Below are 56,799 nucleotides of genomic sequence, written 5' to 3'. Positions count from 1 at the left end.
AAACCGCTCGCTGCCTGGCCCTGATGGGCGCCGAGGTGCTGCTGTTCCCCACCGCCATCGGCTCCGAGCCGGGCTGCGCCGAACTGGACTCTCGCGACCATTGGCAGGTCGCCATGCGCGGCCATGCCGCCGCCAACCTGCTGCCGGTGGTGGCAGCCAACCGCGTGGGCGAGGAAGTTGCCGCCAGCGATGCAGCGCTAGCCATGCGCTTCTATGGCTCATCGTTCATCTGCGACCACAAGGGCGCCATGCTCGCCGAAGCCGACCGCGACAGCAGCGGCATCTGGCTGCATGACCTGGACCTGGCCGGCATGCGCGAAGACCGCCTGAGTTGGGGCATCTTCCGTGATCGCCGCCCGGAAATGTACGCAACGCTGCTGACCCTGGACGGTACACACCCACACAGCCTGAGGGCCTGAGCATGAAACACCACGTTCTAGCCGCATTGGCACTGGCCGCCTGCGCTGGCCAGGCACTGGCCGAACAGCCGGTGCTGCGCCTGTACAACTGGGCCGACTATTTTGCCGAGGACACCCTCAAGCAGTTCACGGCCGAAACCGGTATTCAGGTGATCTACGACGTGATGGACGGCAGTGAAGTGCTCGAAGCCAAGCTGATGTCCGGGCGCAGTGGTTACGACCTGGTGTTCCCCGGCGATACCGTTGCAGAGCGTTTGATGCGCGCTGGCAGCCTGCAGCCACTGGACCACAGCCGCCTGGAGGCGCTCGACGATATCGAGCCCGGCCTGCGCAAGCTGCATGCCCAATACCCCAAGGCCAGCCAGGCCACGGTGCCCTACACCTGGGGCACCATCGGCCTGACGGTGAACGCCGACAAGGTTCGCCAGCGCATGCCTGGTGCACCGCTGGACAACCTCGACTTGCTGTTCAAGCCGGAGCTGGCGGCCAAGTTCGCTGACTGTGGTATCTCGGTCATCGACTCGCCCGATGAAGTGCTGGCCGTAGTACTCAACTACCTGGGCCGCGAACCACGCAGTGCCAAGCGTGAGGACCTGGCCGCCGCCAGCGAACTGCTCAAGGCGATACGCCCGTATGTGCGCAAGTTCCAGTCCCAGCCGGTGACCGAATTGGTCAACGAGAACTTGTGCCTGTCACTGGGCTACAGCGGCGATGTGATCCAGGCCCAGCGTACCGCCGAGTCCGCTGGCAAGCACCTCGACTTCCAGTACCGCGTACCGCGCCAAGGCACCACGGTGTGGATGGACACCATGGCCATTCCGGCCGATGCCAGGCACCCGGAATACGCCTATCGTTTCATCAACTTCGTCATGCGCCCGGCGAACATGGCTGCCATCAGCAACTTCACCGGCTACCCCACGGCCAGCGCCAAAGCGCGCCAGGCGGTGGACCCACGCATGCGCGACAACCCCGATATCTATCTCGACGAAGCCACCTATGCCCGGCTGATTCCGGGCCGGGATATTCCACAGGCCGACATGCGGGCACGCATGCGTGTGTGGACGCGCTTCAAGACTGCACAGGACTGAACCATGCCAAGCCGTAGAACCTTCCTGCAACTGTCGTTGGCCGCCGGCCTCGGCGCTGGCCTTGGCCTGCCCCTGGGGCTGGCCCGTGCCGAAGAACCGGGGCGCTGGTTCATGCCTGACGAGGGCGAATTGCAACAGCGCGCCTTCATCGCCTTTGGCGCCCAGGATGCGATCTGGGAGGACTTCACCGCCGACGTGCAAGCCGCACTCGGTCGCATTAGCCAGGCCATCGCGCGTTATCAGCCGGTGACCGTGTTCTGCCGCGCCAGCGAGCGCCAGCTGGCCGAGCAGCACTGTGGCCACCACAACACACATTTTGTCGAATGCCAACTGGATGACATCTGGATGCGCGACATCGGTGCCAATTTCGTCGTCGACGATGACGGCGCCCTGGCGGCGGTGGACTTCAACTTCAATGGCTGGGGCAACAAGCAGCGCCACCGTAACGATGCCCAGCTGGCCAAACGCGTTGCCACCCTGGCCAACGCGCGCTACCAGCGCAGCGAGCTGGTGGGGGAAGGGGGCGCCATCGAGGTGGACGGGCACGGCACCGGCATCATGACCGAGAGCAGTTGGGTCAATGCCAACCGCAACCCGGACTGGAGCAAAGCCGAGGTCGAGGCCGAGCTGAAGGCGCGGCTGGGCCTGAGCAAGATAATCTGGCTGCCGGGCATCGCCGGGGAAGACACCACTGATGGGCATGTGGATTTCTACGCCCGCTTCGTGCGGCCGGGTGTGGTGATTGCCAACCTGGACAACGACCCGGACTCCTATGACCACGCCGTGACGCGTAAACACCTGGAAATCCTGAAGCAGGCCACCGATGCCGAAGGCCGTAAACTGCAGGTTCACGTGGTGTCACCGCCGCTGCGCGGGCGGCGTAACAAGTTCAGCAAAGGTAATGACGACTTTGCAGCGGGGTACATCAATTACTTCGTGATCAACGGCGCGATCATCGCACCGCAGTTCGGTGATGCGCAGGCGGATGAGAAGGCCCGAGCACTGCTGGCGGCGTTGTATCCAGGGCGGGATATCGTGCAACTGGACATCGATGCCATCGCGGCTGGAGGTGGGGGGATTCACTGTGTGACCCATCAGTGCCCGGCCGTTTGAATGAGGTTGCCTGGCCTGGCCTCAATCACGACGCCGCCGGCGCCCGGTGATCATCGACAACGGCAAGTTTTCGCGCAGCAGCACGCTTTCGTAGATGGCCGCCAGCACATGCACACACACCAGCGCCAGCACCGCATTGGCCAACCAACCGTGCAGGTCGGTCGGCCAATCGGCGCCCCACAGTGCATCCACTTCCTGCGACGCCCAACCAGTCAGGCCCAGGCCAGCGATACCCGCCAGCATCAACAGCATCACCAAGGCGCCAATCGGCGAGTGCCCCAGACGATGGCAAGGCTCCCCACGCAGCACCTTGCGCGCGTGCCCGGCCACGCGTGCCGGGGTTGGCCAGAAGTCGGCCCAGCGCGCACTGGCTGGCCCGACAAAGCCCCAGACCACGCGCACCACGACGCACGCCAGTGCGTAGTAGCCCAGCCACTGGTGCCAGTCATCGCCCTCTTCGTTGAAAAAGTAGTTGGCGAAGAACACCGCTGCGATCGACAGGTGGCACAGCCGCAGGAGGGGATCCCACAGCCGCACCATGCCGTCGCTGTTCAATCGTGGTACTCGGACTTGACCGCTTTGCCGGTCACCGGGTCATGATAAATCTCGACCTTGCGACCGTCCTTGTCGAACCCATAGATCTCGTAGCAATTGCCCTTGGTAACCTTGAACTTGTTGATCTTGTAGCCCTGCTCCTTGAGCTGGGCCTGGAACTTTTCCTGGTCTTGCCAGGTGCTTTTATCCGCGGTGGTGCATTGGGTGGCGGCGAATGCTGTGCTGCTGCCGATCAGGAGGGTCAGTGCGATCAGGATGCGCATGGGTATGGGCTCCATTGGGTTGAGTGAAACAGCACGAAATTCAGCTTAGTTGGGGAGGACGCCAAGTGCCCATTGATTTGTTTTTCATATCAATCCGAAAGAAAAACAAACTTAACAAATAAGCCAAACCCGCCGATGCTGGTGGCACTACGCCTATTGCCCGGAGAACAACAACATGAACGACGTGGTTATCGTCGCCGCAACCCGTACCGCCATTGGCAGCTTCCAGGGCGCCCTGGCCTCCGTGCCTGCGGTCGACCTCGGCGCCGCCGTGATCAAGCGGCTGCTGGAGCAGACCGGGCTGGACCCGGCGCAAGTCGACGAAGTCATCCTCGGCCAGGTGCTCACCGCCGGCGCCGGGCAGAACCCGGCGCGCCAGGCTGCGATCAAGGCCGGCCTGCCCTTCAGCGTACCGGCCCTGACCCTGAACAAGGTCTGCGGCTCGGGCCTCAAGGCCCTGCACCTGGCCACCCAGGCCATCCGCTGCGGCGACGCCGAGGTGGTGATTGCCGGTGGCCAGGAGAACATGAGCCTTGCTCCCTACGTGATGCCCTCGGCCCGTACTGGCCAGCGCATGGGCCATGGCCAACTGATCGACAGCATGATCACCGATGGCCTGTGGGATGCGTTCAATGACTACCACATGGGCATCACTGCCGAGAACCTGGTGGACACGTACAGCCTCACCCGCGAACAGCAGGATGCCTTTGCCGCCGAATCGCAGCGCAAGGCGGTGGCGGCGATCGAGGCCGGCCGCTTCGACGCGGAAATCACCCCCATCCTGCTGCCACAGAAAAAGGGCGAGCCCAAGGTCTTCGCCCGTGACGAGCAGCCACGCCCGGACACCACCGCCGAGTCCCTGGGCAAACTGCGCCCGGCCTTCAAGAAGGACGGCAGCGTCACTGCGGGCAATGCCTCCAGCCTGAATGACGGCGCCGCCGCCGTGTTGTTGATGAGCGCGGCCAAGGCCAAAGCCCTGGGCCTGCCAGTGCTGGCGAAGGTCGCCGCCTATGCCAGTGCCGGGGTAGACCCGGCGATCATGGGTATCGGCCCGGTTTCGGCGACCCAGCGTTGCCTGGACAAAGCCGGTTGGCAGTTGGCCGAACTGGACCTGATCGAAGCCAACGAAGCCTTTGCCGCACAGGCGCTGGCCGTGGGCAAGGCGCTGGAGTGGGATGCCGCGCGGGTCAACGTGAATGGCGGAGCGATTGCCCTGGGCCACCCGATTGGTGCTTCCGGGTGCCGCGTGCTGGTGACCTTGCTGCACGAGATGATCAAGCGCGATGCCAAGAAAGGCCTGGCGACCTTGTGCATTGGCGGTGGGCAAGGTGTGGCACTGGCGATCGAGCGCTGATCTCAGATTGAGTAGAACAGGCTAGGCCCTTTCGCGGGGTTACCCGCGAAGAGGCCGGGCCTGCTTGAACACCACTCTCAGGCTTCAGAACCGCTCATCGGCAATCGCCGGCAAGGTCAGCTCCCGCACATAACTGGCCGCCGAAAGCTCCAGCAGCGTGCGCACCATCAGCACCACATCGTGCAGCGGTATCAGCCCCCCTTCCCCACGCGCGGCAGCCTCTTCCACCGGCACATCCAGGCCGTCTTCGGTATTGAGGTACCCAAGGTTCAGGCACGTCACCCCAAGGCCTTGCCCTCGATAGCCTTCACGCAATGCTTCGGCGATGCCGCGCAGGCCGAACTTGGAGGCAGCGAAGGTCACTTCTGGGCGACCGCTTTGGGGCAGGCCGGAAGTGGAACCGGTCAGGATGATCCGTGGTTTTTCGCTTTCGAGCAGCAGCGGCAGCAGCCGTTTGACCAGCAGGATGGTGGCGGTGATGTTGCAGTCGACCATGCGCTGCAGCGCTGCGTCACAGTCATCAAGGAAGCTGTAGTGGTCTTCGAACGCTTCGGCCTCCCACAGGCCGAGGTTATAGATCAGCGTATCCACGCCACCCTCAGCCAGCACTCGGGCTATCGACTCTACTGCAGCGGCAGGCTGGCCTAGATCGGCCTCGATCCACTGGGCGTCAATACCCTTGCCGACATTCACTGCCGCGGGTTTGCTGCGCGACACCCCAATCAACGTATCGCCGGGTTTGCCCAACCCTTCCATGAAAGCCTTGCCCAGGCCTTTACTGGCGCCGACTACCAGAACACGCATCGCATCACTCCCTGTCGATTTGATCGGAGTCGGCATTCTAGGGGGTTTTAAGCGCCCGTGGCGATGATCAAGCCGCAGCTCGGTTTTCGTCCAGCGCAGCTGCCAGCACGGCCACTTCCTGGCACTTCTGCACGGCCACTTCCACCGGGCTGCGCGACAACGAGCAGGCCGGCGCCAGCCATAGCCGCTCCCCCAGACGCTCATGGGCATCGTGCAGCAGGCCCAGGGTTTCTCCCAAGTCGCAAGCAGCTGCAGTGCGGCCGTCGACCAGGCCCAGCGACAACACCTTGTAGGTCGGTAGGCGGTCCAGAAGGGTCTGGTACTGCTCGGGTGCCTGTACCAGGTCGACATGCAGGCCATCGACAGGCAGGTTCACGGCCAGGCCGAGGTTGCCGTCAAGGCCACCGTAGTAGGTGGCAATCAGCTTTTTCAGCGGCGCGCGCTGAAGAATGTTGTAGACGCGCTCGTAAGCGTTTTTCCAGTCCTGCGGCAGGTCTTCGGCGAGAATCGGTTCATCGATCTGCACCCACTCCACGCCCATTGCAGCCAGGCGGTTGAGGTACTGATCGTACAGCGGCAGCAGGCGCTCGAGCAGTTCCAGCGTTTCGATGCTGCCGTTGTTTTCGCCCTGCCACAGATAAGTCAACGGGCCGATCACCACTGGCTTGACCGCATGGCCCAAGGCCTTGGCTTGTGCCACTTCATCAAAAAGCTGCGCCCAGCTCAGGTCGAACGGTTGATCATGCCAGGCAAAGTCACCCACTGGCAGCAATTGGATGCCGGCATCACGCTGAGCCTGCCAGTGACGGGCACGCGCCTCGCGGTCACCGCTGATGTGTGGAAAGCCCAGGTTGTGTGCCAGTGCCATGTTTTGTCCCTTAACCTGCATAAATGAATGAGAGGGATTTTCCGGCGGATAAACGCTTGAGACAAACTCATTAAATTTGAGATGAACCCAAGATTTCTTCATGATCATGCTGATGTCTCATTCAGAGCATCACCCTGCGCATTCGGACATGACCCCGCCCGCCTTCTGCCGCACAATGCCACCCTGACCACACCGGGTGCCCAGCCACATGAGCCTGCTGAAAACCGCGCTGCGCGAAAAGAACTTCGTCTGCGTCATGGAATTCGTCCCCAAGCCTTCGGCTGAACGCTTCGCCGCCATGGAAGCGATCTTGGCCCGTGCGCACCTGTGCGGCTGGCCGATGACCGTGGCCATCGGCGATCGCGTCGGCAGCCCGCTGGACATGTCGCCGCTGGACGCCCTCGCCTCGTTCGCCAACCCTGTGCCTGCCCTGCCGCATTTTTCCGGCAAGGATCGCGAACGCCATCACCTGCTCGCGCAACTGCAGCGTATGGACGCCGCAGGCCTCGATCAGCTGTTGCTGCTTACCGGCGACCGCCTGCCCGGCCATGAACCAGGCCTGCGCCCGGTGCGCTACCTGGAATCGGTCGCCGCCCTGCAGATTGCCCGCCAAGCCTGTCCGCACTGGCTGCTGGGCGCGGCACTGAACCCGTTCAAGTACCACGAGGAAGAAGGCGGCGCCCAGTATTTCAAGGCCGAGAAAAAGCTGGCGGCTGGGGCTGACTTCTTCACCCTGCAACTGGGCTTTGATGCCGCCAAGCACCAGGAAGCCATGCTTTGGATGCGCCGCCAGCCCACGCCCAAGCCCATGCTGGCCTGCCTCATGAGCCTCACCCACGGGCGCGCGACGATGCTCGACCATGTGGCCGGCGTCACCGTCACCCCGTCCATGCGCGACATGCTCGAAGCGGAGACCGCGCTGTCCAAGGTATTTGCCCAGGCGCGCAGTGTTGACCGCCTGGCCTTGCAGATCATCGGTGTAAAGCTGATGGGCTACGCCGGTGTGCACCTCTCAGGGGTGCACGAACTCAAGCAGTTGCTGGCCCTGGAAGCCCGTATCGAGCACTGGCAAACCCGGGTTCACACGCTGGAGCAATGGGCGCCCGCCTGGCAGGCCAGCTGGCAGATGCCCGGCCTGCCGGCAGTGATCTTCCATCCGCCGCAGGCGAGCTGGCGCCAGGGCGAGTCACAGGTCGATGCCACGTTCAAGGAGAAAGCGCGCTATCACCTGATGCACGGCATGCATTCACTGCTGTTCAGCCGCCGCAACGGCCTGAGCAAGGCATTTGGCTGGGCGGTGCGCCAGCCTCTATGGGCTACGCGCCTTGGCGCACTGGTGCTGCACAAGGTGGAGCGTGCTGTGAAACGGCCACTGGTGGGTTGCGATACCTGTGGCCGCTGCCGCCTCGAAGATACCTTGTACGTCTGCCCAGAAACCTGCCCCAAAGGCCTGGCCAATGGCCCCTGCGGTGGAACCGCCCTGAACCGCTGCGAGTTCGGCGACCGCGAGTGCATCCACAGCGTCAAGTACCGCACCGCCAAAGCCGTGCGGCAAACTGCCGTGCTGACCGAGCGGCTGATCCCGTGCATCGAGGTCGAAACCCGCCACCGCAGCTCCTGGCCGCAGTGGTTCGCAGCGCAGACGCCGCGGCGGCTCAGCCCGCAGCCAACGCCTCGAAGCCAGCCCGAATCGTAGCTTCGGGTAATTCATCGGCGATGAACACCATCACACTCTCGCGCGTTTCGCCAGCGCCCCACTCGGCGTCCCAATCGAAGCCATAGAGCTTGAGCACACCTTGGAATACCAGCTTGCGCTCTTCGCCGGCAATGTTCAGCACGCCCTTGTAGCGCAACAGTTGTGTGCCGTGGGTTTCCAGCAGTTCGTTCATGAAGCCGCTGAGGCGATCGATATCCAACGCAGTGTCCGTGCGCAGCACCATCGTGGAGATACGGTCCGGCGTGGCGGGTTTGAGCACCGGGCGCAGTGTCAGTTTCAAGTTCGCACCCAGGTCAGGGTTGAGGTTGAAACCTCGCACATCCAGTAGTTCAGCCAGGTCGATGCATCCGTGTTCAACCACCCGGATCGCGGCCCGACCATTGATGCGGGCCAGGCGCTCGCGCAGCGCGTCTACCGCAGCCGGCTCGACCAAGTCTGTCTTGCTCAGCAGCAAGCGATCGGCAAAGCCGACCTGGGCCTGAGCGATGGTCTGGGTCAGGTGCAGTTCGGCATGCGCGGCATCGACCAGGGTGATGATGCCGTCGAGGATGTAGCGCTCACGCAGTTCCTCGTCGATGAAGAAGGTTTGCGCTACCGGCGCCGGGTCGGCCAGGCCGGTGCATTCGATCACCAGGCGGTCGAAGGCGATTTCCCCGGCATCCAGGCGCTCGAGCAGCAGGTACAGGGCGCGGGTCAGGTCGCCATGGATGCTGCAACACACACAACCGTTGGCCAGGGTCATCACCTGCACCGGCTGGTCGCCCAGCAATTGGCTGTCAATGCCGGCCTCACTGAATTCGTTTTCGATCACCGCGAGCTTCAGGCCGTGCTCGGCCTTGAGCATGTGCTTGAGCAAGGTGGTCTTGCCGGCACCGAGGAAGCCCGTGAGGACGGTTACGGGAATAGGCGTCTGCACGCAGAAAGTCTCCTGAATCTGAAAATGACTGTGGGAGCCGGTTACCCAGGCTCCCACAGGTTCACACGTGTCGCAGGCTCAACAGCACTTGGGCCCGGACTTGCCGCCGTAACGCGCTTCTTGCCGTTCGCGGAAGAACGCTTCGTAGCTCATCACCGGCTTGTCCGGGTGCGTCTTCTGCATGTGCTCGACATAGTTGTCGTAGTCGGGCATGCCGACCATCAGGCGGGCTGCCTGCCCCAGGTATTTTCCCAGTCGACCCAAGTCGTTGAACATAACTGCAGTCCTCTCGATTACGCGTCAGGCAACGCCTGGAACGGGGTTTCCTTGTCGGTGCGCTCCTTGCGGCCCAGGGCGGCGTAGCCGACCTTGATGGCGAAGAACAGGATGCTGAAGACCACCAGCAGGAACAGAATCGTCAGGCCCGCGTTGGTGTAGGCGTTGAAGATCACGTGCTGCATCTGCCCGATGTCCTTGGCCGGGGCCAGCACTTGGCCTGCGTCCAGCGCGGTGCTGTACTTCTTGGCCAGGGCCAGGAAGCCAACCGCCGGGTTCGGGTCGAACAGCTTGATCAGGCCAGCAGCAGTGGTGCAGATCAGCAGCCAGACGGCCGGCAGCAGGGTGACCCAGATGTAGCGCTGACGCTTCATCTTGATCAGCACCACGGTACCGAGCATCAAGGCGATACCGGCCAGCATCTGGTTGGAGATGCCAAACAGCGGCCACAGGGTGTTGATGCCGCCCAGCGGGTCGATCACGCCCTGGTAAAGCAGGTAGCCCCAGAGTGCCACGCAGCCAGCGGTGGCGAGCAGGTTGGCACCCCACGATTCAGTGCGTTTGAGTGCTGGCACGAAGCTGCCCAGCAGGTCCTGCAGCATGAAGCGCCCGGCTCGGGTACCGGCGTCCACTGCGGTGAGGATGAACAACGCCTCGAACAGGATCGCGAAGTGGTACCAGAAGGCCATGGTGTTTTCACCTGGCAACACCTGGTGCAGGATCTGCGCGATACCGACCGCCAAGGTAGGCGCACCACCAGCACGGGCCAGGATGGTGTGCTCGCCGATGTCACGGGCGACGGCTTCAAGCTGCTCGGGTGTAATCAGGAAGCCCCAGCTGCTGACTGTCTGCGCCACCGACGCTACGTCTGCACCGACCACGGCAGCCGGGCTGTTCATGGCGAAGTACACGCCAGGCTCGATCACCGAAGCGGCGACCATGGCCATGATGGCGACGAACGATTCCATCAGCATGCCACCGTAGCCGATGTAGCGGGCGTTGGTTTCGTTATCCAGCAGCTTGGGGGTGGTCCCCGAGGAAATCAGCGCGTGGAAGCCGGACACCGCACCACAGGCAATGGTGATGAACAGGAACGGGAACAGGGTGCCCTTCCACACAGGGCCCGTGCCGTCGGTGAACTGGGTCAGCGCCGGCATTTTCAGCTCGGGGGCAATGATCAGGATACCGATGGCCAGGCCCACGATGGTGCCGATCTTGAGGAAGGTCGACAGGTAGTCACGTGGTGCCAGCACCAGCCAGACCGGCAGCACGGCGGCGACAAAGCCGTAGCCCACCAGCATCCAGGTGATCTGCACCCCGGTGAAGGTGAACGCCGGGCCCCATACCGGGTCCGCAGCGATCACGCCGCCCAGCCAGATAGACGCCAGCAGCAGCACTACGCCAACCACCGAGATCTCGCCAATGCGGCCCGGGCGGATGTAGCGCATGTAGATGCCCATGAACATCGCGATCGGGATGGTCGCCATCACCGTGAACATGCCCCACGGGCTTTCGGCGAGGGCCTTGACCACGATCAACGCCAACACCGCGAGGATGATGATCATGATCAGGAAGCAGCCGAACAGGGCGATGGTCCCCGGAATGCGGCCCATCTCCTCGCGCACCATGTCGCCCAGCGAGCGACCATTGCGGCGGGTAGACATGAACAGGACCATGAAGTCCTGCACCGCACCGGCCAGCACCACGCCGGCAATCAGCCACAACGTGCCGGGCAAGTAGCCCATTTGCGCGGCAAGTACCGGGCCGACCAAGGGGCCTGCGCCCGCGATGGCGGCGAAGTGGTGACCGAAAAGAATGTGTTTGTTGGTCGGAACGTAGTCCAGACCGTCGTTGTTGAGCACCGCCGGGGTGGCACGGCGAGGGTCGAGTTGCATCACCTTGGTGGCGATGAACAAGCTGTAGTAACGGTAGGCAACCAGGTAAATGGCCACCGCCGCGACCACGATCCACAAGGCGTTGATTGCCTCGCCGCGACGCAGGGCAACCACACCCAGCGCGCAGGCCCCTATGACTGCCAGCGCCAACCACGGAATGTGGCGTAGCAGGCTATTATTGTTGTTCATGGTTAGCTTCCAGCTGGTGGATTGGAAAGACCGCCCACCGAGTCTAGGGCGAGTCATCGCGCATTGCCACACTTGCTTTGGTCTAGAGCCTCTGCGGCCAGATTGCGGTACCTGATGCACATAACATTCTAACTATAGTCAGGATGTCACCTTAGGACCTACCCAAGGATCCATGCCATGAGCGATCACGACGAACGCCGCCGTTTCCAGCGTATCCAGTTCGACGCCCCGACCAGGCTTTGCCAGGGCGAACGTTGCTGGGAGGTGAAACTGCTCGACCTGTCCCTCAAAGGCCTGCTGGTCGAAAGCCCGAAAACCTGGGATCCCGACCTGAGCCAGGATTTCGAAGCCTACATCGTGCTCAACGACGAAGTGACCGAGGTGCAAATGCAGGTCGAACTGCGCCACGAAGAACCGAGCCGGCTGGGCTTCATCTGCCTGTACATCGACATCGATTCGATGAGCCATTTGCACCGTCTTGTGGAATTGAACGTGGCCGACAGCACCGAAATGATGCGCGAGCTGCGCGAACTCATCGAATAATGAAATCTCTTAGCTAGCTAATATCATTCCCACCGAGTGTTTCCTGTCTACCCAGACAGCTTTAAGCCTGGGTAGCAGAACTTTGTACACAGCTTTCCAATACAGCTTCTGACAAGTTGGTACGCCTTCTGCATTGGGATTTAGCACCCCATGCGGTCGTATCTGTGCGCGCTCCGATCAAAATATTGTATACAATTCTTGTGGCAATCATTTGAGGTAAGTGTCTACAGTAGCGGCACAACAATAAACAGAGAGCCTGCTCCATGACTACGTCCCCTAGCACGTCTCCCGCCAAGCGCCCCGAGGATGAAAACCTCGGCCTTGGTGCCAACCTGGCTTATGGTCTGCAGCATGTGTTGACCATGTACGGGGGGATCGTCGCGGTACCCCTGATCCTGGGGCAGGCCGCGGGCCTGAACGGTGCCGAAATCGGCATGCTGATCGCCGCCTCGCTGTTTGCCGGTGGCCTGGCCACCCTATTGCAAACCCTTGGCCTGCCGTTCTTCGGCTGCCAGTTGCCGCTGGTGCAGGGCGTGTCGTTCGCCGGTGTGGCGACCATGGGTGCGATCCTCAGCAGCGAGGGCGGCGGTGGCCTGCCTGGCGTGCTTGGCGCGGTCATGGCGGCGTCGCTGATCGGCTTCCTGATCACCCCGGTGTTCTCGCGCATCACCAAGTTCTTCCCTCCCCTGGTGACCGGCATCGTCATCACCACCATCGGCCTGACCCTGATGCCAGTGGCCGCACGCTGGGTGATGGGTGGCAACAGCGCCTCGCCAGAGTTCGGCAGCGTGGCCAACATCGGCTTGGCCGGGTTGACCTTCGCCATCGTGCTGCTGCTGAGCAAGCTGGGCAGCGCGACCATTTCGCGCCTGTCGATCCTGCTGGCCATGGTGATCGGCACACTGATCGCCTGGTCGCTGGGCATGGCCGACTTCAGCAAGGTCACCGAAGGCCCGATGCTGGCCTTCCCCACGCCGTTCCACTTCGGCATGCCGGAGTTTCACATCGCCGCGATCCTGTCGATGTGCATCGTGATCATGGTAACCCTGGTGGAAACTTCGGCCGACATCCTCGCCGTGGGTGAAATCATCGACACCAAGGTTGACTCCAAGCGCCTGGGCAACGGCCTGCGTGCCGACATGGCATCGAGCATCCTGGCGCCGATCTTCGGCTCGTTCACCCAGAGCGCGTTCGCCCAGAACGTCGGCCTGGTGGCCGTGACCGGGGTCAAGAGCCGCTACGTGGTGGCCACCGGTGGTGTGATTCTGGTGGTACTCGGCCTGCTGCCGATCATGGGCCGGGTGATTGCCGCCGTGCCTACCCCGGTACTGGGTGGCGCTGGCATCGTGCTGTTCGGCACCGTGGCGGCCAGCGGTATCCGTACTTTGTCCAAGGTCAGCTACAAGAACAACGTCAACCTGATCATCGTCGCGGCCTCGCTGGGCTTCGGCATGATCCCGATTGCCGCGCCGACCTTCTACCACCACTTCCCGAACTGGTTCGAGACCATCTTCCACTCGGGCATCAGCTCGGCGGCGATCATGGCCATCTTGCTGAACCTGATCTTCAACCACTTCACCACCGGCAACTCGGAAAACCAGTCGGTGTTCGCTGCGGCGTACGAGCGCACCATCCAGTATTCGGACATTTCCGCGCTGCGTGATGGCGACTACTTCAAGGACGGCAAGCTGTTCGATGCCGAGGGTAACGAAGTGCCGATGCTGGAGCTGGACGAGCATGGCAATGAAACGGTCAGGCGCGCAGCGGTTGCCGAGCATTGACTGCTGACTGAGCGGTGAGGTGGAGGGGGCCGATGCGCATCATCGGCCCCTTTTTCGTTTGCCTGTTCTGGCCTATCGCCGTCGATAGGGCCAGAACAGGCTACAAGTTACTCGAACAATGCATCCAGGGCTTGCTCCAGCCGGGTCACGGCAATCACCTGCAACCCCGCCGGTGGCTCTTTCGGCGCATTGCCCTTGGGCACGATGGCCCGCTTGAAGCCGTGCTTGGCCGCTTCCTTCAAGCGCTCCTGGCCACTGGGCACCGGCCGCACCTCACCCGACAGGCCGATCTCGCCAAACACCAGCAGACCATGGGCCAGCGGCCGATTGCGCAGGCTGGACATGACCGCCGCCAGCAGCGCCAGGTCCGAAGCCGTTTCCAGCACCTTCACCCCACCCACCACGTTGAGGAACACGTCCTGGTCATGGGTAGGAATACCGCCATGACGGTGCAGCACCGCCAGCAACATGGCCAGGCGGTTCTGGTCCAGGCCCAGGGTTACCCGCCGCGGATTGGCCAGATGGCTATCGTCGACCAGCGCCTGCACTTCAACCAGCATTGGCCGGGTGCCCTCCCAGGTAGCCATTACCACGCTGCCTGGCACTTCTTCCTGGGTACGGTTGAGGAAGATCGCCGACGGGTTGGACACTTCTTTAAGACCACGGTCGGTCATGCCGAACACGCCCAGCTCGTTGACCGCGCCAAAACGGTTCTTCACCGCCCGTAACAAGCGCAGACGGCCATCGGACTCGCCTTCGAAATACAGCACGGTATCGACCATGTGCTCCAGTACCCGCGGGCCGGCCAGCGAGCCTTCCTTGGTCACGTGGCCGACCAGGAAGATCGCCGTGCCGCTCTGCTTGGCGTAACGCACCAGCAACGCCGTGCTTTCGCGCACCTGGGCCACGCCGCCGGGGGCCGATTGCAGCTGCTCGGTGAAAATCGTCTGGATCGAGTCGATCACCATCACCCTGGGTTTCTCGACGCGTGCCGTAGCGATGATGGTCTCGATGCAGGTTTCGGTCATTACCTTGAGCTGGTCCTGGGGCAGGCCCAGCCGCCGTGAGCGCATGGCAACCTGTTGCTGCGACTCCTCACCGGTGACATACAGCGCCGGCATGCCGACGGCGATGTTGCACAACGTTTGCAACAAAATGGTCGACTTGCCGATACCGGGGTCACCACCAATCAGCACCACAGAGCCATCCACCAGGCCACCGCCCAGTACGCGGTCCAGTTCAGTACTGCTGGTGGTGAAGCGCGGGATTTCTTCGACGCTGACTTCGGCCAAGGTCTTGATCTGTGCCTGCTGCCCGGTCCAACCCGCGCGGCCGCTGCTGGGCGCTGCGGCGCCGCCGCTTTCGATCATGGTTTCGACCAGCGTGTTCCAGGCCCCGCATTCGCCGCACTGGCCGGCCCATTTGGGGAAGGTCGCGCCGCACTCGGTGCAGCCATACAAGCGCTTGGCCTTGGCCATGGGTGGGGTCTCCTGGAAAAAATCGCCATGATAGCCGAGCAGGACGTGTCTCGAACGCTTCGGGATGCGACAAAACTATTCGTTCTAACTGCAGTCAGTAGCCCTGAACACAACGCATGAAGCGTTTTAGTGGCTTACACTGCGTTAACCTTACCTTTTGTTACAAGGAACCAAACATGGGCATGCTCAACGAGTTCAAGGCTTTCGCGGTCAAAGGCAATGTCGTCGACATGGCGGTCGGTATCATCATCGGCGCGGCCTTCGGCAAGATCGTCTCGTCCTTCGTCGGTGACGTGATCATGCCACCACTGGGCCTGCTGATCGGTGGTGTGGACTTCAGCGACCTGGCCATTACCCTGAAGGCTGCCGAAGGTGACGTACCAGCGGTAGTGCTGGCGTATGGCAAGTTCATCCAGACCGTGATCGACTTCGTGATCGTGGCCTTTGCCATCTTCATGGGGGTGAAGGCGATCAACAGGCTCAAGCGTGAGGAAGCCGTGGCGCCGACTACGCCGCCGGTGCCTTCGGCTGAAGAGACACTGCTGACCGAGATTCGCGACTTGCTCAAGACGCAGAATCAGAATCGCTTGCCGTGAGGTAGCAGGGGGCTGCCTTGCAGCCCCCTGGCCTTACCAGTAGTTTTCGACCGCTACCTGCCCTGGCCGCTTGCTCAGGCTCAGTTGCAGGTCACGCGCTTTCAGCACTTTACGGGTTTCGTCGATCATTTCCGGGTTACCGCACAGCATCACCCGTGAATGCTCTGGCGACAGCGCCAGCCCCGCCGCCTTCTCCAGTTCACCATTCTCGATCAACGTGGTAATGCGCTGGTTCAACGCCCCTGGGTGTTGTTCACGGGTCACCACCGGAATGAACTGCAACTTGCCCGCATGCTCCGCCAGGTACTCGCGTTGCTCCAGCCCGGCGATTTCATCTACGTAGGCCAGCTCTTTGGCTTCGCGCACCGAGTACACCAGCTTGATGTTGTCGAAACGCTCCCAAGCCTCGAAGTCCTGCAGGATCGACATGAACGGCGCAATGCCCGTACCCGTGGCCAGCAGCCACAGGTCGCGACCACCGACGAAACGGTCGAGGGTGAGGAAACCGAAAGCCTGACGGTCGATCAGCAAGGTATCGCCCGCACCCAGCCGGCTAAGCTCGCTGGTGAACTCGCCACCGGGTACCACGATGGAGAAAAAGTCCAGATGCTCATCATGGGGCGCGCTGACCATTGAATAGGCGCGCCACACCACGCTGCCATCGGCCTTGGTCACGCCAAGGCGGGCGAACTGACCGGAACGAAAGCGGAACCCCGCATCGCGCGTAACCCGCAGGCTGAAGAGGTTCGGCGTCAGCGGCTGAACATCGAGCAGGGTCTGGCGGGTGAACTTTTCGGCGCTAGCGGTCATATCGGGCTCCAGGGTTGGCGTGTGCACAGTGTCGCTTAAAGTGGCTTGGATAAAAACCACCGCTTTGTAGGGCCTCACCAGGGGGGATCGTGCCGAACTGGCAGAAAACCCTAAGTGCTATAACAAAAAAATCCCAACACTAAGGTAGGACTTTCCTACAATCATCGGGTACCCAAATGGATTGGATCCTACGCCCCGAGGAATGTCTCGATGCTTCACTGGAAACCCGAGCATCTTCATGCGTTCGTCAGCGAGCGCAACCCGCAGAAGCTGTTCGACATCGCAGTCCATCTGGCTCAGGAGCTGGGCATGGATTACCTTGGGCTGAATATCCGCATCCAGATCGCCACGCAAACACCAAGGCTGTACCTCTACAGCAACTACCCAAGTGAGTGGATCGAGCGCTATCAGCGCGACGATTTCTACAAGCAGGACCCGGCAGCGCACATGAGTCACAGTTCGACCACCCCCGTACTATGGACTGACGACCTATACCGAGACGCCCCTCAATTTCGCGAAGCGGCCTGTCAGCACGGCTTGCGTCACGGCTGGACGCAATCACTGCACGACCTGCAGCACAACGAAAGCCAGATCAGCGTGGCCAGACCTGCCGAAAAGATCGACATCGTCGAGCTTTATGACAAGGCCGGCAGCGTCCAGTGGCTGTGCCATACCCTGCATGCCGTGCTTGGCGAACACCACCTGAACGCACTGTGCCCACCTCAACCAAGAATGAGCGAGCGTGAACTAGAAGTGCTGAAATGGTCGGCTGCCGGCAAGACCGCTGCCGACGTTGCCTGCATCCTGTCGCTTTCGCAAAGCACGGTGAACTTCCACATCCGCAGCGTGATCACCAAGACCAACGCTGCCAACAAGGCTGGCGCCATCGCCATCGCCGCCCTGCGTGGCTGGATCTGACCTTCACACCTGCGACCTTGGGCAAAGCCCTGTAGAATCGCCCGGCAAAGCCCGGAGCGAACCGCAACGGGCAGTTTCGTACCCGAGCCAGACGCCATGCCCCTGTTGACCACCCCCTACGCCGAACTCGACCTGATCCGCCAGCCGGAGCAGGCCAACGACCCGCTGCAGGCCTTCGATGCCGCCGACGAGTACCTGCTTGCGCAGTTGCACGAACAGGCCCCTGACGCCAACTGCCGGGTACTGGTGCTCAATGACAGCTTCGGCGCCCTGGCCGTCAGCCTGGCGGGCCGCCTGCAGGTGGTCAGCAGCGGTGACTCACATCTGGCGCACCTTGGCCTGGAAAAGAACCTGACGCGCAACGGTTTGACGTTCGATAGCGTGCCGTTCGTGCCCGCCAGCGAGCACTGGCAAGGCCTCTTCGACCGAGTGCTGGTGCGCGTGCCCAAGACCCTGGCCCTGCTTGAAGAACAACTGATCCGCCTGCAGGGCCACCTGGCGCCTGGCGCGCAGGTGATTGCCGGGGCCATGATCAAGCACCTGCCACGGGCGGCCGGTGACCTGATGGAGAAGTACATCGGCCCTGTGCAGGCTTCGCTGGCACAGAAGAAGGCCCGCTTGCTGACGGCAACGGTGGCCGAACGCCCGCTCGCCCGCTCACCCTACCCTAGCCGCTACCACCTCGACGCGCCGGCGCTGGAGTTGGTCAACCACGCCAACGTGTTTTGCCGTGAGGGGTTGGATATCGGCACAAGGGCGTTCCTGCCCCACTTGCCCCGCGACCTGGGCAACGCGCGGGTAGCGGACCTGGGCTGCGGCAACGGCGTGCTGGCGATTGCCAGCGCCCTGGGCAACCCGGACGCTGAGTACACCTTGGTCGATGAGTCGTACATGGCCGTGCAATCAGCGCAGGAGAACTGGCGAGCTGCACTGGGCGAACGTGCCGCCAATTTCGTCGCGGCCGATGGGTTGGCCGGGGTAGAGAAACAATCGCTGGACGTGGTGCTGTGCAACCCGCCGTTCCACCAGCAGCAGGTGGTGGGGGACTTCCTTGCCTGGCGCATGTTCCAGCAGGCGCGAGAAGCGCTGGTGGTGGGTGGGGCGCTGTACATCGTGGGCAACCGCCACCTGGGCTATCACAGCAAGCTGGCGCGGTTGTTCCGAGGGGTTGAGCAGGTGGCGGCTACGCCCAAGTTCGTCATTCTGAAAGCCCGCAAATAAGAGCCCGCGCCGCCCCTGTGGGAGCGGGCTTGCCCGCGAACACCGGCGAAGCCGGTGCCATCTATCGCGATGCCTGCTTCGCGGGCACGCCCGCTCCCACAGGCGCCCCCGCTGCTCTCAATGGGTGGTCAATCCCGCAGCCCCCATGAACAGCCGCATCACCCATGCCGCCACGCCCAGCGCGGCAACACTCATCGCCCAAATCAGCAGTAGCCAACCCAGCCGCTGCCACAGCGGTTTCTTGTCTTCCAAGCCATGTTTGCCCGTCATCATGCGGCCCTCCTAGTGATAACCGTCTTCGTGGGTCACCTTGCCGCGGAACACGTAGTAGCTCCAGAAGGTGTACATCAGGATGAACGGCAGGATGAACAGGGTGCCCACCAGCATGAAACCTTGGCTTTGCGGGGGCGCTGCGGCCTCCCAGATCGAGATCGACGGCGGGATGATGTTCGGCCACAGGCTGATGCCCAGGCCACTGTAACCCAGGAAGATCAACACCAGGGTGAGCAGGAACGGCGTGTAGTGTGCATTGCGCGCTACCGCCTTCAGCAGCCCGTAGAAGGTCACCAGCACCAGCAGCGGCACCGGCATGAACCAGAGCAGGTTTGGCATGCTGAACCAGCGGTCGGCGATTTGCGGGTAGGCGATGGGGGTCCACAGGCTGACGATACCGATCACCGCCAGCAGCACCAGCGCCAGCGGCCGGGCCATGTCGTGCATCTTCTGTTGCAGCGGCCCTTCGGTCTTCATGATCAGCCAGGTGCACCCCAACAACGTGTAGGCAACGATCAGCCCCAAACCACAGAACAGACTGAACGGGGTAAGCCAGTCGAGTGTGCCACCGGCGAAATGGCGGTCGACCACTTTGAAGCCTTCGAGGAAGGCACCCAACGCCACACCCTGGAAGAAGGTGGCGACCAACGACCCCCAGATGAATGCCTTGTCCCAGATATGCCGCTTGTCGGCCTTGGCCTTGAAGCGAAACTCGAAGGCCACGCCACGGAAGATCAAACCGATCAACATCAGGATAAGCGGCAGGTACAAGGCCTCGAGAACGACCGCGTAAGCCATCGGGAAAGCCCCGAACAGCCCCGCCCCGCCCAGGATCAACCAGGTTTCGTTGCCGTCCCACACTGGCGCGACAGTGTTCATCATCACATCACGGTCCTGCTCGCCCTTGACGAAGGGGAACAGCATGCCGATGCCCAGGTCGAAACCGTCCATCACCACGTACATCATGACGCCGAAAATGATGATCACGGCCCAGATCAGCGGAAGGTCGATACCCATGGCTCAGTTCCCCTTGTTCAGGCTGGCAGAGGTGGCCTCTCGGCCATCATCGGCGGCGGACAACGGCCGCGCCGGCGTGCGTTTCTGGCCAGGGCCACCCGGTGTGTGCTCGTCACCTTCCCCGGTCTGCGGCCCTTTGCGCACCAGGCGCATCATGTAGCCAAGGCCGGTGCCGAACAGGGCGAAATACACCACCACGAAGGCCACCAGGGTGAAACCAAGCTGGGCGTAGCTGTGGTTGGACACGCCGTCAGCCGTGCGCATCAGGCCATACACCACCCAAGGTTGGCGGCCGATTTCGGTGGTGAACCAGCCGGCCAGCAGCGCGACCAGCCCAGATGGGCCCATCCACAGGGCCACATGCAGGAACGGGCGCGAGCTGTACAGCGTGCCGCGCTTGCGCAACCACAGGCTCCACAGGCCGACGAAGATCATCAGGAAGCCGAGCCCGACCATGATCCGGAACGACCAGAACACGATGGTCGAGTTAGGCCGGTCCTCGGGCGGGAACTCCTTCATCGCCGGCACCTGCTTGTCCAGGCTATGGGTCAGGATCAGGCTGCCCAGCGCGGGAATCTCGACCTTGAAGCGGGTAGTCTCGGCCTTCATGTCGGGGATGCCGAACAGAATCAGCGGGGTCGGCTCGCCGGGTACGTTCTCCCAGTGGCCTTCGATCGCGGCAATTTTCACCGGTTGATGCTTGAGCGTGTTGAGGCCATGGAAGTCGCCAATCACCGCCTGGATCGGGGCGACGATAAGCGCCATCCACATGGCCATCGACAGCATCTTGCGCACGGCCGGGTTGTCACGCCCGCGCAGCAGGTGCCAAGCCGCCGAAGCACCGACGAAGAACGCGGTGGAAACGAACGCGGCTGTGGCCATGTGCATCAGGCGGTAGGGGAACGAGGGGTTGAACACCACTGCAAACCAGTCCACCGGCACCACCCGGCCATCGATGATCTCGTGGCCTTGTGGGGTTTGCATCCAGCTGTTGGAGGCAAGGATCCAGAACGTCGAAACCAGTGTGCCGAGCGCCACCATCACCGTGGAGAAGAAGTGCAGGCCACGGCCGACGCGGTTCCAGCCAAACAGCATGACACCCAGGAAGCCCGCCTCGAGGAAGAACGCAGTGAGAACTTCGTAGGTGAGCAGCGGGCCGGTGACGGCGCCGGCAAAGTCGGAGAAGCGGCTCCAGTTGGTGCCGAACTGGTAGGCCATGACCAGGCCAGAGACCACGCCCATGCCAAAGTTGACGGCGAATATCTTCGACCAGAAATGATAGAGATCACGGTAGACCTGGTTGTGGGTCCTCAGCCAGAGGCCTTCGAGGACTGCCAGGTAGCTCGCCAAGCCAATGGTGATGGCCGGGAACAGGATGTGGAACGACACGGTAAAGGCAAACTGCATTCGGGCGAGCTCTAAGGCCTCTATTCCGAACATGGTGCTTCCTCTTCAGATAATCCGGCGTCCGGGCTTGTGGCCCCAGTCGCCCACTGCCCCCACTGGGTCGAGTACGGCGCGTTGGAATTGTTCTGTTCGATCGCAGGGATTTCGGCCCAAGGGCCCGATCGTTACATCTGGAACGATTGATCCAGATCAACGACTGCTAGGAAGCATAGTCCCGAATGGCCTGACGGGCCGTGTGGTTGATTGCCGCGTGACCGGTTGCCCCACCCTCTTTCATAAACCGTGGAAAAGTGCCGACCTGGGCAAACAGTAACCGTTTGTTACAAACAGATGATACGCTGCGCACCCCTCTACTGCGCCGAGGCCCCTGGTTTCCGATGTCCGATTCCGCACCGCAGTTGTTGCGTCACCACCGCCCTTTCCTGGCCTTCTGGCTGGCCCGCGTGTTCACCGCCAGCGGCTTCCAGATGCTCACCGTGGCCATTGGCTGGCACCTCTACCAGTTGACCGGCAATGTGCTGGACCTGGGCCTGGTCGGTCTGGTCGAATTCGCCCCACGGGTGTTGTTCATGTTGCACACCGGGCATGTCGCCGACCGCTATGACCGGCGCAAGGTCGCTGCCTTGTGCCAGAGCCTGCAGGGGCTGATTGCCCTGGCGCTGGCGGTGGGCAGCGCGACCGACAACGTCACCCGCGAACTGATCTTTGCCCTGGCCTTCCTGCTCGGAGCCACGCGCTCGTTCGAAATGCCGGCAACCCAGGCCTTGTTGCCCAATGTGGTGCCACCTGGGCTGTTCCCGCGGGCGGTGGCGGCTTCGGCGTCGGCCACCCAGTCGGCCACCATCGTGGCGCCGGCTGTGGGCGGTTTCCTGTATGCGTTCGGCAGCATCTGGGTGTACGGCCCGACCGTTGCCCTGTACGCCATTGCCTGTGTGCTGACCCTGAGCCTGCAGGCACGCGGCCAAGTCGCCCAACGTGGGCGCGCCAGCATCGAATCGCTGCTGGCCGGCATCCGCTTCATCCGCAGCCGGCCCGATATCCTCGGCGCCATCTCGCTGGACCTGTTTGCAGTGTTGCTGGGCGGGGCCACCGCGCTACTGCCGGTGTTCGCCAAGGACATCCTGCTGACCGGCCCGATGGGCCTTGGCCTGCTACGTTCGGCACCCGCGGTGGGGGCGTTGCTGATGTCGCTGTGGCTGGCACGCTTCCCGTTCGAGCGCAAAGTCGGGCGGACCATGTTCACCGCCGTTGGCGTGTTCGGCGTGGCGACCATCGCCTTCGGCCTGTCGACCTCGTTCTGGTTCTCGCTGGCGGTGCTGGTGGTGCTGGGCGCGGCGGACATGATCAGCATGGTCATTCGCAGCTCGTTCGTGCAACTGGAGACACCGGATGAAATGCGCGGGCGGGTGAGTGCAGTGAACGGCTTGTTCATCGGTGCCTCGAACCAGCTCGGTGAGTTCGAATCGGGGGTGACGGCGCACTGGTTTGGCACAGTGCCGGCGGTGGTGATGGGCGGGGTGGGCACCTTAGTGGTGACCGGGGTATGGATAAAGCTGTTCCCGACCCTGGCCAAGCGCGATCAACTGCACAGCAAGCCCACCAACTGAACGCCGTGGCCCGATCGCAGGCCGCTCAGAGCATCAAGGTCATGCAACGTTCATGGCCGCTGCGGGCCGTGTAGCCATCGCCACTGTCCATCCAGCCGGTGGCGCGGTACAAACCCAACGCCGCATGGTTGTCGCGGTCCACTGACAATTGCAGGCATTCGACATCCGGCCACATCGCGCGCACCACTGCCGGCAAGGCCTGCATACACCCACGGCCCAAGCCACGCCCCTGCAAGCGTTTGTCGACCTGCAAGGCCGTTATCATCGCCGCACCAGGCTTGGCCCAGGCGGGTAGAAATGCCCCGCACTGAAGCAACAGCAACCCCTGCGGCACGCTGTCGAGCACAATCACCAGTGCACGCCGTTGATCGCTTTTGCAGTTGAGCAGCAGATACAACGCACTGGCCACATCACCGGCATGGCGTTGCTGCGCTGGGTGCAGCTGGATATCGAGCAATTGGGCGCGCTGGGCCTGGTTCAGGTCACGGTAGTCAATCAACTGCACAGCGCTGCTCCCACGAGGCCGCATGCCGCGCGGCGCAGAATCGGCAGTATATCGCGACATTGATTACCGCTCACCGAGCATGCTGGTATGATGCGCGGCTTTTTTCCTCCCCACACAAAACCACGGCAACCGGTACGGTCTGTGCTTTGCTGATGGGGTCGATACATTCATGGCGCCGGGGGCGCCTTGGGGAGCGGGCATGCTGGAAAGGCTGTTTCAACTAAAAGCACACAACACCAACGTGCGCACCGAGATTCTTGCGGGCGTTACCACCTTCCTGGCCATGGCCTACATCCTGTTCGTCAACCCGAGCATCCTCGGCGAGACCGGCATGGACAAAGGGGCGATCTTCGTCGCCACCTGTCTGGCTGCAGCCATCGGTTCCACCACCATGGGCCTGATCGCCAACTACCCGATTGCCCTGGCACCGGGCATGGGCCTGAACGCGTTCTTCACCTACACCGTGGTGCTGCACATGGGCCACACCTGGCAGGTGGCGCTGGGGGCGGTGTTCCTGTCGGCGGTGATGTTCTTCCTGCTGTCGATCTTCCGCATCCGCGAATGGATCGTGAACAGTATCCCGTTGCCGCTGCGTTCGGCGATTGCCGCCGGTATCGGCCTGTTCCTCGCGCTGATCGCCCTGCATAACGCTGGCATCGTCGTCGATAATCCGGCCACTCTGGTGGGCCTGGGCGACCTCAAGCAACCCGCACCGATCCTCGCCACCCTGGGTTTCTTCCTGATCGTCGGCCTGGAATCGCTGAAAGTGCGCGGCGCCGTGTTGATCGGCATCCTGGCGGTGACCATCGCCTCGATCGTGATGGGCGTGACGCCGTTCGGTGGCATCGTCTCCATGCCGCCGTCGCTGGCCCCAACCTTCTTGCAGCTGGACATCGCTGGCGCGCTGGACGTCGGCCTGGTCAGCGTGATTTTCGCCTTCCTGTTCGTCGACCTGTTCGACAACTCCGGCACCTTGATCGGCGTGGCCAAGCGCGCCGGGCTGATGGGCAAGGACGGCCACATGCCGAAGATGGGCCGCGCCCTGATCGCCGACAGCACCGCCGCCATGGCCGGTTCGCTGCTGGGCACCTCGACCACCACCAGCTACATCGAATCCGCTGCGGGCGTGAGTGCCGGTGGCCGCACCGGCCTGACCGCCATCGTGGTGGCCGTGCTGTTCCTGCTGGCGTTGTTCTTCGCCCCGCTGGCCGGTAGCGTACCGGCATTCGCCACCGCCCCGGCCCTGCTGTTCGTCGCAGTGCTGATGGCCTCTGGCCTGGCGGAAATAAACTGGGACGATGTCACCGAAGCCGCACCGGTGGTGGTGACCGCCCTGGCCATGCCGCTGACCTACTCGATCGCCAACGGCATTGCCTTCGGCTTCATCTCCTGGACCGCCGTCAAGCTGATTTCCGGCCGCCACCGCGACCTGAACCCGGCCCTGGTGATCCTTTCCATCCTGTTCGTCATCAAGCTGGGCTGGTTCAACGCATGAGTGCTGCTTTCGACCCCTCCTCCTACGCCACCCAGCTGGACGCCAAGGTGGCCCGGCTGCGCGAGCTGCTGGCGCCGTTCGGCGCGCCGGAGCCGGCCGTTTTCGACTCGCCGCGCGAGCACTACCGCCTGCGCGCCGAATTCCGCCTGTGGCGCGAGGATGGCCAGCGCCACTATGCCATGTTTGCCCAGGGCGATAAGCACAAGGCGATCTTGATCGACGATTTCCCCATTGCCAGCCAGCGCATCAATGCCCTGATGCCGCGCCTGAAGGCGGCTTGGCAGGCCAGCGAGGAACTGGGCAACCGCCTGTTCCAGGTGGAGTTCCTCACCACCCTGGCTGGCGATGCGATGATCACGATGTGCTACCACCGCCCGCTGGACGAGGCATGGGAAGTGGAAGCGCGGCAACTGGCTGAAGCGCTGGGCGTAAGCGTCATTGGCCGCTCCAAGGGCAAGCGCCTGGTGATCGGCCGCGACTACGCGATTGAAGAACTCGACGTGGCCGGCCGTGTGTTCAGCTACCGCCAACCGGAAGGCGCGTTCACCCAACCCAACGGTGCGGTGAACCAGAAGATGCTCAGTTGGGCCTTCGAGGCCATCGGTGAGCGTGAGGACGACCTGCTGGAGCTGTACTGCGGCAACGGCAACTTCACCCTGCCGCTGGCTACCCGTGTGCGCCAGGTGCTGGCCACCGAAATCAGCAAGACATCGGTCAATGCCGCGTTGAGCAACCTCGACGAGAACGCTGTGGATAACGTGCGGCTGGTGCGGTTGTCGGCAGAGGAGCTGACCCAGGCGCTGAATGAGGTGCGACCCTTCCGTCGACTGGAAGGCATCGACCTGAAAAGTTATGAGTTCGGTACCGTGTTCGTCGACCCGCCGCGGGCGGGGATGGACCCGGATACCTGCGAGCTGACCCGGCGCTTCGAGCGGATCCTGTACATCTCGTGCAACCCGGAAACGCTGGCGGCAAACATTGCCCAGTTGCAGGACACGCACCGTATCGAGCGGTGTGCGTTGTTTGACCAGTTCCCCTATACCCACCATATGGAGAGCGGGGTTCTACTGGTCAGGCGCTGACCGTCGCACCTTTGGGGCCGCTTTGCGGCCCCAAAGGTTTGAATCAGAAGTCGAAGAAGACTGTCTCCCCTTCCCCCTGAATACGGATATCAAAGCGATATGCCGTCTTCCCATCCACTTCGCAACGCTTGGCAATCAAGGTTTCACGCCGCTGTGGCTGTTCGATCAGGTTGAGCACCGGGCATTTGGCATTGGCCTGGGCCTCATCATCGAAATACAGGCGCGTGTGCAGGTGAATGTTGATGCCACGGGCAAACAGGCTGATGTTGATGTGCGGCGCCATTGGCACGCCAGCAGCGTTGTTCACCACACCCGGCTTGACCGTGTGCAGCGTCCACTCACCGGCATCGAAGGTGGTAGCGGTGCGGCCAAAGCTGTTGAAGGCGTTTTCCAGGTTGTAGGCATCCTGGTACTCGCCGTTGGCATCTGCCTGCCACACTTCCAGGAACGAATCGCGCACCAGGTGGCCGTTACCGTCGTACACCTGGCCGATCAGCAGAATGTGCTCGCCCGGCGCGTCAGGCTTGGCCAGGCGGTTCCAGATTTCCTGGTCGCGGGTCGGGTTGCCGGCCGCTTCCAGGGCCAGGCCGATGTGCACGTAGGGGCCGGCAGTCTGCGAAGGGGTTTCCGGCAGCAGTTCGATTGGCATGGCGGGTTCCTCAGCAGTTTTCGAAGTGGGTCTTGCGCTGGCCACGCAGCACGATGTCGAAGCGGTAGGCCAGGCAGTCCATCGGGTTGGCGTTGCTCATGTCGAGTTTGGCGATCAACTGCTGCACAGCTTCAGGGTTTGCGATCGACTTGACGATCGGGCACATCGGGATCAGCGGGTCACCCTCGAAATACAACTGGGTAATCAGCTTGGTGGCGATCGACGGGCCGCTGATGGCGAAGTGGATGTGCGCCGGGCGCCAGTCGTTGGGGCCATTGCGCCATGGGTACGGGCCCGGCTTGATGGTGCGGAAACTGTAGTAGCCGTCACGGTCGGTCAGGCAGCGGCCAACGCCACCGAAGTTCGGGTCCAGCGGCGCCAGGTAACGGTCGTTCTTGTGGCGATAGCGGCCGCCGGCGTTGGCTTGCCACATCTCTACCAGGGTGTTCGGTACAGGCTTGCCGTACTGATCGACGACACGGCCGGCGACGATGATGCGTTCACCGATCGGCAAGCCACCGTTGTTGAAGTTCAGCAGCAGGTCATGGTCGTGGGTACCGAAGCCCAAGTGGGAAAAGTCCGGACCAGTGGTTTCGCTGATCGACTGCGGAATGCTGACCAGTGCCTGGCGCGGCGAGCGGGCGATGGACGTTTTGTAGTCAGGCGTAAGGGCTTTGGGGTGCCAGTTGCGATCACGGATCACGAAGCGGCTGTTGTCCTGTGCGGGCATGCCGGTTTCCTCTCTTGGAATTATCTGAACGCCTGGGCGTGGCAGGCGGACTTACAGTTTCCGACAGGTCGCGCACGATGAATATTGAAATCAACCACACGAAACATAACCAAATGGTTATGCATAAACACTTTGCCCTGACACTCGCCGCTGTCGTGAACTAATCTTTGTCTTCTTGTTTCACGCTCGGGAGAGCACTCATGGAATGGCGAAAAGGCCGACGCAGCGACAACGTGGTCGATGCCCGAGGCGAGGGTGGCGGTGGCGGCGGCATGCGTTTCGGCGGCGGCAAAGGGCTGGGGCTCGGGGCGATTCTGCTGATCGTCGGTATCGGCTGGCTTACCGGGCAGGACCCGTTGCAGATTCTTGGCCAGCTCACCGGCCAGATGGAACAGCAGCAGCAACAAACGGCGCCCAGTGGTGCGGGCGGCAAGGCGCCGCCGGCCAACGACCAGCAGGCCGATTTCGTCGCCTCGGTACTGGGCGATACCGAAGACACCTGGAAGGCCCTGTTCGCCGAGGCCGGCAAACAATACCGCGACCCCAAGCTGGTGCTGTTCAGCGGCCAGGTCAACTCGGCGTGTGGCTTTGCCTCCGCAGCGGTCGGGCCGTTCTATTGCCCGGCGGACCAGCGGGTGTACCTGGACATGTCGTTCTTCCGCGAAATGGAAACCCGCTTCGCTGCGGCCGGCGACTTTGCCCAGGCTTATGTGATCGCCCACGAAATCGGCCACCACGTGCAGACACTGCTGGGCGTTTCGGCAAAGGTCGATGCCGCACGTCGCAGTGGCCAGCGGATGGAGGGCGACAACGGCTTGCTGGTGCGCCAGGAGTTGCAGGCCGACTGCCTGGCCGGTGTTTGGGCCTACCAGGCCCAAAAGCGCCTGAATTGGCTGGAGCCAGGTGACGTCGAGGAAGCGCTGAATGCGGCCAATGCCATTGGCGATGACCGCCTGCAACAGCAGGGCCGTGGGCGTGTGGTGCCGGACTCCTTCACCCATGGCACTTCGGCGCAGCGGGTGCGCTGGTTCAAGACCGGGTTTGCCGAGGGTGAAGTGAACAGCTGCGATACCTTCAGTGCACGTAACCTCTGACACGGATTGGGGCCGTTTGGCGGCCCCAATCATCCAGTTACAAATCTGCTGAAAAAGCGTTTCAGCTTCCCCCATCATTGCCGATAACTCCTGCACGAGTCAGCGGGCATCCAGAACAACAACGCCTGGCGATCGAAGATCAAAAGAGCGAAATCAACTTCTGGAGAGCGTGCATGAACAGCTGGTTCGCCAACATCAGCGTCAACCTCAAACTCGGCCTGGGCTTCGGCCTTGTGCTGGTCCTCACTGGCCTGCTGGCCCTCACCGGCTGGACCAGCCTGGGCAGCCTGATCGACCGCAGCAACTGGATGGGCGATATCGGCCAGTTGAACAAGGATCTCACTGACCTGCGCATTGCGCGCCTGCAGTACATGATCGCCAACGGCGACGATACTGCCGCCGCCAACACCCAGGCCAAGCTGGACGCCTTCAGCAAGCAGCAAGCCTACCTGGCCACCACGTTCAAAAGCCCGGAAAACATCAAGCTGCTGGGTGAGCTGGGCGACACCATCAGCGCCTACAAGCTTTCGCTGAACAAGATGCGCCAGGGCTACGACGCCACCCGCAGCGCACGCGTTACCATGGACAGCTCGGCCACCCGTGCCGACCAGGCCATGGACGCCCTCAGCCAGGAAGTGATGGCACGCCCCGAGGCGGACAGCGTGCGCCTGGCCCAGTACCAACTGATCAGCAAGGCCCGCCAGCAACTGCTGCAGGTACGCATCGATGTGCGCGGCTACATCGCCGACAACAGCAGCGCCAACGAGCAGGCCGCCCTGCGCCAGCTGGATGCAGCGCTGGCCGACATCGACAACCTCAAGCGCCAGCTGCCCGCCGAAGACGCCCGCCTGCAACAGTTCGAAAGCTCGGTACTGGCTTACCGTGACGCCGTGCGCCAGTTCCGCGATGCGGTCGCCAACATCACCACCTCACGTGCCGAAATGACTGTGCAGGGCGCCGATATCGTCAAGCGAAGCGATGCGCTGTACCAGATCCAGCTGCAGCGCCGTGACATCGAGAGCACCCAGGCCCGCAGCCTGCAGGCCATCGCAACGTTGCTGGCGCTGCTGGTCGGTGTGCTGGCAGCGGTGCTGATCACCCGCCAGATCACTCGCCCGTTGCACGACACCCTGGTGGCCGTGGAGCAGATCGCCAGCGGCGACCTTACCCAGCACATGCGCGTCACCCGCCGCGACGAACTGGGCGTACTGCAGCAAGGCATCGCGCGAATGGGCACTACCTTGCGCGAACTTATCAGTGGCATCCGCGATGGCGTCACCCAAATCGCCAGCGCCGCCGAAGAGCTGTCGGCAGTAACCGAACAGACCAGCGCCGGCGCCAACAGCCAGAAGGTCGAGACCGACCAGGTAGCCACCGCCATGCACGAAATGGCCGCCACCGTTCAGGAAGTGGCGCGCAATGCCGAGCAGGCCTCGCATGCCGCAACCGGTGCCGATGACGAAGCCCGCGCCGGTGACCGCGTGGTGGGCGAGGCGATTGGCCAGATCGAGCGCCTGGCCGAAGACATGCACCGCTCCACCGAGGCCATGACCCTGTTGCAGCAGGAAAGCCAGAAGATCGGTAGCGTGATGGACGTGATCAAGTCAGTGGCCGAACAGACCAACCTGCTGGCACTCAACGCGGCGATCGAGGCGGCGCGCGCCGGCGAGGCCGGGCGTGGCTTTGCCGTGGTCGCCGACGAAGTGCGCGGCCTGGCCCAACGCACGCAGAAGTCCACCGAAGAGATCGAAGAGCTGATTGCCAGCCTGCAGCAGGGTACCCAGCAAGTGGCCAGTGCCATGCAGGGCAGCCGTAGCTTGACCGACAGCAGCGTCGAACTGGCGCGCAAGGCCGGGGCTTCGCTGGAGAGCATCACCAGCACGGTGTCGAGCATTCAGTCGATGAACCAGCAGATTGCCGCGGCGGCAGAGCAGCAGAGTGCGGTGGCTGAAGAGATCAGCCGCAGCATTCTGAATGTACGTGATGTGTCGGAGCAGACGGCGGCGGCCAGTGACGAGACGGCGTCGGCGAGCGTTGAGCTGGCGCGGTTGGGTGGGCAGTTGCAGACACTGGTCAGCCAGTTCCGCGTCTGACTTGAAGCCCCTGGGGCCGCTTAGCGGCCCATCGCGACGCAAGGCCGCTCCTACAGGAAATCGCGTTCCCCTGTAGGAGCGGCCTTGTGTCGCGAAAGGAGGGCGAAGCCCTCCCAGCGCCCGAACAGGCTTACTTGACGATCATCCCCACCCCACGCCCACGCGGATCGGAAGCGGTCTCAAGCTTCGCCCCATCCACCCGGATCGCCTGGATATCGCCCATCTCCCAACCCTGGTCCTCCAGCACGTAACCCATCTTCTTCAGTTCATCAGCTACCGGCCCGGTCAGGGGCGCATAGCTGTCAAAGTAGATGGTGTCCTTGGGCAGCAACTGATGGTGCACCCGCTGCGCCGCCACCGCCTTGTCCAACGGCATGCCGTAGTCGTACAGGTTGTTCATCACCTGGAAGATCGAGGTGAAGATCCGTGAACCACCCGGGGTACCGATCACCAGCTCGACCTTGCCATCGCGGGTCATCAGGCTAGGGCTCATCGATGAAAGCATGCGCTTGCCCGGTTCGATGGCGTTGGCATCACCGCCGACCACACCAAAGGCGTTAGCCGCACCCGGTTTGGCGCTGAAATCATCCATCTCGTCGTTCAGCAGGAAGCCCGCGCCCTTCACCACCACGCCACTGCCGTAGTCGAGGTTGAGGGTGTAGGTATTGCTGACCGCATTGCCTTGCTTGTCGACGATCGAGAAATGCGTGGTCTGGTGCGGCTCCAGCCCTGGCTTGACCTTGTCGGTGTCGGAAATGGCCTGCGGGTTGACCTGCGCGGCGCGCTTGGCCAGGTAATCCTTGGCCACCAGCTGGTCCACCGGCACCTTGGTAAAGGCCGGGTCGCCAAGGTAGTCGGCACGGTCGGCGAACACCCGCTTTTCGATCTCTGCCAACAGGTGGATGTACTGCGCCGAGTTGTGCGCCACCCCTTTGAAGTCCGCCGCGCGGTCTTCCTTGATGCCCAGCAACTGGGCCAGTGCCACGCCACCGGAGCTCGGCGGTGGGGCGGTGTACACCACATTGCCGCGCCAGCTTACGGCCATCGGCTCACGCCACACGGCCTTGTAGTCCTTCAAGTCTTCTTTGGTGATCAGGCCTTTGTCGGCCTGCATCTGCGCCACCAGCAGGTCGGCGGTCTTGCCCTGGTAGAACTCGCTCACGCCCTTGTCGGCGATGCGCTCCAGGGTCTGGGCCATTTCCGGCTGTTTGAACAGCTCGCCAACCTTCATGTTGCCGAAGTAGTCGTTGAAGTTGGTCGCTGTCTTGAACATGCCCTGGGCATCGTTGCGGTACTGGTACTGTTTTTCCGCCACCTTGAAGCCGTTTTTCGCATAGCCGATGGCCGGGGTCAGCAACTCGCTCCAGGGCAGCTTGCCGAACTTCTGGTGCGCCTCCCACAAGCCCATCACCGTACCGGGTACACCAGCGGCGCGTACACCAACCAGGCTCAGGTTCTCGATGACCTCGCCCTTGTCGTCCAGGTACATGTTGCGCGTGGCGGCCTTGGGCGCGACTTCGCGGTAGTCGAGGAAGTAGGGCTTGCCGTCGATGAACAGGGTCATGAAGCCGCCACCACCGATGTTGCCGGCCTCGGGGTAGGTCACCGCCAGGGTGAAGGCGGTTGCCACTGCGGCGTCCACCGCGTTGCCGCCCTTTTTCAGAATGTCGGCGGCTACCTGTGCACCATATTGATCAGGTGCGGCCACCGCGCCGCCCTCCAGGTTGGCGGCGTAAACCGAGGAACAGCTCAGAATCGCGGCTGCGAGAGCCAGGTACTGGAACGGGACAATACGCATGACACTTCCTTGGTGTTGTTTTTGTTGAGCAGTCAGTAAGGCCGAAGCGCTTCGACTGTGCAATCAACCGTAGGAAGTTTCGCCGCCTGTGGGCAGGATTTGTCGCGTTCAGGCAACTCAGCAGGCGTACATCGCCAATTTGCGCTGGATGAAGTCCAGGAAGCACTGGATACGCAGCGCCAGCTGGGTGTTGCGGTAGTAGACCGCGTGGATCGGCTGACGGTAGCCATTATTGGCTTCGCCCAGCAGCACTTGGAGGCGCCCGGTGCGGATGTCTTCGTGGGTCATGAAATGCGACAGGCTGACGATGCCCTCCCCGGCTAGCGCCAGCTGGCGCAGGGTCTCGCCACTGGAGGCGAGCAATGCCGGGCGGATGCTGAAGCGGTCGCCCTGGGCGTGGCGCAGTGGCCAATGGTTGAGCGATTCGGGCTGGCTGAAGCCGAGCAGGCAGTGGTTGGCCAAATCCTCGACGCGCTGCGGTGTGCCGTGCTGCTCCAGGTAGGCAGGGCTGGCCAGTACCTGCACGGGGCTGCAACCCAGGTTGCGCGCATGCAGGCTGGAGTCGGCCAGCTCACCGATGCGGATCGCCACGTCGGTGCTCTGCTCCAGCAGGTCGATGATCAAGTCGTCGGTGTTCAGCTCCAGCTCGATGCCCGGGTACTGGCGGCGGAACTCGCCGATCCACGGCAGGATGGCATGCAGCATGAACGGCGCAGCGGCGTTGATGCGCAGCCGCCCGGAGGGGGTCTGGCGGTTCATCGAGAGGCGCTCTTCCATCTCGTCCATCTGCTCCAGGATCAGCCGCGAACGCTCGAGGAAGAAACGGCCCTCCTCGGTCAGGTCCATGCGCCGGGTGGTGCGGTTGACCAGCGTGGTGCCCAGCTTGCCTTCCAGCCGCGACAGGGTGCGGCTGACGGCGGAGGGGGTCTGGCCCATCTGGTCGGCGGCGGCGGAGATCGAGCCGCAGTCGATGACGGCGACGAATACCTGGAGTTCTTCGGATCGGGTTATCACACGATTGGCCTTGGCAGGGGTATGCGGTGATTGATAGCGGGTCATCGGAGTCTGTGCAAGGGGCCGCTGCGCGGCCCCAACCTCCCATTACTGCGCCTTGCCGAATACCTTGTCCAGATGGGCTTCATACGCTGCCAAGGCAGCCGGCACATCCGGCCGCTTCATCACATCCACCGCCAGGAAGGTCGGCAGGCCGCTCATGCCAAGGAACTGGTTGGCCTTGTGGAACGGGAAGTAAACGGCATCAACACCCTTGCCTTCGAAGAAATCGCTCGGGTCATCGAACGCCTGCTGCGGCGCGTTCCAGGTCAACGACAGCATGTACTGCTTGCCGTGCACCAGGCCGCCGCTGCCGTACTTTTGCGAGTGGTCCGAACGGGTGCGGCCATCATTGGCGTAGAGGCTGCCGTGGCCTGCCGTGAAGACTTCGTCGATGTACTTCTTCACCGTCCACGGCGCCCCCATCCACCAACCCGGCATCTGGTAGACGATCACATCAGCCCAGAGGAATTTCTCCACCTCTGCCTGCACATCGTAACCACCGTCAATGAATGTCTGCTGCACGTCGAACCCGGCGCGGTCCAGATGAGCGAGGGCCGCTTCGTGCAAGGTTGCGTTGAGACGGCCATCAGAGTGAGCGAACTGTTTACCACCATTGAGCAGAAGGATCTTTTTCATGCTGGCCTCCACGGCCGAATCAAAATTCAGGCCGGCAGATTAGAGGCTCACGGGTGTGGGATACAGCAGTGACAGGGCAAAATACAATTGATCAGAAGTCACGAATTGGCAATGAATTATTGCCGTAGAATCAGCTCACCAACCATCATCGAGTAGCGCCCCATGAGTGAGCAGTTCGCCTTCATCCTCAAAGCCAAGACCCGCCCGGAAATGGCTGATGCGTTCGAAACCCTGTTCCGCCCCTACGTCGAGCCAAGCCGCCAGGAGCCAGGCTGCATCGAGTACCACATGCTGCGCGACAAGGAAGACCCGAGCCTGTTCGTGTTCTTCGAAGTGTGGGCCGACCAGGCTGCACTGGACGTGCATTCGGCCCTGCCGCACATGACTGCGTTCTTCGAAAAACGCATGGAATACCTGGAGCGCGATTTCGATATCCAGCGGGTCGACATGCTCAGCGCATCATCTGCTAACCGTTAATCAGCAGATGGCCGCCGAGTACGGCCAGGCCGATGAAGAAGCAACGCTTGAACAGCAGCGCACTGATGCGCTGACGCAGCCACTGCCCGGCCAGCATGCCAAGCAGGGCCGGCGCCAGCATCAGCAGCGATGCCCCCAGCGCCTGGCCACCCAGGGCATCCTGCCCGGCCAGGCCAACGGCCAAGGCCAGGGTCGAGACCGTGAATGATAGGCCCAAGGCCTGGATCATCTGCTCTCGGCTCAGACCCAGGCTCTGCAGGTAGGGCACAGCGGGCATCACGAACACCCCAGTCGCCGCCGTGACCACGCCAGTGACCAGGCCGCAAAGCGGCCCCAGCCAACGCTCGTGCCCCGCAGCCACATGAAAGCCCAGGCCGACCAACCCGTACAACGCATAGACCAACAAGGCGGCTCCCAACGCGTGGGCAGCCCACGGGCCGCTGTTGATTCCCAGCCAGGCGCTGCCCAGCCATGTACCGACAAAGATCATCACCAGCATCGGCCCCAGCCGCACCAGCAACGCCCGCAGGTGCCCACCGCTGGCCAACTGCCAAAGATTGGTGAGGGTCGAGGGCACGATCAGCAATGCGGCAGCCTGCGCCGGTGACATGGCCAGGCCCAGCAAGCCCATGGCAATGGTCGGCAGGCCCAGGCCGATCACCCCCTTCACTGCACCAGCCAGCAGGAAAGTCAGTACCACCAGCAGCGAGATTGCTGGGCCAATGTCCTGGTAGAAAGTGAGCAAGGTAGTCATGGGGCCGATGATGGCGTACAGCGAACGAGGTGAAAATCTGCCATATACTCAGCCAGCCTCTTGCCAAGACAGAGCCACATGCACTTCGACCTGATCGACCTCAAGCTGTTCCAACACACCCTGGAGTGCGGCAACATCACCGCCGGCGCCAGCCGCAGCCATCTTTCACTGGCAGCGGCCAGTGCGCGCATCCGCGCCATGGAAGCCTCGCTGGGTATTCCTTTGCTTGAGCGTAACCGTCGTGGCGTACAACCGACGCCGGCCGGCCAGGCGTTGTTGCAGCATGCGCGGCTGATAACCCAGCAAGTCGAGCGCTTGCAGTTCGACCTAAGCCAGTATGCGCAGGGGCAGCAAGGCCAGGTGCGCCTGCTGTGCAACACCGCTGCGCTTACCGAGTACCTGCCCGAACTGCTGGCCAGCTTCCTGGCGGAAAACCCCGGTGTCAGCGTGGACGTGCAAGAGCTGCCGAGCTTGCGCATCGTGCAGTCGATTACCCAGGGCATCGCCGACCTGGGCATCGTTTCCACCGCTGCCCCCAGCGAGCATCTGCAAACCCGGCCGTTTCGCGACGACCCGATGGTGCTGGTGACACCGCTGGGCCACCCGCTGGCCCATGCAGCCGCGCCCAGCTTCATCGAAAGCCTGAGCCATGGCTATGTCGGCCTTGGGGCTGGCAGCGCGTTGGCACTGTACCTGGAAGAGCAGGCGCTGCGCGAGGGGCGGCGCATGCGGATTCGGGTGCGGGCAGAAGGGTTTGACGGGGTGATTCGCATGGTGGCGGGCGGTGCAGGTGTCGGGGTGGTGCCGCTGGCAGCGGTGCAGCGCTGGCAAGGGATGTTGCCGTTGCATTGGGTAGCGCTTGAGGAACCATGGGCCAACCGCAAGTTGCTGGTATGCGCGCGGGATTTTACTGCGCTACCGGGCTATGCCGCAGGGCTGGTCACCACACTCTGCGGCTGAGGTAATCAACAAGTGCAGGTAGTGCCGGCCAGCATCACCGACCTGCATTTATGGCGCGTGGGCAAAGACCGGTACGCCTGCAATCTCGGCTGGCCAGCCAAGTCGCTCTCAGCGCCAACAGCGTGCGCCAGGCTCTGGGCGGGCACGAAGAACTGGCGCACATCACCGTCGAGGTAAAGCGCCTGGCATAGCGCGGGCAGGCAGCTGGACGTCGAGCCCAGGCAACTGCGGCTCGGCCGATGGGCCTATGGTGACCCGTCATTCAGCCAGTCACCAGGAGTTGTGCCATGTCCGATTTCATCACCGTCCTGCGCGAAACCTGCCCGACGCCGGTCGTGGACGCCACCAAGTGGAAGCGCATCGGCGGCGATCCGCACACCGTCAACCTCAATGCCTACCTGTCTGCCGACGGCAGCAAGATCATGGGCACCTGGATCTGCACCCCAGGCAAGTTCGAGGTCAACTACGAGAAGTGGGAGTTCTGCCACTTCCTCGATGGCTACTGCATCATCACCCCGGAAGGCGAAGAGCCGAAACACCTGAAAGCGGGTGATGTGTTCGTGATCGAACCTGGGATGAAAGGTACCTGGGAAGTGGTCGAGACCGTGCGCAAGTATTTCGTCTTTGCCTGATCAGTAATCTCCACCCGATAGAGGCCCTGTGGAAAACGCTAAATTTCCCACAGGGCCAGAAACACTCTTGAACAATTTGTTTGAACAAGGCAACAAAAGAGCGTGAATTAATCAAAGCATTGAACCACAGTTACATGGCCTTACACATCCCCGCCCATTTCTGTAGTCCTTTTCTGAATCTAATCCCTACCTCTCAATGTGTATTGCCCTCGCAATCACTCAGGCCTAGCCTGCACTGACTGCCCCCATTCGTGGGTAGCATTGTCCAATCAAAAGTTGCCAGGGAGAGGTAGACATGGCTTTCGATGCATATATTCAGATTGACCGTATTCCAGGCGAAGCACGGGACGAAAAATACAGTCAATGGATTGAAGTACTTAGCTATGACTTTGGGGTCAGTCAAAGTACATCCGCCACTGCAAGCTCGGCTGGTGGTGCCACATCCGGCCGAACCTCCGTCACCAACTTCACATTCACCAAATACCTCGACAGTGCCAGCTGCAAGCTGATGGAGGCCAGTTGTACAGGGCAGCATCTCAAAGCGGTGAAGCTGGCACTCTGTCGCGCCGGCGGTGACAAGCTCAAGTATTACGAAATCATTCTGGAAGAAGTCATCATTGCCGAGTACTCGCAGAGCGTCGACACCGGTGTACCGCTTGAAGTAGTACAGCTCAACTACGGTCGAATCAAGACCACCTACACCCAGCAACGGCGCATCGATGGCGGCGGTGGCGGCAACATCGCCGGCGGCTGGGACCGTATCGGCAATAAAAAATACGCGTGAGGCTCAAGTCATGTCCGAAGCCCGCGCGTTTCTCAACCTCAAGCTGCAAAACTATCATCGGCTCAAATCCGACCTCGCACTGAGCGGCCATGCGCTGGAAAAATTTGATGTTCTAAATTCGCACATTGCCAATACGGTGGTGCGTAGCGGTGAGCTTATCATCATTGGCGACCCCACCACGGCTTCCTGCACCAGCCAGGAAGCCTGGATGATGAGGCAGGCTGCCATTGTGCACATGGGGCTGATGCGCAACGGCCAAGGTGTGGATAACTTCTTTCTGGATAATTTCGAGACTTTGAAAAGCCTGATCGCGCATGCGTCAATGGGCGCTGGAATGGTCAGTGACGGATGGAGCAGGCACCTGAAGGCTATCGAGGTCACCTTGATGGATATCGAAAAACTCCACCAGCAGTTTCTTGGGTCAGGAACGATGACAGCCCGCGAACAGTTCTATGCGAAGCGATCGGCCTTGTTCATGAAACTGGATGAACAGTTGGGCAAGATGGCGGCTTATGGTTCAGGCCTGAGAAACAAGGGATCGATCAAAAGGACGCTGGGAATATCCACCAAGCGTTATATTCACACAGGCGAAATAGCCGGTTACGCCAACAAGGTAGCCAGTGTCGCGAGGGCATCCAGCTTGATCAAACAAGGAACTTACATAGGCGTAGCACTTGAAATCGCAGCCACTGGACTGGATATCCACAACGCTTGTACGCTCGGTCACGAAGAGGATTGCACAAGGGCAAAGTACATCGACGGAGGCTCACTCGTGGGAGGCCTTGCAGGAGGCGGTGCAGGCGGATATTTGGGTGGAGCTATTATCGCGCCAGTTTTATGCGCAGCGATCGGGTTACCAACAGGTGGAACAGGTGGGCTTCTTTGTGCAGTTATAATTGGTGCCGCAGGCGCCACAATTGGAGGCAAGGCTGGTGGGGAGAAAGGTGAAGCTTACGGCGATTTTTTGTATAGAGCGCTCTCAAACTGATGGCTATTGAAGATGGGATCATTGCAGCCGTCATTATAAATTTGATTATCATCACAATGATCACTCAGTTTTTTGTCGCCTCACGACGCACAGAATATTTTGAATCCCTATTCCCCAAAAGCAAATATATAAAACAAAACAAACTACTCTACGAGCGAGCCGGATCAATCGGCAAGATGATGCGCACGGGCGCAATCTCAACAGTACTTGCATTACCATCTTTTTTTACAAAAAGAAATCTAGTAGATAGGCAAGAGATCGAAGGCTTTCCGAAAAAAACCAAGATCTTACTTGTAACACTTTGGGCGCTGCACATCACTCTATTCAGCGCCTTGATAATAGCGCATTACCTATAACGGTTTAGCAAGCGCATTACGTAACTTGCAAACAATATGGCTGCCAACACAATAAAAAAATCGCGGGCGGGTCCCCTTCCCTCTGGTGCGCAGTTACAGAGGAAAGGCCGCCCGGTCCGCGATGAAGTCCTCGCTTGTCAATCCTTCTTGCGATACCCCTCGACGATGGCCGAGAAATCCTTGCCCCCTTCGCCGCGCAGGCTCATGGCCTGATACAGCTGCTGGGCCACAGCCCCGAGGATCACCGGCTGGTGAGCCTGGCGTGCCGCTTCGGTAGCCAGCCCCAGGTCCTTGAGCATCAGTTCGGCGCCAAAGCCACCGGTGTAGCCACGCGATGCCGGCGCGGTTTCAATGATACCCGGCCACGGGTTGTAGGTGTCCGAGCTCCAGCAACGCCCGGTCGAGCTGTTGATGATGCCGGCCAGCACCTTGGTGTCGATACCCAACGCGTTGCCCAGGGCCATGGCCTCGGACACGCCGATCATCGAAATACCCAGCAGCAGGTTGTTGCAGATCTTGGCAATCTGCCCGGTGCCGACTTCCCCGCAGTGCACGATGTTGCGGCCCATCTGCTCGAGTACCGGCTTGAGGCTGGCGAACAGCTCGGCACTGGCGCCGACCATGAAGGTCAGGGTGCCAGCCGCCGCGCCGCCAGTACCACCGGACACCGGCGCGTCACCCATGTCCACACCTTTGCCCGCTGCGGCCTTGGACACATCACGGGCGGTCTGCGGGTCGATGGTGCTGCAGTCAACGGTCGGCGTGCCGGGACGAATACCGGCCAACACGCCGTCCTCGTTCAAGTACACGCTGCGCACGTGGGCTGCGGCCGGCAGCATGGTGATCACCAGTTCGCTGTTGGCTGCCGCGTCCTTGGGCGACGGGCTGATCTGCCCGCCCAGTTCTGCCAACTCGGCCAGCACGGCCTTGTTCAGGTCGAACAGGTTCAGCTGGTGCCCGGCTTTGATCAGGTTGCGGGCCATGGGCGCGCCCATGTTGCCCAGGCCGATGAATGCGATACGCATGACTTCTCCTTAGCGCAGGCTGATGGTGGTGTTCACACCGTCGTTGACGCTGTCGTCATCGAACCAGCGGGCAGTGACGGTCTTGGTCTGAGTGTAGAACTGCACCACTTGCTTGCCGTACGGGCCGAGGTCGCCGAGCTTGGAGCCACGTGAGCCGGTAAAGCTGAAGAACGGTACCGGTACCGGAATCGGGATGTTGATGCCGACCTGGCCGATATCGATTTCGCTCTGGAACTTGCGTGCTGCCGCGCCGCTTTGAGTAAACAGGCCGGTGCCGTTGCCGAACGGGTTGGCGTTGACCAGGGCGATGGCCTCGTCGAGGGTATCGACTTCCAGGGTCACCAGCACCGGGCCGAAGATTTCCTGGGTATACACCTGCATATCGGTCTTCACGCCCGAGAACAGGGTCGGGCCAACGAAGTTACCTTGCTCGTAACCCGGCACCTTGACGTCGCGGCCGTCCAGCTCAAGCTTGGCGCCTTCCTTGATACCGCTTTCGATCAGGCCCAGGACGCGCTCCTTGGCGCGCTTGGAAACCACCGGGCCAACGTCGGTGCCTGGCTCACAGCCGGCATTGACCTTGAGCTTGCTGGCGGCTGCCTTGATATCTGGCAGCCATTCGCGGGCCTTGCCCACCAGCACCGCCACCGAGGTGGCCATGCAGCGTTGGCCCGCCGCACCAAAGGCAGCACCTACCAAAGCATTGATGGTTTGCGTGCGGTTGGCATCGGGCAGCACCACCGCATGGTTCTTGGCGCCCATCATCGACTGCACGCGCTTGCCGTGTTGGCTACCGAGGTTGTAAACGTGGGTGCCGACTTCGGTTGAGCCGACGAAGGAAATCGCCTTGATGTCCTGATGGGTGCAAATGGCATCCACCACCTGCTTGCCGCCGTGCACCACGTTCAGCACACCGGCCGGCACACCGGCTTCCAGCGCCAGCTCCACCAGCAGCATGGTCGACAGCGGGTCTTGTTCGGAAGGTTTGAGCACGAAGGTGTTGCCGCAGACGATGGCCATGGGGAACATCCACAGCGGGATCATCGCCGGGAAGTTGAACGGGGTGATGCCGGCGCACACACCGATCGGCTGGCGCAGGGTGTAGGTGTCGACACCGCTTGCGACGTTTTCGGCAAATTCGCCCATCTGCAGGGTGCCGATGGAGGCGGCGTGCTCGACCACTTCCAGGCCGCGGAAAATATCGCCTTCAGCATCGGCCAGGGTTTTGCCTTGTTCGGCACTGAGCACCTGGGCAATGCGTTTAGTGTGTTCGCGGATCAGCGCCTGCAGCTTGAGCATGATGCGCATGCGCGCGCCGATCGGGGTGTCGCGCCAGGTCTGGAAGGCTCGGTGGGCCGCGGCCACGGCAGCGTCGACTTCCTCGACGGTGGCGAACGGTACGCGCGCCAGCACTTCCTGGCTGGCCGGGTTGACGATGTCGCGCCATTCGGTGGTTTTGGACTCGACCCACTGGCCGTCAATCAGCAGCTTCACCTGCTCGACCTTGGTGCTGTTAGGGGATTGCGGTGCGTTCATCTGCGTTCTCCTTGGAATTATTGTCGGGACGAGATCGCCAGCGCCGGGCAAACGCGAGGTGGCGTCCTGAGGCTTGTTTCGAGTATAGATGTGCAAACATCCAACAAGAACGCACAAAAAAACCGGATCATCATGCAAAAAGACCTCACATCCCTGAGCGCGCTCAACTGGGACGATTTGAAGTTCTTCCTTGAAGTGGCCCGCACCCGCAAGGCCAGCAGTGCCGCCAAACGGCTGAGTGTGGACTACACCACCGTGTCGCGGCGCATCAGCTCGCTGGAGGGCGCGCTGGGTACCTTGCTGTTCGAAAAGTCGCGGACCAACGGCTTTGTGTTGACCGCCGAGGGCCAGCGCTTGCTAGGTTATGCCGAATCGATCGAGAGCACGCTGCACATGGCCTGCGAGCAGGTGTCCGGGTCGGGTGTGGCGTTGTCGGGGCATGTGCGCATGGGCTGCACCGAGGGCTTTGGCAGCTTCTTCATCACCCCGCAGCTCAGCCATTTCGTCGATGCCTACCCGGCGATTTCGGTGGACATCCTGCCGCTGCCGCACTTCATCAGCCTGTCCAAACGCGAGGCGGACATCGTCATCGCGCTGGAGCGGCCGGAGCATGGGCCTTATGTGTGCTGCAAACTGTGCGACTACCGCTTGCGGCTGTATGCGACCCAAGACTACCTGGACAACCACGCGCCGATCCGCCAGGTGGCGGACTTGGCCAAACATCCGTTCATCAGTTACGTGGATGACCTGGCGTTCAGCTCCGAGCTGCTGTACCTGGCCAACCTCATCCCCAGCGCCAGCGCGCATTTGCGCAGCACCAGCGTGATCGCGCAGTACACCGCAGCGTTGCAGGGGCGAGGGTTGGCGATCTTGCCGTGCTTCCTCGCCGCGCAGGACCCTCGGCTGGTGACGGTGTTACCGGAGGAGATCGAGGTGACGCGCCAGTTCTGGATGTACTGCCGGGAGGACTTGAGAAAGTTGAAGCGGATTACCCTGTTGTGGGATTACATCCGAGGTGTGACGGAGACGAATGCGCCGTTGCTGATGGGTGACACACGCCAGATGCGCTTTGCTCAGGAATGATGGGGTTGCTGTGCAACCCCAAACCCTCCCGTCAGTAAGACGCCACCACGATAGACACGCGCCGGTTCTCGGTACGCCCGGCACTGGTGCGGTTGTCCGCCACCGGCTGGGTACTGCCCAGGCCACGGCTCTGGATGTTCTGCGGCTGCATGCCGACCCCGACCAGCGCCTTGGTCACGCTCTGAGCGCGGCGTTCGGACAATTGCTGGTTATACGCCGCCTTGCCCGAGGCGTCGGCGTGCCCGTCCACCCGCACGCCCTGGATGCCAACGCTGAGCAGTGCCTTGCCAATGCGCTCGACAATCGACTGGCTCTGGCCGTTGAGGCTGTCCAGGTCACTGCCGAACAGCACCTTGCCAGACAAGTCGTACGCCCAGCCTTCGTCGGTCGGGGTAAATCCCTCGCGCTTGAGCACGGCAATCTGTTCGGGGGTAAGGCCCTTGGGAGGGGCGGTCTGGCAGCCAGACAGTGCCAGCACGGCGAGCAACAAGGCCCACAGCGGGAAACGTAAAGCCTGTATCACGGGTTCAGCTCCTGTTCTTGATTTCGTTGGCGGACCGTTCCGTCTGCGCCACTTGCCAATGGCCACGGCGTTTACGCTTGGCCTGGTACATCGCCGCATCGGCGGCATTGAGAAGACTGGCGGGGTCAGCGCCGTCATCCGGGTAATAGGCAATACCGACACTCAGTGAGGTGGCGATACTGCGGCCACTGTCCAGCTGCACCGGCAGCTTCATGCTGGCAACGATCTTCTCGGCGATGTGTTCGGCGTCCTTGCGCGACTGCAAAGGTGTCAGCAGCACGGCGAACTCATCACCGCCCAGGCGCGCCACCAGGTCGTGTTCGCGCAACTGGGCGCGTACGCGGTCGGCCACGCTGATCAGCACCTCGTCGCCTACGGCATGGCCGAGGGTGTCGTTGATTTGCTTGAAGTGATCGCTGTCGAGGAACAGCAAGGCCAAGTGGTCCTGCTGCCGTGCAGCATTGCGCACGCTGCGGCTCAGGCGCCCCTCGAAGAAGGCCCGGTTGGGCAGGCCAGTCAGGCTATCGTGGCTGGCCTGGTGGGCCAGGCTCTGGTTTTCACTCTGCAGGTGGCTGTGCCACACCTCCAGTTCGTCCAGCAGGGCATTGAAGTCGTTACCCAGCTCGTTGAGCTCGGCAATCGGCGCTTCCGGCACACGCCGGTCGAAGCTACGCTCGCGGCGGGCGGCGTGGGCGACACTGGCCAGGCCACGCAGAGGGCGGGTGATATCGCTGAGCAGGCGCCGCGACAGGTACTGGGCAGCCAAGGCGCTGAGGATGGTGCAGAACAGGATGCCGGCCAGACCGCTGAGCAGGAACAGCAACAGGCTACGGCCCTGGCCGACCAGTTCGATATGCCCGACCTGTTGTTGCTGGTGCAGGATCGGCAGGTTGACCGGCTCATCCAGCAACGCGGTGGCAACCTGCACTTCCAGTTGCGCGAGCATGTCGGTGTCGCCGCGTTGCCAGTGCGCCAACAGCTCGCCTTCGTCGTTGAAGACCTTGGCCTCGGCCACTTCCTCGGTACTGGCGATCAGCGCCAGCGATTCATTGGCGGCGGCGCTGTCATCGAACACCACCGCTGCCTCTACGGTGTAATTGATCGAGCGGGCAATCAGCTGCAGGTTTTGGTTGGCGTAGACACGCAGGGCGAGCACGCCCAGCAGGGTCAAGGAAATACCCGCCAGGCCCACGGCAAGCAAGGCGACGCTGAGGTGGCCACGGCCCAGCACCGAGCGCAGGGTGGGGCGCACGCTACGCTTGCGGGTCGGTTTCATGGCTGCACCGCCCGGCGACGCGACAATTGCAACACACTGGGATGAATACGCACGCCAGAGCGCGCCACCGAGTCGAGGTTGACATCAAAGGCCACCTGCTGGTCGCTGACCCGCAGGCAGAACAGGCTGCCGACCGTGCAGGGGTCATCCGCCTCGCTGATGCTCAACACCGGATGGCCCCTGACACGCTGGAACAGCTGGTCGCGCTGGCCCTGGTCAAGCTTGCCGATATAGATGGCATCGCAGGCCTGGGCGACCTGGGTATCTTCTGCCAACAGGCGCCGCACCTGCAGGGGGCGACCGGATTCCTGGACATGGCCTTTGATCAGGTCATCGGCGTATTCGGTCGGACCGACCAGGCACAAGCGCAAGGGTGAGGGTTCTATAGGCCAGCGGGCGTAGCTGAAGATACCCAATACGACCTGGGTGACTGCCTGGGCGCGTTGTTGAGCCCGAGCGGCGGTTGTGGCGGAGTCTGCCTGGGCAGGGCCTGTGTAAAGGAACAGGGCGGCCAGCAATAGCGAAAGCGCACAGCTTGTCACTCGCCTTGCGGCCACGTGCATGTGGGGAGTCTCTTAAAATCCTTTCTCGAATTGGCGCAACGATAGCACAAGGCCGCTCCTACAAGGGACCGCGTTCGGTATCAGACTTGTTCCAGCATCAACCCTGAAATACGCCGCACCTTGCGCGCCACCGCTTCTTCAAAAATGCCCTGCCGAGGCTCGACCAGGCTGAAGCAGTGCTTGGCGCGGGTGATGCCGGTGTACACCAGTTCCTTGGTCAGCACCGGGTTGAGCGCATCCGGTAGCACCAGCGCCGTGTGGCTGAACTCCGAGCCCTGGGACTTGTGCACGGTCATGGCGAACACCGTTTCCACTTCGTTGAGCCGGCTGGGCAGGACGAAACGCACGCCGCCACTGCCATCGTTACGCGGGAAGGCCACGCGCAGCAGCGGCTCACCGCGCTCATCCGGCAAGTGCAGGGCGATGCCGATGTCACCGTTCATCAGGCCCAGGCCGTAATCGTTGCGGGTCACCAGTACCGGGCGCCCTTCGTACCAGTGCTGCTGGCTGTCGATCAAGCCAGCATTGTGCAGCACCCGCGCCACCCGCTCGTTCAGGCCTTCGACGCCCCAGGCGCCACGACGCACTGCGCACAGCAACTGGAAGTCCTCGAAGCTGTGCAGCACCTTGCCGGCCCATTGCTCCCACGCTGGGTCGTCAGCAGCGGTTTCGAGTGCTGGCCGATAGCGGCCAAGGGTACGCAGGTAGCTGCGGTAGCCTTGCGGGCCGTCGCTGCCGCGGTTGAGGCCATCGAGCAACAGGCGGTCGAAAGCACGGTCCTGCTCGTGCTTGAGTGCCAGGCTGTGCACGTCGGCGGGTGGCGTGGCCAGCAAGTTGCGCGCCGCATGGGAGTCCTGCCGGTTGACCAGCCGGGCCAGTTGGCCAATGCCGCTGCCCTCACCGAAGCGTCGCGAAAAACGCAGCATCACCACTTGCTGGGCCAGTGGATTGCGCTGTTCGTCGCCAGCCTTGAGGCCAGTGCCGGCCAGTGACTCGCCACTGATCTGTTCCAGCCATGCTGCGGTCGCCGGCGAGTAATAGCCCTCTTCGGCATCCCGGCACAAGTCGCCCAGCACCGCACCGGCTTCCACCGACGCCAACTGGTCCTTGTCGCCCAGTAGTACCAGGCGTGCCCGAGGCGGCAAGGCATCGAGCAGGTTGGCCATCATTTCCAGGTCGATCATCGATGCTTCGTCGACCACCAGCACATCCAATGGCAACGGGTTGCCAGCATGGTGGCGGAAGTGCCGGGAGCCCGGGCGGCTGCCGAGCAGACGATGCACGGTGCTGACTTCTGTGGGAATGTGCCCACGCACTTCGGCGCTGACCTGCAGGCGCTCGACCTGCTGGCCAATGGATTCGGTGAGGCGCGCAGCGGCCTTGCCGGTCGGCGCGGCCAAGCGGATGCGCAGCGGCCTGCCCTGCTCCACTGCCGGCCCTTGCAGCAAGGCCAGCAGGCGCACCACAGTGGTGGTCTTGCCCGTGCCGGGGCCACCCGTGATGATGCTGAAACCGGCACGGGTGGCCAGCGCGCAAGCGAGCTTCTGCCAGTCTACCTGGCCAGCTGGCGCACCACCGTCGAACAGCTGAGCCAGGCGATCGGTCAGGTCGGTCAGCGGCGCTTCGGCCTGGGTCAGGCGCTGGCGCAGGGTATGGTCGATACGCCGTTCATAGTTCCAGTAGCGGCGCAGGTACAGACGCTGGCCGCTGAGCACCAGTGGCCGCGCTTGCTGGCCTGGGCTATCGCCCTCGGCCACCAGCGCGCTGGCAGCGATGCGCTGGCGCCAGGCATTCAAATCGAGGTTGGCCAGCAGTTGCGAGGGAAGCAGCAAGGGGCCTGTCAGCGCATCGCCCTCCGGCGGCAACGACAGGGCGAAATCAGGCTCGGCCAAGGTCTGTTGCAGGTCGAGGCAGACATGCCCGTGCCCCAGTTGATGACTGGCCAGCGCCGCCGCCAGCAATAACAAGGGATCACTGCCGGGAGCGCGCTCTTCCAGGAACGACACGAATGCGCGGTCCAGCGCGCGCAGCCAGCCCCGTTCTACCCAGCGGTCGAGCAGTTGCAGCAGGTCACCGCTGTCATGCTGTGGTGCCAGCGCCAGCAGGTGCTCGGCGTGCAACGGCGTGGGCAACAGGTCGACAAGGCTTCGGCTCATTTCACGGCTCCGGCAAACAGGTCCTGCTGTACGGGTGGGTGCTCGCCACGAAACAGCGCATCGAGGCTTTCGATCAGCTCACGCGGTGGCTTGGCGTGATACACGCCATGGCCGCTGCTGCTGGCACCACGCAGGAAGATGAACAGGGCACCGCCAACATGGCGGTCGTAATCGTAGTCCGGCAGGCGGGCACGCAACTGCCGGTGCAGGGCCAGCAGGTACAGCACGTACTGCAGGTCGTAGCGGTGCTCGATAATGGCCTTTTCCATGGTTTGGGTGTCGTAGGCCTGGATGTCCGGGCCCAGCCAGTTGGACTTGTAGTCGGTGACGTAGTAACGCCCGTCCAGCTCGAAGGCCAGGTCGATGAACCCTTTGAACATGCCGTTGAGCACGGTCGGCTGCGCCGCCGGGCGCGCCAGGCCGGGGTGGGTGTGGCGTGCGACAAGGCGGTCGAGTTGTTCAGCATCGACCTGGTGGCTGGCGAACCAGAACTCCATTTCGATCTGGTAATGATGCAACTGGCCCAGCATTACGCTCTGGTCGCTGCCTGGCAGCGGTAACGCCTCGCCCAGCAAGCGTTGCATCCACTGGCTCAGGGTGGGGATCCAGCCGGTCCAGTCGCGACGGTTGCAGCGCTGGCCAACGGTGCGCTCAATCAGCTGTGGGTTGCCGCTGACCTGGCTAAAGCCTTCACGACCCGCCCATTCCAGCAAGCCATGCAAGAAGGTGCCTGGGTTTGGCCCCCGCGGGAAACGGTGGATATCGCCGCTGTCAGCCGGGACCTCGCGCAACACCTGGGCATCGACCGCCTCGTCATCCAGCAGTTGCTGGGCCTGTGAGCTGTCGGCACCGAGGGTCTGGTCGCCTACGCGCAGGGCGCTGTAAGAAGCGATCCACCAGTGCTCGGCGGCCGCGCGGCGGGGCTTGCGTGCGGGCAGCAGCTCACGCTCGGCGTGCGGCACGCGATACGCCTGCTCATTGGCCTGCGGCAGGCCCGGGCAGGTAATGTGCGGGCATGTAGACGCCAACGCCTGCAACCAGTCCGTCAGCTGCTGCGAGCCTGTCAGGGCAAGGCCGCCACCCAGCAGGTAACCCAATGCCGATCGGTGCAGCTGCGAACTCTTCTGGTTGCCACGCTTGAGGTCGGCGACCCCCAACCAGCACGCATGCTGGGCGCGGGTCAGGGCCACATAGAGCAGGCGCAGGTCTTCGGCCAGGCGCTCGTCGTCAGCGCGCTCGATCTGTTCCTGATCCGGGGTGAGGGTGAGGTGGGCGTTACCTTCGCTGTCATGCCAGGCCAGCGGCAGGCGGCTGCCGTCCACCGGCTTGCTGGTGCAGATGAACGGCAGGTAAACCAAGGGATACTCCAGGCCCTTGGACTTGTGGATGGTCACGACTTTGACCAACTGTTCGTCGCTTTCCAGGCGCAGGATCTGCTCTTCACCGGCCTGCCCGGAATTGGCGAGGTGCTCGGCCAGGTGGCGGATCAATGCCTGTTCGCCGTCCAGCTCACCAGCAGCCTGCTGCAGCAATTCGGCCAGGTGCAGCAGGTTGGTCAGTACCCGCTCGCCATCGCTGCGGCGGATCAGCGTGCGCGGCAGCTGGAAGTCATGCAGCAGGTGCCGCAGCATGGGCAACACGCCCTGGCGTTGCCAGGTATCGCGATAATGGCGAAAACGCATGACCCAGCCTTCCCAGACCCGCTCGTCCTGGTTCAGCTGGTCCAGCGCGGCCAATGACAGGCCCAGTGTAAGGCTGGCCAGTGCGGCCTTGAGCAGGCGCTCCGAGTCGGGCTCGGCGCAGGCCTTGAGCCAGGCCAGCAGGTCGTGGGCTTCCTGGGCGGCGAACACCGAGTCCTTGTCGGACAGGTACACACTGCGTACATCGCGCGCGGCCAGCTCGGCGCGGACCACCTGCGCTTCGTGGCCATCACGCACCAGGATGGCGATGTCCGAGGGCAGGCAGGGACGCAACTCGCCTTCGGCATTCTGGAAGCCTGCCGTGCCTTGCTGGCCACCATTGAGCAGCGCGACGATATGGCTGGCGCAGCTGGCTGCCAGCTGCTGGCGGTAGACACTGCTGGAAACCGCCTCTTCGCTTTCCAGTTGCCAGCACTGCAGGGCTGCACTGGTTTCGCCGTCAATCAGCAGCTGTTCGCCACGGCCCTTGGCGCGCACCTCGATGAACGGCAACGGGTTGTCATCCGCCGCGCGGAACAGGAATGCTCCCCGCCCCGTTTCACGCACTTCGGCCTGCAGGAACACCTGGTTGACCGCTGCGACCATGGCCTTGCTGGACCGGTAGTTGGTGTCCAGGCTGTGCAGGCGGTCGCGGGTGGCGCGCCGTGCAGCGAGGTAGGTGTAGATGTCGGCACCACGGAAGGCGTAGATCGCCTGCTTGGGGTCTCCGATCATGAACAGGCCAGTGTCTGCGCGGTTTTCGCTGATCTGATAGATGCGCTCGAAAATGCCGTACTGAACCGGGTCGGTATCCTGGAATTCGTCGATCAGCGCTACCGGGAACTGCTCGCGGATCAAACCGGCCAAGCGCTCGCCGGCCTCGCTGGCCAAGGCGTGCTGCAGGCGCACGAGCATGTCGTCGAAGCCCATTTCCGCGCGCCGGCGCTTCTCTACTTCGAAACGTGCCGATACCCAGCTGGCAGCATGCTCAAGCAAGGGCGCATCCGGGCTGTCCAAGGCCTGCAATTGTTGCTGCAAGCTCTGCATGGCGTTGAGGCCGGGGTGCTCAGGCGGTTCACCCTTCCAGGCCTCGGCCATGCCCGCCGGGGTCAGGCGGGTAAAACCCGTGCCCAAGTCGAGGTCAACCAGCTGTTCATCACCCGCCCAGGCACAGAGCTTGTCGAACCAGGGCTCGAAGTAACGGGCCTGCATCTTGCGGCCGTCGACCTGCTTGGCGGCCAGCGCATCGCGGCAGATTTGCCGCAGTTGCTCGGCCCACTGCGCCCATGGCGCCTTGAGCCGGGCCAGCTGCTCGCCACGTTGCTGCAGCGATGCCTGGATCAATGCTGCCGGCTCTGGTCCATCCTGCTGAGCACGCACGCGGCCAAACAGTGGGCGAATGCGCGGCAGCAAAGCGTCGGGGCTACCCCAGTTGCCGCGCACCCAGGCCAGTGCATCGCCTTGCATGCCATAGCAAAAACGCCGCCAGTAATCGCGCATGACCTGGCCCAGCAACTCGCTGTGGTCGGTTTCCAGGGTCTGGGTGAACAGGCTGCCGCTGTCGAAGGCATGCTCGCGCAGCATGCGCTGACACCAGCCATGGATGGTCGATACCGCAGCTTCGTCCATCCACTGCACGGCGATTTCCAAGCGGCCGGCACAACGCGGCCAGGCTTCTTGCGGGTAATCATCACGCAATTGGTGCAACAGCGGGTCGGCGCCTTCCAGTTCGCCACGGAAGAACCGTGCAGCCTCAGCCAGGCGGGCGCGGATACGTTCGCGCAGCTCTTTGGTGGCAGCGTCGGTGAAGGTCACCACGAGTATCTGCGGTGGCAGCAACTCGCGGTCGAAGCCTTGTTCGCCACCGTGGCCAAGGATCAGGCGCAGGTACAGCGCCGAAATGGTGAAGGTCTTGCCCGTGCCGGCGCTGGCCTCGATCAGCTGGCTGCCGTGCAGGGGGAAACTCAGTGCCAGGGGACGGTCCTGGGTCATGCGCCTTTCTCCGGGTTGCCCAGGGTCTGCCAAGGGGCGGTGAACAACGGGCGGTACAAGGTTTCGCACCAGCCTTCAAAGGTTTCGTCAGCCGTCAGTGCAGCAAAGTCGCGGAACTGGCGGGCCAGAGCGATGCTCTCACTTCGCTCGCCAAAGCTGGTGCGCTCGTCGCCTTCATAGGCACGGGCTGCGGCGGCCAAAGCCTTGTCGGCGTCGTCCTGGGCCAGCCAGGCGAACGCGGTCTTGGCCGCGACGGGCAGCGGCGCATTCATCGCCGCCTGACGGGCCACCAGCAGGTCGCCCAACAGCTGAGCAGCCTGTGCTTGCGGTAGCGGTGCAAGTAACAGGGTCAGGTCGCTGGCTACCAGTGCACTGTTGTAGGGATAGCCGGCCGCACAGGCGGCCAGGTGCGTAACCCAAGGTGCGATCAGACGATGCCACTTGAGGTTGTTGCGCCCGGCGCTGATTGTGTTGGGTACCGTGGTGATGCTGAGCAGGCTCTGGTCCTGAGCCTGGAACACCCGGCCCAACCAGCCTTCGAGACGGTGCTGAGCGTGCTCGAAATGCACCGGCAAAGCGCCCTCGACCAGCTGAGGCCAGCGTTGCAGCAGCTGTTGGTGACGTTGCAACAAATCGGGTAGCGGTTCGATCAACTCGCTTTGCAGCGATTCTCCGAAACCGGCCAGCGGCAGCAAACCGCAGGCCTGCAGGCGCCGGGCCTGGGCACGCAAGGCCTGTTCGGCATTGTCCGGCTCGGCCAAGGCTGCGCCAAGCAGGCTTTCACTGGCGCCATAGCGTTGCAGCGTATCGAGGACGAAGGGTTCTTCGTCCGGGGTTGGTGCTTCCAGCGCTTCAAAGTACACCTTCAAGCGCTGGCTGAAAAAGTGCCGTACCGGATGGCGCAGAAAGTCATTCAGTTGGGTCAGGCTCAGGGCTTCATCACCTAGGTATGGCGGCAGGCCGGGCTCGCCCTGTTCATCTGTCTCGCCATGCTGGTGCAGCAGTTGCCATTCATGGGCAAAGCTGAACAACGGGCTGCCTTTCTGGAAGTAGCGTGCGCTAAACGGCTGCAAGGGATGCTCCTGAGTCAGAGCGTGCAGCAGTTGCTCGCCCGGTTCGGCTGGCTGCCCCTGCTGCATGCCGGCCAGATGCCATCCCGTGGCGATGTGATCGCGCAACTGGCCGATCAGTACCGAGGCCGGGCGTTCGCTATTGTCACGGATACTGCGCCCGACCCAACTGACATACAGCTGGTCGCGTGCCGACAACAGCGCCTCCAGCAGCAGGTAACGGTCGTCTTCGCGGCGAGAGCGGTCACCGGGGCGGTAGTCGCTGGCCATCAAGTCGAAGTCCAGCGGTTGCTGGGCGCGCGGGTAGTCGCCATCGTTCATGCCCAGCAGGCAAACCACCCGGAACGGGATGGCGCGCATGGGCATCAGGGTGCAGAAGTTCACCGAGCCGGCTAAGAAGCGCTGTGACAGCTTGCCCTGATCGAGGCCCGACAGCCAGGCTTCACGCACCACGGTCAGCGGCAACGGGTCTTGCAGGCCAACGGTCTCGCACACTTCAAGCCAGCTATCGCGCAGATCTTGCAGTTGCATCAGCAGGTACTCGTCACGCTCGCCCTCGGCCAGGAAAAACACCTGTAGCAAAGCATGCAGGCGCTCGCCCCACTGCGTGACGGTGGCGGGCTCGGACAAGGCCTGACAGGCGACTTCGAGCGCATCGAGCAGCGCGACCAGTGGGCCGATCAGTGCAGCGTCCAGGCCACCGATTTCATCGTAGGGTTCAATGCCGTCACAGGCCACGCCCACACCCACTGCATAGCCCAACAGCATACGCCGCAGGCCGAAGCGCCAACTGTTCTGTTCGAGCCCGGCGGGCAAACCAAGACTGGCCCGCTGCTCGGCGTTGAGGCCCCAGCGTATGCCGGCCCCCTCGATCCAGCGGTGTAGCGTGGGCAGGTCGTTTTCGCGAATACCAAAGCGAGCGCGCACTGCCGGCACGTCCAGCAGGTCAAGCACTTCGCTGACCGCGAAACGGCTGTCTGGCAGTTTGAGCAAGTGCTCAAGAGCGATCAGCAAAGGTTCGCGGCCGCGCTGGCCCTGGTCGGTCAGGGTGAACGGGATGTAGCGCGGGTCGTTGCGCTGCAACTGGCCAAAGACAGCGCGGATGTGCGGCGCGTAAGTGTCGATGGCCGGTAGCATGACGATCACGTCACGCGGGCGCAAAGTTGCGTCGGCGCTGAAGCGGGCCAACAGTTGGTCGTGGAGGATTTCCACTTCACGTTGCGGGCTATGGGCGATGTGGAAGCGGATCGAGCGATCCTTTGCAGTGTCCACGGGCGGCCACAGCTCACGGGTTTCGGTGAGCGGGCGCAACTCCAGGATGTCGTCCTGCAGTTGATTGAGCAGCGTGGTGGGCGAACCGTCACTGAACAGGTCGATGCGGCCATCGCTGAACACGCCCTGGTAGCTGCCCGGGTCGTCGTAGCTGTCGAGCAGGTTGATGTAGTCGCGGCCTTGTTTGCCCCAGGCGGCCAGCAACGGATGGGCATGCTGGTGCAACGACTGGTCATCCAGTTGCAGGGGCATGCCCTGCTTGCGTTGCTGGCGTTTGTACTGGTGGCGTAACAGGTCCTTGTCGGCAACGATGTCGGCCCAGTGGTGGCGGCATGGGTTATGAACGCACAACAGCACCTGGCTGAAACGCGCCAGACCGGCCAGTGCTTCCAGGGCCTGGGCGGGTAGTGAGGAGATGCCAAACACGATCACCCGCGGTGGCAGCCCTGCAGGTGCCTGCTCCAGGCTATTGATCCGCTCGATGAAGCGTTGGTGAACCCCGGCACGGCTCTGCGCCATACCCTGCTCGCCAACATCTTCCAGTAATGCTCGCCACAACTCGGCTTGCCAACGGTTGCCCGGCGGCAGCGCTTTGCGCTCGCCACGGGCGGTGTTGAGGACATGCTCGCCTGCGGCCCAGTCCTTGAGCCAGTCGGCGCGGTAGACCTGGTACTGGTCGAATAGGTCCGCTAGCCGTTCGGCTAGCTGGTAGCGCTTGCGCAGGTCGCTGTCGTCGGTAAGGAAGCGCCGCAGCGGCTCGAAATGGGGGCGTTCGATCAGGGCGGGTAACAGGCGCATCAGGCGCCACGTGAGTGGGGCCTTGTCGAGCAGGGAAACTTCGGGAATTTCGTCACGGCCCAGCACGCTGCGGTATAGCTGCCACATGAAGCTACCGGGTAGTTGCACATCGATTGCGGCGGCGATGCCACAGCCGCCCAGGTCATCTTCCAGCGGGTCTTCGGCCAGGGCCAACTTGAGCCATTGGGCGATGCCATTGCTTTGCACCAAGGCTATTTCGTTTTCCAGCGGCGCCAGGGGATAGCGACGCATCCAGCTCACTACCAGGCTGCGCAGGTCGTCGAGGCGGTTGCCGTGGACGATCATGAAGCCGGGGTGGAGAGTGGTAGTAGCCATAGTGCATTCCCTGGGAGCGGTTGATTCCGGTGCAAAACCATATCACGAGGCATGCCTTGGACCATGGCATGCGTGGAGACAAATCTTTTTCTGGCCCAAAAGACAAAACCCCTACCTGCATGCGCAGATAGGGGTTTTGCGAAATGAATCTTGACGATGACCTACTCTCACATGGGGAAACCCCACACTACCATCGGCGATGCATCGTTTCACTGCTGAGTTCGGGATGGGATCAGGTGGTTCCAATGCTCTATGGTCGTCAAGAAATTCTGTAGCCAGAATGTCCAGATGGACAGCCCAGCGAATTCGGATATGTGATTGTGTGGTTCGTTGCGAACTTTCGGTTCGTATCATCTTCACCACCGCAATTTGGCTGACGCACAAATTGCTTGGGTGTTATATGGTCAAGCCTCACGGGCAATTAGTATTGGTTAGCTCAACGCCTCACAGCGCTTACACACCCAACCTATCAACGTCGTAGTCTTCGACGGCCCTTTAGGGGATTCAAGATCCCAGTGAGATCTCATCTTGAGGCAAGTTTCCCGCTTAGATGCTTTCAGCGGTTATCTCTTCCGAACATAGCTACCCGGCAATGCCACTGGCGTGACAACCGGAACACCAGAGGTTCGTCCACTCCGGTCCTCTCGTACTAGGAGCAGCCCCTCTCAAATCTCAAACGTCCACGGCAGATAGGGACCGAACTGTCTCACGACGTTCTAAACCCAGCTCGCGTACCACTTTAAATGGCGAACAGCCATACCCTTGGGACCGGCTTCAGCCCCAGGATGTGATGAGCCGACATCGAGGTGCCAAACACCGCCGTCGATATGAACTCTTGGGCGGTATCAGCCTGTTATCCCCGGAGTACCTTTTATCCGTTGAGCGATGGCCCTTCCATACAGAACCACCGGATCACTAAGACCTACTTTCGTACCTGCTCGACGTGTGTGTCTCGCAGTCAAGCGCGCTTTTGCCTTTATACTCTACGACCGATTTCCGACCGGTCTGAGCGCACCTTCGTACTCCTCCGTTACTCTTTGGGAGGAGACCGCCCCAGTCAAACTACCCACCATACACTGTCCTCGATCCGGATAACGGACCTGAGTTAGAACCTCAAAGTTGCCAGGGTGGTATTTCAAGGATGGCTCCATGAGAACTGGCGTCCCCACTTCAAAGCCTCCCACCTATCCTACACAAGCAAATTCAAAGTCCAGTGCAAAGCTATAGTAAAGGTTCACGGGGTCTTTCCGTCTAGCCGCGGATACACTGCATCTTCACAGCGATTTCAATTTCACTGAGTCTCGGGTGGAGACAGCGCCGCCATCGTTACGCCATTCGTGCAGGTCGGAACTTACCCGACAAGGAATTTCGCTACCTTAGGACCGTTATAGTTACGGCCGCCGTTTACCGGGGCTTCGATCAAGAGCTTCGCTTGCGCTAACCCCATCAATTAACCTTCCGGCACCGGGCAGGCGTCACACCCTATACGTCCACTTTCGTGTTTGCAGAGTGCTGTGTTTTTAATAAACAGTCGCAGCGGCCTGGTATCTTCGACCGGCATGGGCTTACGGAGCAAGTCCTTCACCCTCGCCGGCGCACCTTCTCCCGAAGTTACGGTGCCATTTTGCCTAGTTCCTTCACCCGAGTTCTCTCAAGCGCCTTGGTATTCTCTACCTAACCACCTGTGTCGGTTTGGGGTACGGTTCCCAGTTATCTGAAGCTTAGGAGCTTTTCTTGGAAGCATGGTATCAACCACTTCGTCGCCTAAAGGCAACTCGTCATCAGCTCTCGGCCTTAGAATCCCGGATTTGCCTAAGATTCCAGCCTACCACCTTAAACCTGGACAACCAACGCCAGGCTGGCCTAACCTTCTCCGTCCCTCCATCGCAATAACTGGAAGTACAGGAATATTAACCTGTTTTCCATCGACTACGCTTTTCAGCCTCGCCTTAGGGACCGACTAACCCTGCGTCGATTAACGTTGCGCAGGAAACCTTGGTCTTTCGGCGTGCGAGTTTTTCACTCGCATTGTCGTTACTCATGTCAGCATTCGCACTTCTGATACCTCCAGCAAGCTTCTCAACTCACCTTCACAGGCTTACAGAACGCTCCTCTACCGCATCACCAAAAGGTGATACCCGTAGCTTCGGTGCATGGTTTGAGCCCCGTTACATCTTCCGCGCAGGCCGACTCGACTAGTGAGCTATTACGCTTTCTTTAAAGGGTGGCTGCTTCTAAGCCAACCTCCTAGCTGTCTAAGCCTTCCCACATCGTTTCCCACTTAACCATGACT

Annotated in this window: 49 protein-coding genes, 2 rRNA genes and 1 pseudogene (2 of these 52 running past the window's edge); 23 read left to right on the top strand and 29 right to left on the bottom strand. The window is 62.0% G+C overall.

Annotated elements, in window-relative coordinates:
- The 3 genes in view from aguB to Q9451_RS03640 are tightly spaced (at most 3 nt apart) and all read left to right on the top strand, a layout consistent with a single transcriptional unit that may run on beyond the window.
- Positions 1–419, top strand: partial view of an N-carbamoylputrescine amidase gene (gene aguB / locus Q9451_RS03650; RefSeq protein WP_012274162.1) — the end only. It extends 478 nt beyond the left edge of the window; the window shows 419 of its 897 coding nt (coding positions 479–897); the start codon falls outside the window, past its left edge; the stop codon is at positions 417–419.
- Between the two features lie 2 nt (positions 420–421).
- Complete coding sequence (locus Q9451_RS03645; protein ID WP_012274163.1) at positions 422–1,507, top strand: extracellular solute-binding protein; 1,086 nt, start codon at positions 422–424, stop codon at positions 1,505–1,507.
- 3 nt (positions 1,508–1,510) lie between these two features.
- On the top strand, positions 1,511–2,620 hold the full coding sequence (locus Q9451_RS03640; protein ID WP_012274164.1) for an agmatine deiminase family protein: 1,110 nt from the start codon (positions 1,511–1,513) through the stop codon (positions 2,618–2,620).
- Positions 2,621–2,641: 21 nt separating this feature from the next.
- On the opposite strand, the gene Q9451_RS03635 is transcribed toward Q9451_RS03640, so the two are convergent.
- The gene (locus Q9451_RS03635) at positions 2,642–3,175 is read right to left on the bottom strand and encodes a cytochrome b/b6 domain-containing protein (protein ID WP_080516267.1); all 534 of its coding nucleotides are present in this window, start codon (positions 3,173–3,175) and stop codon (positions 2,642–2,644) included.
- Complete coding sequence (locus tag Q9451_RS03630; RefSeq protein ID WP_012274166.1) at positions 3,172–3,438, bottom strand: PepSY domain-containing protein; 267 nt, start codon at positions 3,436–3,438, stop codon at positions 3,172–3,174. Before Q9451_RS03630 ends, Q9451_RS03635 begins: the two co-directional genes overlap by 4 nt.
- A gap of 175 nt (positions 3,439–3,613) precedes the next feature.
- Between Q9451_RS03630 and Q9451_RS03625 the strand changes: the two genes are divergently transcribed.
- Complete coding sequence (locus Q9451_RS03625; protein ID WP_012274167.1) at positions 3,614–4,792, top strand: acetyl-CoA C-acetyltransferase; 1,179 nt, start codon at positions 3,614–3,616, stop codon at positions 4,790–4,792.
- An 84-nt stretch (positions 4,793–4,876) separates the two neighbouring features.
- On the opposite strand, the gene Q9451_RS03620 is transcribed toward Q9451_RS03625, so the two are convergent.
- Entirely contained in the window at positions 4,877–5,596 is a 720-nt protein-coding gene (locus Q9451_RS03620) for an SDR family NAD(P)-dependent oxidoreductase (protein WP_012274168.1), read from the bottom strand.
- A 67-nt stretch (positions 5,597–5,663) separates the two neighbouring features.
- A complete protein-coding gene (locus Q9451_RS03615; RefSeq protein ID WP_012274169.1) occupies positions 5,664–6,464 on the bottom strand; it encodes a 5-methyltetrahydropteroyltriglutamate--homocysteine methyltransferase in 801 nt (266 codons plus the stop codon).
- A gap of 208 nt (positions 6,465–6,672) precedes the next feature.
- Here Q9451_RS03615 and Q9451_RS03610 point away from each other — a divergent pair, with 208 nt between their 5' ends.
- Complete coding sequence (locus Q9451_RS03610; RefSeq protein WP_012274170.1) at positions 6,673–8,160, top strand: methylenetetrahydrofolate reductase C-terminal domain-containing protein; 1,488 nt, start codon at positions 6,673–6,675, stop codon at positions 8,158–8,160.
- Here Q9451_RS03610 and yjiA read toward each other — a convergent pair.
- The 3 genes from yjiA to Q9451_RS03595 all read right to left on the bottom strand — a co-directional run bounded on the left by yjiA (position 8,120) and on the right by Q9451_RS03595 (position 11,457).
- Entirely contained in the window at positions 8,120–9,097 is a 978-nt protein-coding gene (yjiA, locus tag Q9451_RS03605) for a GTPase (protein ID WP_012274171.1), read from the bottom strand. The two genes, Q9451_RS03610 and yjiA, sit on opposite strands and share 41 nt — an antisense overlap.
- A 78-nt stretch (positions 9,098–9,175) precedes the next feature.
- Complete coding sequence (locus tag Q9451_RS03600) at positions 9,176–9,373, bottom strand: YbdD/YjiX family protein (protein ID WP_003251633.1); 198 nt, start codon at positions 9,371–9,373, stop codon at positions 9,176–9,178.
- 17 nt (positions 9,374–9,390) lie between these two features.
- Positions 9,391–11,457, bottom strand: a complete 2,067-nt coding sequence (locus Q9451_RS03595; RefSeq protein ID WP_012274172.1) for a carbon starvation CstA family protein — start codon at positions 11,455–11,457, stop codon at positions 9,391–9,393.
- 177 nt (positions 11,458–11,634) lie between these two features.
- Between Q9451_RS03595 and Q9451_RS03590 the strand changes: the two genes are divergently transcribed.
- Together Q9451_RS03590 and Q9451_RS03585 are read left to right on the top strand one after the other, a co-directional pair.
- Complete coding sequence (locus Q9451_RS03590) at positions 11,635–12,000, top strand: PilZ domain-containing protein (protein WP_012274173.1); 366 nt, start codon at positions 11,635–11,637, stop codon at positions 11,998–12,000.
- Positions 12,001–12,263: 263 nt separating this feature from the next.
- A complete protein-coding gene (locus tag Q9451_RS03585; RefSeq protein ID WP_012274174.1) occupies positions 12,264–13,781 on the top strand; it encodes a nucleobase:cation symporter-2 family protein in 1,518 nt (505 codons plus the stop codon).
- 107 nt (positions 13,782–13,888) lie between these two features.
- Here the strand turns inward: Q9451_RS03585 and radA are convergent, their stop codons facing one another.
- Positions 13,889–15,259 carry a DNA repair protein RadA gene (radA, locus tag Q9451_RS03580; RefSeq protein ID WP_012274175.1) on the bottom strand — a complete coding sequence of 457 codons (1,371 nt, stop codon included), beginning with the start codon at positions 15,257–15,259 and terminating at the stop codon, positions 13,889–13,891.
- 176 nt (positions 15,260–15,435) lie between these two features.
- Between radA and mscL the strand changes: the two genes are divergently transcribed.
- Positions 15,436–15,855, top strand: a complete 420-nt coding sequence (gene mscL / locus Q9451_RS03575; RefSeq protein ID WP_012274176.1) for a large-conductance mechanosensitive channel protein MscL — start codon at positions 15,436–15,438, stop codon at positions 15,853–15,855.
- 33 nt (positions 15,856–15,888) lie between these two features.
- On the opposite strand, the gene Q9451_RS03570 is transcribed toward mscL, so the two are convergent.
- On the bottom strand, positions 15,889–16,665 hold the full coding sequence (locus Q9451_RS03570) for a ferredoxin--NADP reductase (RefSeq protein WP_041166589.1): 777 nt from the start codon (positions 16,663–16,665) through the stop codon (positions 15,889–15,891).
- A gap of 210 nt (positions 16,666–16,875) precedes the next feature.
- On the opposite strand from Q9451_RS03570, the gene Q9451_RS03565 reads away from it, so the two are divergent.
- On the top strand, positions 16,876–17,583 hold the full coding sequence (locus tag Q9451_RS03565) for an autoinducer binding domain-containing protein (protein ID WP_012274178.1): 708 nt from the start codon (positions 16,876–16,878) through the stop codon (positions 17,581–17,583).
- Between the two features lie 96 nt (positions 17,584–17,679).
- Entirely contained in the window at positions 17,680–18,804 is a 1,125-nt protein-coding gene (locus Q9451_RS03560; protein WP_012274179.1) for a methyltransferase, read from the top strand.
- Between the two features lie 117 nt (positions 18,805–18,921).
- Here the strand turns inward: Q9451_RS03560 and Q9451_RS03555 are convergent, their stop codons facing one another.
- The 3 genes from Q9451_RS03555 to Q9451_RS03545 are packed head-to-tail and all read right to left on the bottom strand — an operon-like array spanning position 18,922 to position 21,534.
- Positions 18,922–19,077 carry a DUF2474 domain-containing protein gene (locus tag Q9451_RS03555; protein WP_012274180.1) on the bottom strand — a complete coding sequence of 52 codons (156 nt, stop codon included), beginning with the start codon at positions 19,075–19,077 and terminating at the stop codon, positions 18,922–18,924.
- A 9-nt stretch (positions 19,078–19,086) separates the two neighbouring features.
- Positions 19,087–20,094, bottom strand: a complete 1,008-nt coding sequence (gene cydB, locus Q9451_RS03550) for a cytochrome d ubiquinol oxidase subunit II (RefSeq protein WP_012274181.1) — start codon at positions 20,092–20,094, stop codon at positions 19,087–19,089.
- Between the two features lie 3 nt (positions 20,095–20,097).
- Positions 20,098–21,534, bottom strand: a complete 1,437-nt coding sequence (locus tag Q9451_RS03545) for a cytochrome ubiquinol oxidase subunit I (protein ID WP_012274182.1) — start codon at positions 21,532–21,534, stop codon at positions 20,098–20,100.
- Between the two features lie 344 nt (positions 21,535–21,878).
- On the opposite strand from Q9451_RS03545, the gene Q9451_RS03540 reads away from it, so the two are divergent.
- Positions 21,879–23,108, top strand: a complete 1,230-nt coding sequence (locus Q9451_RS03540; RefSeq protein WP_012274183.1) for an MFS transporter — start codon at positions 21,879–21,881, stop codon at positions 23,106–23,108.
- A 25-nt stretch (positions 23,109–23,133) separates the two neighbouring features.
- Here the strand turns inward: Q9451_RS03540 and Q9451_RS03535 are convergent, their stop codons facing one another.
- A complete protein-coding gene (locus Q9451_RS03535; RefSeq protein WP_012274184.1) occupies positions 23,134–23,613 on the bottom strand; it encodes a GNAT family N-acetyltransferase in 480 nt (159 codons plus the stop codon).
- A 199-nt stretch (positions 23,614–23,812) separates the two neighbouring features.
- Here Q9451_RS03535 and Q9451_RS03530 point away from each other — a divergent pair, with 199 nt between their 5' ends.
- Together Q9451_RS03530 and trmA are read left to right on the top strand one after the other, a co-directional pair.
- Positions 23,813–25,108 carry an NCS2 family permease gene (locus tag Q9451_RS03530; protein WP_012274185.1) on the top strand — a complete coding sequence of 432 codons (1,296 nt, stop codon included), beginning with the start codon at positions 23,813–23,815 and terminating at the stop codon, positions 25,106–25,108.
- Positions 25,105–26,190, top strand: coding sequence for a tRNA (uridine(54)-C5)-methyltransferase TrmA (trmA, locus tag Q9451_RS03525; protein WP_012274186.1), 1,086 nt, complete (start codon positions 25,105–25,107; stop codon positions 26,188–26,190). The genes Q9451_RS03530 and trmA overlap by 4 nt, the downstream gene beginning before the upstream one ends.
- A gap of 43 nt (positions 26,191–26,233) precedes the next feature.
- On the opposite strand, the gene pcaG is transcribed toward trmA, so the two are convergent.
- Together pcaG and pcaH are read right to left on the bottom strand one after the other, a co-directional pair.
- Complete coding sequence (gene pcaG, locus Q9451_RS03520) at positions 26,234–26,839, bottom strand: protocatechuate 3,4-dioxygenase subunit alpha (RefSeq protein ID WP_012274187.1); 606 nt, start codon at positions 26,837–26,839, stop codon at positions 26,234–26,236.
- 10 nt (positions 26,840–26,849) lie between these two features.
- Positions 26,850–27,569, bottom strand: a complete 720-nt coding sequence (gene pcaH / locus Q9451_RS03515) for a protocatechuate 3,4-dioxygenase subunit beta (protein WP_012274188.1) — start codon at positions 27,567–27,569, stop codon at positions 26,850–26,852.
- Positions 27,570–27,769: 200 nt separating this feature from the next.
- On the opposite strand from pcaH, the gene Q9451_RS03510 reads away from it, so the two are divergent.
- Both Q9451_RS03510 and Q9451_RS03505 read left to right on the top strand, forming a co-directional pair.
- The gene (locus Q9451_RS03510; protein ID WP_012274189.1) at positions 27,770–28,663 is read left to right on the top strand and encodes a neutral zinc metallopeptidase; all 894 of its coding nucleotides are present in this window, start codon (positions 27,770–27,772) and stop codon (positions 28,661–28,663) included.
- A 173-nt stretch (positions 28,664–28,836) separates the two neighbouring features.
- Entirely contained in the window at positions 28,837–30,756 is a 1,920-nt protein-coding gene (locus Q9451_RS03505) for a methyl-accepting chemotaxis protein (RefSeq protein WP_012274190.1), read from the top strand.
- A gap of 130 nt (positions 30,757–30,886) precedes the next feature.
- Here Q9451_RS03505 and ggt read toward each other — a convergent pair whose 3' ends face one another.
- From ggt to Q9451_RS03490, 3 genes are all read right to left on the bottom strand, one after another.
- Positions 30,887–32,554 carry a gamma-glutamyltransferase gene (gene ggt, locus Q9451_RS03500; protein ID WP_012274191.1) on the bottom strand — a complete coding sequence of 556 codons (1,668 nt, stop codon included), beginning with the start codon at positions 32,552–32,554 and terminating at the stop codon, positions 30,887–30,889.
- Positions 32,555–32,671: 117 nt separating this feature from the next.
- Positions 32,672–33,568: a LysR family transcriptional regulator gene (locus tag Q9451_RS03495; protein WP_041166788.1), complete on the bottom strand. Its 897-nt coding sequence runs from the start codon at positions 33,566–33,568 to the stop codon at positions 32,672–32,674.
- 87 nt (positions 33,569–33,655) lie between these two features.
- A complete protein-coding gene (locus tag Q9451_RS03490; protein ID WP_012274193.1) occupies positions 33,656–34,246 on the bottom strand; it encodes an NAD(P)H-dependent oxidoreductase in 591 nt (196 codons plus the stop codon).
- Between the two features lie 162 nt (positions 34,247–34,408).
- Here Q9451_RS03490 and Q9451_RS03485 point away from each other — a divergent pair, with 162 nt between their 5' ends.
- Entirely contained in the window at positions 34,409–34,723 is a 315-nt protein-coding gene (locus tag Q9451_RS03485; protein ID WP_012274194.1) for a putative quinol monooxygenase, read from the top strand.
- Here Q9451_RS03485 and Q9451_RS03480 read toward each other — a convergent pair.
- The gene (locus tag Q9451_RS03480) at positions 34,713–35,477 is read right to left on the bottom strand and encodes a sulfite exporter TauE/SafE family protein (RefSeq protein ID WP_012274195.1); all 765 of its coding nucleotides are present in this window, start codon (positions 35,475–35,477) and stop codon (positions 34,713–34,715) included. The two genes, Q9451_RS03485 and Q9451_RS03480, sit on opposite strands and share 11 nt — an antisense overlap.
- A gap of 78 nt (positions 35,478–35,555) precedes the next feature.
- Here Q9451_RS03480 and Q9451_RS03475 point away from each other — a divergent pair, with 78 nt between their 5' ends.
- From Q9451_RS03475 to Q9451_RS03450, 6 genes and pseudogenes are all read left to right on the top strand, one after another.
- Positions 35,556–36,437, top strand: coding sequence for a LysR substrate-binding domain-containing protein (locus Q9451_RS03475; protein ID WP_012274196.1), 882 nt, complete (start codon positions 35,556–35,558; stop codon positions 36,435–36,437).
- A gap of 24 nt (positions 36,438–36,461) precedes the next feature.
- Positions 36,462–36,628, top strand: a pseudogene (locus Q9451_RS03470) (cation transporter); the annotation flags it as partial.
- Between the two features lie 96 nt (positions 36,629–36,724).
- Positions 36,725–37,069, top strand: a complete 345-nt coding sequence (locus tag Q9451_RS03465; protein ID WP_003258412.1) for a cupin domain-containing protein — start codon at positions 36,725–36,727, stop codon at positions 37,067–37,069.
- Between the two features lie 295 nt (positions 37,070–37,364).
- Complete coding sequence (locus Q9451_RS03460) at positions 37,365–37,853, top strand: type VI secretion system tube protein Hcp (RefSeq protein ID WP_012274197.1); 489 nt, start codon at positions 37,365–37,367, stop codon at positions 37,851–37,853.
- A gap of 10 nt (positions 37,854–37,863) precedes the next feature.
- Positions 37,864–38,841 carry a hypothetical protein gene (locus Q9451_RS03455; RefSeq protein ID WP_012274198.1) on the top strand — a complete coding sequence of 326 codons (978 nt, stop codon included), beginning with the start codon at positions 37,864–37,866 and terminating at the stop codon, positions 38,839–38,841.
- Positions 38,841–39,197: a hypothetical protein gene (locus tag Q9451_RS03450; protein WP_041166590.1), complete on the top strand. Its 357-nt coding sequence runs from the start codon at positions 38,841–38,843 to the stop codon at positions 39,195–39,197. Before Q9451_RS03455 ends, Q9451_RS03450 begins: the two co-directional genes overlap by 1 nt.
- Positions 39,198–39,334: 137 nt before the next feature.
- Here Q9451_RS03450 and mmsB read toward each other — a convergent pair whose 3' ends face one another.
- Together mmsB and Q9451_RS03440 are read right to left on the bottom strand one after the other, a co-directional pair.
- Complete coding sequence (gene mmsB, locus Q9451_RS03445) at positions 39,335–40,222, bottom strand: 3-hydroxyisobutyrate dehydrogenase (RefSeq protein ID WP_012274200.1); 888 nt, start codon at positions 40,220–40,222, stop codon at positions 39,335–39,337.
- Positions 40,223–40,231: 9 nt separating this feature from the next.
- Positions 40,232–41,758, bottom strand: a complete 1,527-nt coding sequence (locus Q9451_RS03440) for a CoA-acylating methylmalonate-semialdehyde dehydrogenase (RefSeq protein WP_012274201.1) — start codon at positions 41,756–41,758, stop codon at positions 40,232–40,234.
- A gap of 132 nt (positions 41,759–41,890) precedes the next feature.
- Between Q9451_RS03440 and Q9451_RS03435 the strand changes: the two genes are divergently transcribed.
- On the top strand, positions 41,891–42,841 hold the full coding sequence (locus tag Q9451_RS03435; protein WP_012274202.1) for a LysR family transcriptional regulator: 951 nt from the start codon (positions 41,891–41,893) through the stop codon (positions 42,839–42,841).
- Positions 42,842–42,872: 31 nt separating this feature from the next.
- Here the strand turns inward: Q9451_RS03435 and Q9451_RS03430 are convergent, their stop codons facing one another.
- The 8 genes from Q9451_RS03430 to Q9451_RS03395 form a co-directional block, all read right to left on the bottom strand.
- Complete coding sequence (locus Q9451_RS03430) at positions 42,873–43,364, bottom strand: OmpA family protein (RefSeq protein ID WP_012274203.1); 492 nt, start codon at positions 43,362–43,364, stop codon at positions 42,873–42,875.
- Positions 43,365–43,368: 4 nt separating this feature from the next.
- Positions 43,369–44,640, bottom strand: a complete 1,272-nt coding sequence (locus Q9451_RS03425) for a diguanylate cyclase (protein ID WP_012274204.1) — start codon at positions 44,638–44,640, stop codon at positions 43,369–43,371.
- Positions 44,637–45,203 (bottom strand): YfiR family protein, encoded by a 567-nt coding sequence (locus tag Q9451_RS03420; protein WP_012274205.1) that lies wholly within the window; start codon positions 45,201–45,203, stop codon positions 44,637–44,639. Before Q9451_RS03420 ends, Q9451_RS03425 begins: the two co-directional genes overlap by 4 nt.
- A gap of 80 nt (positions 45,204–45,283) precedes the next feature.
- Positions 45,284–47,359 (bottom strand): exodeoxyribonuclease V subunit alpha, encoded by a 2,076-nt coding sequence (gene recD / locus Q9451_RS03415; RefSeq protein WP_012274206.1) that lies wholly within the window; start codon positions 47,357–47,359, stop codon positions 45,284–45,286.
- Positions 47,356–51,030: an exodeoxyribonuclease V subunit beta gene (recB, locus tag Q9451_RS03410; RefSeq protein ID WP_012274207.1), complete on the bottom strand. Its 3,675-nt coding sequence runs from the start codon at positions 51,028–51,030 to the stop codon at positions 47,356–47,358. Before recB ends, recD begins: the two co-directional genes overlap by 4 nt.
- Entirely contained in the window at positions 51,027–54,506 is a 3,480-nt protein-coding gene (recC, locus tag Q9451_RS03405; RefSeq protein WP_071984687.1) for an exodeoxyribonuclease V subunit gamma, read from the bottom strand. The genes recB and recC overlap by 4 nt, the downstream gene beginning before the upstream one ends.
- A 148-nt stretch (positions 54,507–54,654) precedes the next feature.
- Positions 54,655–54,770: ribosomal RNA gene (rrf, locus tag Q9451_RS03400) — 5S ribosomal RNA — on the bottom strand.
- Between the two features lie 136 nt (positions 54,771–54,906).
- Positions 54,907–56,799, bottom strand: a 23S ribosomal RNA gene (locus Q9451_RS03395); it runs 1,000 nt beyond the window's last position.

The sequence above is a fragment of the Pseudomonas sp. NY8896 genome, assembly GCF_039634505.1.
Note: the sequence above shows the minus strand (reverse complement) of the source record. Positions and strands in the feature narration are given on the sequence as shown.

Coding starts and splice junctions, on each gene's coding strand:
- Q9451_RS03455 (WP_012274198.1), top strand. CDS start 37,864: ATGTCCGAAGCCCGCGCGTTTCTCAACCTCAAGCTGCAAAACTATCAT.
- Q9451_RS03595 (WP_012274172.1), bottom strand. CDS start 11,457: ATGAACAACAATAATAGCCTGCTACGCCACATTCCGTGGTTGGCGCTG.
- Q9451_RS03625 (WP_012274167.1), top strand. CDS start 3,614: ATGAACGACGTGGTTATCGTCGCCGCAACCCGTACCGCCATTGGCAGC.
- Q9451_RS03485 (WP_012274194.1), top strand. CDS start 34,409: ATGAGTGAGCAGTTCGCCTTCATCCTCAAAGCCAAGACCCGCCCGGAA.
- Q9451_RS03530 (WP_012274185.1), top strand. CDS start 23,813: ATGCTGGAAAGGCTGTTTCAACTAAAAGCACACAACACCAACGTGCGC.
- Q9451_RS03555 (WP_012274180.1), bottom strand. CDS start 19,077: ATGATGACGGGCAAACATGGCTTGGAAGACAAGAAACCGCTGTGGCAG.
- Q9451_RS03505 (WP_012274190.1), top strand. CDS start 28,837: ATGAACAGCTGGTTCGCCAACATCAGCGTCAACCTCAAACTCGGCCTG.
- Q9451_RS03645 (WP_012274163.1), top strand. CDS start 422: ATGAAACACCACGTTCTAGCCGCATTGGCACTGGCCGCCTGCGCTGGC.
- Q9451_RS03425 (WP_012274204.1), bottom strand. CDS start 44,640: ATGAAACCGACCCGCAAGCGTAGCGTGCGCCCCACCCTGCGCTCGGTG.
- Q9451_RS03600 (WP_003251633.1), bottom strand. CDS start 9,373: ATGTTCAACGACTTGGGTCGACTGGGAAAATACCTGGGGCAGGCAGCC.
- Q9451_RS03630 (WP_012274166.1), bottom strand. CDS start 3,438: ATGCGCATCCTGATCGCACTGACCCTCCTGATCGGCAGCAGCACAGCA.
- ggt (WP_012274191.1), bottom strand. CDS start 32,554: ATGCGTATTGTCCCGTTCCAGTACCTGGCTCTCGCAGCCGCGATTCTG.
- mscL (WP_012274176.1), top strand. CDS start 15,436: ATGGGCATGCTCAACGAGTTCAAGGCTTTCGCGGTCAAAGGCAATGTC.
- recB (WP_012274207.1), bottom strand. CDS start 51,030: ATGACCCAGGACCGTCCCCTGGCACTGAGTTTCCCCCTGCACGGCAGC.
- Q9451_RS03420 (WP_012274205.1), bottom strand. CDS start 45,203: ATGCACGTGGCCGCAAGGCGAGTGACAAGCTGTGCGCTTTCGCTATTG.
- Q9451_RS03590 (WP_012274173.1), top strand. CDS start 11,635: ATGAGCGATCACGACGAACGCCGCCGTTTCCAGCGTATCCAGTTCGAC.
- pcaG (WP_012274187.1), bottom strand. CDS start 26,839: ATGCCAATCGAACTGCTGCCGGAAACCCCTTCGCAGACTGCCGGCCCC.
- Q9451_RS03465 (WP_003258412.1), top strand. CDS start 36,725: ATGTCCGATTTCATCACCGTCCTGCGCGAAACCTGCCCGACGCCGGTC.
- Q9451_RS03560 (WP_012274179.1), top strand. CDS start 17,680: ATGCCCCTGTTGACCACCCCCTACGCCGAACTCGACCTGATCCGCCAG.
- mmsB (WP_012274200.1), bottom strand. CDS start 40,222: ATGCGTATCGCATTCATCGGCCTGGGCAACATGGGCGCGCCCATGGCC.
- Q9451_RS03565 (WP_012274178.1), top strand. CDS start 16,876: ATGCTTCACTGGAAACCCGAGCATCTTCATGCGTTCGTCAGCGAGCGC.
- recC (WP_071984687.1), bottom strand. CDS start 54,506: ATGGCTACTACCACTCTCCACCCCGGCTTCATGATCGTCCACGGCAAC.
- Q9451_RS03615 (WP_012274169.1), bottom strand. CDS start 6,464: ATGGCACTGGCACACAACCTGGGCTTTCCACACATCAGCGGTGACCGC.
- Q9451_RS03610 (WP_012274170.1), top strand. CDS start 6,673: ATGAGCCTGCTGAAAACCGCGCTGCGCGAAAAGAACTTCGTCTGCGTC.
- Q9451_RS03570 (WP_041166589.1), bottom strand. CDS start 16,665: ATGACCGCTAGCGCCGAAAAGTTCACCCGCCAGACCCTGCTCGATGTT.
- Q9451_RS03585 (WP_012274174.1), top strand. CDS start 12,264: ATGACTACGTCCCCTAGCACGTCTCCCGCCAAGCGCCCCGAGGATGAA.
- radA (WP_012274175.1), bottom strand. CDS start 15,259: ATGGCCAAGGCCAAGCGCTTGTATGGCTGCACCGAGTGCGGCGCGACC.
- Q9451_RS03640 (WP_012274164.1), top strand. CDS start 1,511: ATGCCAAGCCGTAGAACCTTCCTGCAACTGTCGTTGGCCGCCGGCCTC.
- Q9451_RS03480 (WP_012274195.1), bottom strand. CDS start 35,477: ATGACTACCTTGCTCACTTTCTACCAGGACATTGGCCCAGCAATCTCG.
- Q9451_RS03545 (WP_012274182.1), bottom strand. CDS start 21,534: ATGTTCGGAATAGAGGCCTTAGAGCTCGCCCGAATGCAGTTTGCCTTT.
- Q9451_RS03435 (WP_012274202.1), top strand. CDS start 41,891: ATGCAAAAAGACCTCACATCCCTGAGCGCGCTCAACTGGGACGATTTG.
- trmA (WP_012274186.1), top strand. CDS start 25,105: ATGAGTGCTGCTTTCGACCCCTCCTCCTACGCCACCCAGCTGGACGCC.
- recD (WP_012274206.1), bottom strand. CDS start 47,359: ATGAGCCGAAGCCTTGTCGACCTGTTGCCCACGCCGTTGCACGCCGAG.
- Q9451_RS03460 (WP_012274197.1), top strand. CDS start 37,365: ATGGCTTTCGATGCATATATTCAGATTGACCGTATTCCAGGCGAAGCA.
- Q9451_RS03540 (WP_012274183.1), top strand. CDS start 21,879: ATGTCCGATTCCGCACCGCAGTTGTTGCGTCACCACCGCCCTTTCCTG.
- pcaH (WP_012274188.1), bottom strand. CDS start 27,569: ATGCCCGCACAGGACAACAGCCGCTTCGTGATCCGTGATCGCAACTGG.
- Q9451_RS03510 (WP_012274189.1), top strand. CDS start 27,770: ATGGAATGGCGAAAAGGCCGACGCAGCGACAACGTGGTCGATGCCCGA.
- Q9451_RS03620 (WP_012274168.1), bottom strand. CDS start 5,596: ATGCGTGTTCTGGTAGTCGGCGCCAGTAAAGGCCTGGGCAAGGCTTTC.
- Q9451_RS03450 (WP_041166590.1), top strand. CDS start 38,841: ATGGCTATTGAAGATGGGATCATTGCAGCCGTCATTATAAATTTGATT.
- Q9451_RS03490 (WP_012274193.1), bottom strand. CDS start 34,246: ATGAAAAAGATCCTTCTGCTCAATGGTGGTAAACAGTTCGCTCACTCT.
- Q9451_RS03475 (WP_012274196.1), top strand. CDS start 35,556: ATGCACTTCGACCTGATCGACCTCAAGCTGTTCCAACACACCCTGGAG.
- cydB (WP_012274181.1), bottom strand. CDS start 20,094: ATGGGTATCGACCTTCCGCTGATCTGGGCCGTGATCATCATTTTCGGC.
- Q9451_RS03440 (WP_012274201.1), bottom strand. CDS start 41,758: ATGAACGCACCGCAATCCCCTAACAGCACCAAGGTCGAGCAGGTGAAG.